The sequence below is a fragment of the Pantoea sp. X-Soil-ISGK-285 genome (genome assembly GCF_059730815.1).
Genome location: NZ_AP035938.1, coordinates 1,997,861 through 2,053,268 on the forward strand (window position 1 = coordinate 1,997,861; position 55,408 = coordinate 2,053,268).

The window sequence follows — 55,408 nt, forward strand, 5'->3', positions numbered from 1 at the left end:
CGGTTATCCACTGGGTGAATACATCCGGGTTAAGAAGCTGAAGAAATCAGCCGACCGCCTGACCAGCACTGATGAACCGATTCTCAATGTGGCGATCTCGTTAGGTTTCGACTCCCAGCAATCCTTTAACCGCAGCTTCAAACGCCAGTATGGCGTCGCGCCGGGTGCATGGCGTCGGCACAGCGGGGATTCGCACGCAGCATAACCTCGCCAGGGCCAGCTTGTCTGGCCCGCGCTTTTCTCTGCGCGCAAAACTGGTATCATCTGCGTCCTGTCGTCACGGATGCCATCATGTCAAAAAAACTCTGGATTGGACTTTTTCTCGTCCTCGCGGCCTGTTTCTACGGCCTTAAACCCTATCTGAATTCCGTTTCAGCCCCTGCCCAGGCGGATATCGCCACCCTGACTGACGCCCATACCGTGGCGCGCTGGGTGCTGCAGCATCAGCAACTGCCGGACTACTACCTCACCAAAAACGACGCGCGCAAGCGTGGCTGGAATCCGGCCAAAGGCAACCTGTGTGACGTGTTGCCAGGCAGAGCCATTGGCGGCGATCGCTTTACGAACCGTGAGAAGCGTCTGCCCGCGCGTGCGGGCCGTCAGTGGTATGAAGCGGATGTGAATTATCGCTGCGGGCATCGCGACGCCGATCGCCTGGTTTACTCCTCTGACGGGCTGGTGTTTCTCTCCACCGATCACTACCGCAGTTTCAGGCAGGTGCCCTGATCATGCTTAATCTGACCTTTGACCTGCGTCAGCTCACCACGCGTGCGGCGTTTTATCAGCAGTTTGCTGAGCAGAGCGGCTGTCCGCAGACCTTCGGACATAATCTGGATGCGTTATGGGACTGGCTGACGGGCGGGATGGCGCTGCCTGCGACAATGTGGTTGCAGCACTATGCCGCGCATCAGGCCGATTTAGCGCCGGTGCTGGCGCTGCTGGAAGAGGCGGCGCAGTCGCTGGAGGGCGAACTGCGCCTGATCATTGATTAAGCGCGTAGCGGCTTGAGCAGCGCAACCAGCGCTTCGCGGGCTGCCAGCGGCAGATCGCCGCCGCCGGTGTAACCATTATTCTCAATGATGACCTGGTTCAGCCCCACCAGCCAGTCGTAGATATAGTAGGCCGTGTGGTTGGCCGGGGCGGCAGAGAGTCTGGTCAGACGCTGGCCGGAACTGAAGCTGACGCTGGGAGCAGGAGGCCGCGAGAAAATCACCTGACCCCGGTTAACGCGGCTGGCAGGGCGTTCATTTTCAGGACGCTGTAAAAAGCCGAGCCAGGCCACAAAATCCCCCAGCACCGTCATCGCCCGCGTCACCTGACGATCCGCGCGTGATTCATGGCTGACGCTCTGCGTATCGGGCTCATGCAGCGCCAGCTGCAGCTTTTGCGCGATATCGGTGCGGAATCCGGCCGTGATCAGCTCCTCAACCAGCCACTCCATCGTTGGCTTATCCACGTTCAGCAACGCCAGCAGGCTGCGGTTTTCCGGCAGCTGACGCAGATGATCCAGCCACAGCAGCAGCACCTGACGCGGATACTGCTGCGCGCTCTGCAGACTCTGACGCGGCTGAACCGGCGCTTCAGCCGGGCTCTCACTGAACAGATCAAATTCAAACCCGATGCCAAACTGATTTTCCGGGGCCTGAATACTGGCCGGTTTGCTGCCTTGCAAGGCCGACTGATTGAGCCACAGCTGACGCAGCGCCTCACGCGGCGGCTGCAGGCGTTCCAGCAGCTCGCCATGCAGGCCGGTCCGATGCTGTAAACACTTCAGTAGCGTATCGGCGATATTCTGTTTGCGTGCCGCCTGTTCCGGGCTGGCACCCGCTTCGGTCCAGGGCAATAAACGCCGCTCCACCACAGTGTGCTGAATCTGCGCCAGCTGAGCCAGCAGCATGTCGCGGCGCGCTTCCGGCTGCATCTCATCCTGCAACCAGCTCGCCATGCGGTCGACGCCCGCGCGATCCAGTGCCAGCATCGATCCCCAGTGCTGACCGGGCTGTCCCATCTGACGCTGCACCGCTTCATCTACATTGACCTGCTGATGGCGGGCATCGAAAGGGGTAATCGCCCAGATCAGACGCGGTTTCTCTGCGGATTCCTGTGCGGGCTGCTGACGCTGCCATTCGCGCAGCGTTTCGCTGGCGAGGTCGGCATCCTGACGCTGGCTGGCTGCGGTACAGACCAGCAGCAGATCAATTGCCTGACGCGCGGCGTAAAAACCGGGCAGCAGGGCACGTTTCTGTTCCAGCAGTTGGGCACGCAGCGGATCCTGCTGCTGCAGGCGCAGACGATCTTCCTGGATTGCCGCGTCACCGGACTGGCCTGGCGCGGGCAGTTCCAGCATATCAGCATCATCATAGAGTGCGGTTCGCGGTGTGGAACTCAGCGGGACCAGCACTTCCAGCGTCAGCAGCGCCAGTAATCCCAGCGGCACGTTCTGCGCCTTACCGATGCGGTTACCATTCAGCGGGCAGACTTCCACCAGCTGCTGTTGATCCTGCTCACTGGCCGGAACAATCAGCTGCTCGGCCGGCAGCAGTGATGTATCGGTCAGCAGGCTCAGCGGGGCGAGCACCCGGCTGCTGTTACGCAGCTGGTGACGCAGATGCAGCAGGGTGCGCAGCATCTCATTCAGTTCAGGCTGACCCGGCCACAGCAGTGAAAAAAGCTGTACCCGGTCGTCAACGCTGAGCCAGGGCGCCAGCTCAACCGCCTGCGGCCAGAAATGACGATCAAGCCGCGCATCGTGGTGCGCACGGCGACGGCACCAGGACCAGAGTGTTACCAGCGCATCGCCTTCCAGACCCGCCAGCGGCGTGGCGAGGCGATGACGCTGCAGGCGCTGCAGTGCGCTGTCGATCTGTGCGGTGTCGGGCGTTGTCGCGCCGGCACAGGCGATCATCAGCCGTACGATCTCCGCTTCACTCAGCAGCGTCAGTTCAACCGGCCACTCGTTTGAGAGCGGCTCGCGCTGATGGCTGAAACGGGTGGCGGTAGCAAAATCGAGGTTGCCGGGATTGATATGCTGAAACCAGTTCAGCAGTTTATCGCCCATGCGGGTCACTAACTGGCCCTGTGCGTCGGCCACCATTTCGTTCAGCAGCCAGGCTTTACCCGCCTGCGACTGGCCAAACAGCGCCAGCGTCACCGGACGCGCCACCTGTTGCGCCAGCGCCTGAGTCTGCACGCGCGCCTGGCGCAGTTGCAGCGTCAGGGTTTCTGCTTCCAGCGCCAGACGCGGCGACTGCTCACGGCTGCTCTCAATCCAGGCCAGACTGTTATTCAGGGCGTCCTGCAACAGGCCAAGACGTTTTGCCAGCGTTTGCGGCTGACGGGGTTTCAGGGCTTTCATCGTTTACACACGCTCCCGCTGTCAATCCAGTATTGCGCATTGGCATTGCCGGTTGCCGACAGGGTATTCAGCTTAAGACTCAACTGCTCCAGCGGCACACGGGTGCCATCATCCAGGCGGGCATCGCTCAGCACCAGACTTTCCGGGCCGGACGCGTCGGGTCCGGCTTTTACCGCCAGCCGGATGCGCAGCACGCTCTCACCGGCCACTTTACGCGCCAGGGTGGCGTCGTTCAGCGTCAGGCTATAGAGCGGCGAGGCGGGCCAGCGATCGTTATCAAGCTGGCGGAAGCCGAGACAGACGTTGCCGCGAATACGGAAACTGCGCTTTTTATCCAGCACATAGCCGGGATCGTCGAGGTCAATTTCGCTGTAGCAGAGGTTCTCGTCCGTCAGCGCCTGGTTTTCGTCGAGCATGCCAAGATAGCGAATCGTCGAGTAGGGTTCAAAATCGCCTGCGCGGAACCAGAAGCTGCTGAGGCGCAGATCCAGCGCCAGCAGGCAGAGCATCGCGCCGACCGCCGCGGTCGATTTCGGGTTGTCGATGCGGCCATGTTTGTTAAACGGATACCAGTCGCTGGTGTGATAGCCTTCCAGCGACAGTATACGGCTGCCCGGCAGCGGTTGCAGATGACGCACCAGCGCCTGAATGCCCGGGAAGCGCGACGGGCGACCGGTCAGCAGCAGCACGTCACACTGATAGAGCGACACCACTTCACACATTGAACGCAGCGCCGGGATAATCGCCATCCGGTGCTGCATAAATTCACCGTGCAGCTGTGACAGGCTCACCACCAGCGGTACCTGCAGCAGGTCAAAGCGGCTGTTACCGCCCAGCTCGCGCTGAATCTCGCCGTTGACGAAGGCCAGTACCGCTTCGCCCGGCGGCTGATCGACCAGCTCGCCAAACAGTGCGTTGATCTCCGCGTGGCTCTCCAGCGGATCCCAGTTTTCGTAGCGTTCCAGTACCGCCTGCGCCAGCGGAATAAACAGTTGTAAGGTGATCTGCTGACGCAGCGTGGCCTGACCGTCCATGCGGCTGTCGTGACCAAACAGCTTGTTCATCAGCGGTTCCGCCAGCGTCAGGCCCGCTTTCTGCAGATGCTGCTGCAGCGCCGGTAAAATCCACAGCTGAATCACATCCAGCAGGATATCGTCGCCCGCGACTTTAAAGCCTTCGCGGAACAGCAGTCGCGGCGTGATTTTGACGTTGTTGCCCTGACCATCATCCAGACGATACTGGGTGATGGCGAGGTCAGTAGTGCCGCCGCCGATATCAATCGAGGCGATGCGCAGGCTCTTGCCTGGCAGTTCGTCAGCATCGCGCGGGCGATCCGGACGGGCCATGCTGCTGAAAAAGTCTTCGGCGCGACCGGCAAAGTTGACCTGGGTTTCATTAAACAGCCAGACCATCTGACCACAGGTCGCTTCATCCCACTCCATCTGCACATCCGGCAGCGGTTTCGGGTTCTGACGTGGCAGTGCTGGTGAAAGGTCATCTTCGTCAGCCAGCCAGCCTTCCGCTTTCCAGACCAGCGCCAGCGCCTCCTGCATCCGGCGGCGGAAAATTTCACGCTCCGGCTTCGGCATCGCTGACGGCAGCGTCAGGATCACATGGCGCAGCTGACGCGGCGCGTGGCTCTGCGGCATCCGCTGACGCTGTGCCGCGCTGTTCATCTGCATCAGCGCCTGAGCCAGCAGCTCACACAGCATAAAGGTCATCAGCGAACTGCGGCTGTAGTGCGGAGAAAAGACCGGCAGACGATCGTCGGGTGCCAGCGTCGAGAGCGGCTGGCCTTCGTCGTTGAGCAGGTTGGTAAAGGGCGCGGCATAGGCCAGCGGTTCAGTCTGTTCGCCGGGCGTGTTAAAACGCCAGCCTGGCTGATAGCGCGCCTCATCCCACAGATAACGACGCGGGCTGGAGAGGCCGGTGCTGCCTTCCAGTCCCACACGCTGCAGGGCCAGGCGGCTCGCTTCACGGCCGACGCGGGTCAGAGAAGGCCACATAAAGGCCTGCTCACGACCGCTCTCCAGCGAGAAGTTCGCTTTGCCAAAACGGGTCTCGGCAAACTCCAGACGGCTATCAAACAGCTCGTTGTAAACCTGATGCGGCTGCGACAGATCGCGCAGCTGCAGCTCATAGGTCTGCTTCAGGCCGTTGCTCTCTTCCGGGTGATCTTCGACCAGAATGCCGCAGGTATGGGAGTTACCGACATCCAGAATGATATCCACATTGACCGCCGGGGTCTGCAGCGTGGCGGCCTGAATATGGATCTCGCTGAGGTCGAGCTGTTCGCCCAGCAGTTCCAGCAGATTGAGGTAGTGCGCCTGATACTCAAACTCGCGCAGCGCCTGATTAATCGCCTGTTCGCGGCGATCGGAGACGCGGTCGGTAAAGGATTCGCGCAGCCAGCCGTCAACCCAGGTCAGGTCAAGAAAATCACCCAGCTCGTAGTTGTGCCAGGCGAGCGCAAAAGTCACACCGTTCTGAGCATCAGCCGGGCTGAGGCCGAGCTGTTCACCGCCATCCTGTTCCGCCACGCAGCGGGTATCAAAGGCCAGGCTGACGCGATGGGTATTGCCCGCTGCATCGGGCGCGGGCAGCGCAACCAGACGCATCCGCGCCCAGTTTTCAGGACCGCCGATAAAACGACGTCCGCTGGCACAGCGCAGCATCGGCAGCGGCAGCCAGCAGGCTGACAGCAGAGAGAGCGAGTCAGCCAGCGCGATATCAGACTCCGGGCGCACCACTTCCGCAGCGCCGCCATCTTCCGGATAGAGCAGGAACTTACCGCTGTTGCCATCGACGTTCAGGCGCAGCAGCGGGCCGTTGGCGGTCTGGCGCACAAACTGGCGGCGCGCCGGGGTATCTGAGAGTTGCAGGCCGAAATCCAGAAACTGCACGCCGCTGTTTTCAATCAGCGAAATTTTTTGTTTGTCATCGATCAGGGGAGCCAGCATCGTTATTTACTCTCACGCTTAATCGTCATCGGGAAGACCCGGTCATCAGCATACTGCGCTTCACACACTGCGGCGCCGATACTCGCATGGCAGACCAGCAGCGGCATACGGTAGCGCGAATTGTTCTGGCACTTCGCCGTGTAGCGGCTCTCAATCACCAGGTTACCGGCGCTGGTCATGGCCGCGCTGACGTCCGCTTTACAGGTAGTATTGCCCTGGGCGATCTGCACGCTGCCTTTGCCATTTTTAAACTGGAAGCGCATTACCGGAGGCTTACCGGTTGGCGTCGGCATCTGGTCGATAGTGACACGCCAGCGGCCATCAATCACCCTTACCTGGCCATCGCGCACCGCATCCGGCGTCACGATCAGGTCATCGGGTTTGGCCGGAACCAGCGCCGTCACCGTTGTGGCAAGGGTAGCAGATGAGGTTGCCGGTGCGGTATCGGTGGTGGTGTTGGCCGGTTTCTGCGGCTGCGATTCGGGGAGTTTTTCCGGTGCTGCCCGCTCTGCAGGTGGTGTGACAGACGGTGTCGCCGCAACCGGTGCCGGAGTCGCAGCCGGGGCCGGAGTGGATACCGTTGCCGGGGCTGACGCTGGCTTAGCAGTGGCAACCGGTGTTTTTACGGGTTCTGAACGATGCAGCAACACGGCCACCGTCACGGCGGCAGCAATCGCCACCGGCGGTAACAGATACCAGACGCGGAAACGGCGGCGAGCCGCTACAGGCGTCGCCGGCTGAGCTTCAACGGGTGCTGCAACCGGCAGCGGTTCAGCCACAGGTTCAGGTTCGGGCTCAGCGATCATCACTGGTTCAGCGATGACCGGCGCGGCAGGCAGCTCAGGCAGCGGTTCAACCAGCGCCACCGGCAGGTTCTCTTCCAGCGTGTCACGCAGGCAGGCCAGCGCGTCATCGCGGCTACGCGCCTGTGCATCGACAAAGCCCCAGAAGGTGATGACCGGTTTGCCATCAACCAGATAGACATACTGCTGGTCGGGGAATTGCAGGGTTTTGCTCAGCAGCGCACCAAACAGCCGCATTGATGGGTTCTCTGCCGCGCGCGCGCGCGTACTGAGATCCTGCATATCCTGCTGACAGGCGGTGAGCTGTTGCAGCGCCGCGCGACGTTCATGATCGCTGGCACCCAGCCAGGATTTGACCCGGCCGCTAAAAGGGGCATACCAGTCGAGGCGATCGCCCCGTTCATTGGCCTGAGGAATGGCCAGGCAATCTGCCAGTGCGCTCTGACGGCGCAGGCGCAGGGTTTCACGAATTTGCAATGCTGAGGCGTAGACCGGCTGGCCATTTTCACCTAACGCCAGAACTGCATCTAAATTACCGCTGCGCAGAAAAGTTTTTGCCACCTGTTGGGCCCTTATCGGTCGTTGTCTGAGGCAGAAAATCGCGTGTTATCGACGATTGGGTTGATTTTACGCGGGGCAATGACAAATCAAACGGCAGAAAAAGGGGGTAAATCCACTGTTTTTTTCACCGGCTGACGGAAAAACCACCGCTATTTCAGAGAGTATGACGCAATCAGCCGGATTTGCGCACCAGCAGCAGGTGGGCGATGACGCCGCCCGCCAGTCCCCAGAAGGCCGGACCAATGCCCAGCAGCGAAACGCCGGATGCGGTGATCAGAAAGGTGATCAGCGCGCTGTCGCGTTCGGCAGGCAGATCCAGTGCGCGTTGGAGGCTGCCACCCAGTGTGGCAAGGAGTGCCAGACCCGCCAGCGCCTCAATCAGCACCGCAGGCAGGGCACTGAACAGCACGGCGATCAGCGCACCGGACGCGCCCGCCAGCAGATAGAAGATCCCCGCCAGCGCCGCCGCGCGCCAGCGTTGCTGAGGATTTGGGTCGACCTCATCGCTCATGCAGATGGCCGCCGTAATCGCCGCCACGCAGACCGAAAAACCCCCTAATGGCGACAGCAGCAGCGCAATTAATCCGGTCCAGCTCATCAGTGAAGAGACGGGCGGACGGTAACCGTGCGCCTGTAGCGTGGCGATGCCGGGGGCGTTCTGAGATGCCATCGTCACCAGGAAATAGGGCACGCCGATCCCCAGTAGCGTGGTGAGCGTAAAGTGCGGCATCACGACTTCCGGCATCGCCAGCCTAACCGGCTGCGGCGGCAAGTGGATGGCGTGCTGTGCCAGCGCGACGGCAACACCCACCAGCAGCGTGACCAGAATTGCATAGCGGGCCAGCCAGCGGCGGGCCAGCAGCCAGGCCAGGCACATGCTGCCGCACAGTACAAAGTTACTTTGCAAATCGGCAAAGGTCTGCAGCCCGAAGCGCAGCAGAATACCTGCCAGCATCGCCGCTGCCAGCGAGGCAGGAATGTAGTTCATCAGCCGGGCAAACAGGCCGGTGACGCCGCACAATACGATCAGCAGGTTGGCGAAAACAAAGACGCCTACCGCCTCATTCAGCGAAATGCCGTGAAAACTGGTCGCCAGCAGCGCAGCGCCGGGCGTTGACCAGGCAGCCAGCACCGGCATGCGGTAGCGCAGTGACAGGCTCAGCGAGGCGATCCCCTGCGCGATGCCCAGAACCGACAGCCAGCCGCCAATCTGCGCGGGCGTGGCGCCCGCCGCCTGAAACATCTGATAGATAATTGCGCCGCTGCTGCTGTATCCCACCAGCACAGCCACGAAGCCGGAGACCAGCATCGGCAGGGTAAAACGGGGAGGTTCCGCTCTCGTCATGGTCAGACTCTTTATGAGGTTGTGCGTTATAGCGCACATGGTCGCATGATGCGCTATAACGCACAAGTGTTACACTATTGCCATAACGTCACTCACCAGGATGACGAGAAAGCAGGAGAAAAAATGGCGGATTTTCAGCAACACCTGAGCAGCGCGCTCAGACAGTTGCGGCAGGCCAATGGCTGGAGCCTGACGCTGACGGCGGAGCGAACCGGCGTCAGTAAAGCGATGCTGGGCCAGATTGAGCGCGGCGAATCGAGTCCCACCGTGGCGACGCTGTGGAAGATTGCCACCGGTTTCAACGTTCCGTTTTCCTTTTTTATCGACGGCAGCGTACTGCCTTCAGGCGCCGCGCCTGGATTCAGTCAGCCCAATGCCGACATGTCGGTACGGTCGCTGCTGCCTTACGATCCGCAACTGCGTTTTGATCTGCTGGCGGTGGAACTGGCAGCGGGCGCGCAGAGTCATTCTTCGCCCCATGAAGCGGGCTGTGTGGAGCAGGTGGTGGTAATCGAGGGCGAACTATTGCTGGGCGTCGGTGACCTCTGGCGACGTCTGCTCGCCGGGGAGGCATTCCAGTTCAGGGCCGACGTGCTGCACAGCTACCGGAACCCGCTCAGCACGCCGCTGCGCTTCCATAGTCTGATCCACTATCTGCAGCGCCCGGACGTTACAAATTGATACCTGAGCAAACTACACAGTTTACCTTCGTATCTTTATACTTTCGCTTATCGATGGAGACGGGTAATGAGCGATCTGACTGAATCCGCTGCAATGCTGCGCATGCTGGTGGGCAAGCTGGGCCGCCGGTTGCGCGAGTCAGCACCGCCTGGTGAATTGACCTGGTCTCAGGTCGCGGTGCTGGGTCATCTGGTTCGCGATGGAGCGATGACGGTGACGCAACTGGCGGCGGCCGAGGGCGTACGCACCCAGTCAATGGGCGCGACCGTCGCCGGGTTACTGGCGGCAGAACTGGTGACGGGCGAGCCGGATCCCCATGATGGCCGTAAAACCCGCTATCTTCCCACGACGTCCAGCCTGGCGGTGATTACGTCGAGTCGCGCGATGCGCGATGACTGGCTGGTCCGGACGCTGGAAGCGCGACTGAGTCCGGCAGAACAGCAGCAACTGACCGACGTTCTCCCTCTGCTGCAACGACTCACTGACTATTAAATCTGAGGATTCAACATGGCTGTAACCACACTTGATGCAAAAACTGCGCTGATTGTTATCGACCTGCAACATGGCATTGTGGCCCTGCCACTGGTTCATGAACCGCAGCCGGTGATCGAACGCTGTGCCGGACTGGCTGAGGCGTTTCGCGCGCACGATCTGCCGGTTGTGCTGGTTAACGTGGCCGGCGGGGCGCCGGGCCGCAATGAGCAGGCACGTCACAGCGGCGAATTGCCCGCCGACTGGGCCACGCTGGTTCCGGCGATGACCCCACAGCAGAATGACCTTACGGTCACCAAGAAAACCTGGGGTGCGTTTCACGCCACGGCGTTGCACGATGAGCTGCAAAAGCGCGGCATTACTCAGGTAGTGATTTGCGGTATCGCGACCAGTATCGGCGTGGAATCCACCGCACGACAGGCGTATGAGCTGGGTTACAACGTCACGCTGGCGACCGATGCGATGACCGATCTCAACCTGGATACGCACAACAATAGCGTGAACCTGATCTTCCCGCGCCTGGGTGAAACCGGCAGCTGTGAGGATATTAAGGCGCAGCTGAATTCGCGCGAATGATTGGCGTGTGACGTTAAGCGTCGGGCCACCGCGACGGTGGCCCGTTGAGGGCAGACATAGCTCTTATCAAAAAACTGCGCCATGTTTCTCCCCAGGGGGCCGGACGAAACTCTTCATCAGCAATCGCTGACATAATGACATTCAAATCGTCATCCTCATTCTGAAGCAGGATGTTTATTTCATTCCGCGCTTCAATAACAGGCATGTCATGATCAATATAGCTCTGGAGCATTTCTTCGAGGGTACTGCCAAAGTCGTCATGGTGGCAGCTTAAAAACACTCTTAACATGCCGGTTAGCGCAGGGTATTGTTTCTCGGGTTTATCACCCCATCCACGGATAAGACGTGAGAACATAATGAGGTTACCCGTTATAATTTATCGGAAGGCGTAACCCAGCGTTAAACCGACGCTGTAATTGCGGCCCGGCGCGGATTCGAAATAGCGACCATTACTCTCATTCACAATCACTGAACCCACATAGTGCCGGTCAAACAGGTTATCGACCCGGCCAAACAGATCCAGCGTCCAGTTCTCAACCAGCCACTTATAGCCACTGTTAACCGCTGCCACGGTGTAGGACGGGGTGTTCACGCTGTTCTGATCTTCAGCGGCGATCTGGCTCAGATAACGTACCTCACTGCCTGCATAAAAGCCCTGTTCCGGCAGATAACCGAGTCCGGCGTAAGCCATGTTACGGGCAATACCAGGAATGCGGTTGCCGTCACAGCTGTCGCTGCCGCAGGCGTTAGTGCGATAGCGCGCATCCAGCAGGGTGTAGGCCATCTTCAGCCGCCAGTCCCAGGCAAACTGCTGATCCAGGCTTAACTCCAGACCGCGACGGCGGGTCTGACCGGCATTTTTATAGGTAGTGCGTCCGCCACTGCTGGCATCCGCCACAATCTCATCCTGGGTATCGGTCTGGAACAGCGCCGCGCTGATCAGGCCATTGCCGATGCGTTTCTTGCTGCCAATCTCCAGCGTATCGCTGGTGGCCGGTTTCAGCCCCAGATTCAGACCGGTCGCGCCGTCTGAACGGTAAGAGAGCTCATTAATGGTCGGGGTTTCAAAGCCGCGACCGGCGGAGATCCACGCGTTCCAGCCTGGGTCAAAGGCATACTTCAGTGCCGCAGCGGGCAGCCATTTGTGATAGCGCGCATCACCGCTGTCGTCGCCGTTACCGGGCTGAATATAGAAGTCATTAGAGTCAAAGTTAACGGTGCTGAACCGCACACCCGCATCCAGCGACAGCTTATCGGTCAGTTGCCAGGCGGTCTGCAGATAGGGATCGAGCGTCCACATCAGGTTGCGCTCGTTGCGGCGCAGATTGCCCTGTTCGCCCAGCTGTGTCACCCCGTTGCTGACCGTGAAGTTTTCATAGCCCTTGCGGCGCTCGGTCATGGTTTCGTAGTCGAGTCCGCCGGTCAGCGCCACCGGAATCGACAGCAGCGTGTCGCGATGGGTCCAGCGGGTATCGACGCCCTGATAGTGGCGGGTCAGGGCGATCACGCCACCGGGATGAGACGGGTTGCGCTGCACGGTTGCGGGGATCGACTGGAACTGGGTAGTTTCGCGCATGCCCGCATAGAGCATCACGCTGAGGTCGTCATTTTCACTCATCTGGCGCTGATAACGCAGGCCGCCCTGAGTCTGATCGACAGTCTTACGGGTGTTATAAAGCGGGACGTTGCTGACCACCTGACGTGGATTCTCACGCCACTGCGCCTCGGTTAAGCCGCCGGGATCCTGCGCGTCAATGTGAACGCTGTTAAACAGCAGCGTCAGGGTGCTGACATCATCAATACGCACGCCCAGTCGGGCGTTGCCAAGGTTCTTCTGCGCAGCGCTGTGATCACGATAGCCGTGAGTGGTGAAGCGTGAGGCGGAGACGGTGTAGTTAACATCCCCGGCATGGCTGCCGTCACCGGTCGCACCGCTGGCTTTCACGCTGTTGCGCCAGCTGCCATAGCTGCCGTACCAGCTGCTGGCTTCAAGCGTGGTCGGCTGCTGACCCTGCTGAGTGGTGACATTGATCACGCCACCCGAAGCGTTGCCATAAAGCGCAGAGAACGGGCCGCGCAGCACCTCAACATGATCAATTGAGCCGATATCGATATTGGAGGTCTGCGCCTGACCATCCGGCATGGTGGCCGGGATGCCGTCCACATAGATGCGCAGCCCGCGTACGCCGTAGGTTGAGCGGGAGCCAAAGCCACGCATCGACAGCTGCAGGTCCTGCGCGTAATTTTGCCTGTTCTGGATCTGCAGACCCGGCACGCTGCTGAGGTTTTCCGACAGGTTAACGCGCGGCGCTGCCTGGCGCATATCGTCACCACTGACCACGCTCAGGGCCGCAGGCGTATCAAGTTCGTTAAGGCCCGTTTCCGGCGGTGCAGCCGTGACGACCAGGGTATTGTCATTATCCGCCGCCAGCAGCGGCAGTGGCAAAATGGCAGGCAACATCAACAGCGTCGCCTGGCGCAGAGAGATTATTTTCATTATATGTGGCCTGAAAAAAAGAGAGGATATGAACCAGGTGGAACAATTTCCGCATATGGTAAGGGTTTGATGCGCAGGGGTACATCGTTTCGGGCTGGATTTTTTCTCTGTTTACCGCCAGGCTGAAATCCATCTTTTGCAGTGATATGGCGTCCGGTTCACCCGGATGCAGACAAAAAAACTCACGGGAGTCAGCATGAAACAACCTGAAGTGGCGGTTCTGGGATTAGGCGCAATGGGGCACGCATTTGCCGCAAACCTGCTGAAAAAAGGCTTTCACGTTCATGGCTGGAACCGCACCCGCGCGCGCGGCGAAGATCTGCTGGATGCGGGTTTGCAGCTGGCTGACTCGCCAGCTGAGGCGGTGCATAAAGCAGATGTCGTGATCGCCATGCTGTCTGATGGCGACACCACTGAGCAGGTGCTGCATCAGGTCCAGGAGGCGTTTAAGCAGGGCGCGACGCTCTGCCAGATGGGCACCATCGGCGTAGAAAAAACCGACGCGCTGATCGCCTTTTTCGCAGAAAAACGCCCCGATTTGTTACTGATCGATGCGCCAGTCTCCGGCACCAAAGCGCCAGCAGAGAATGCGCAGATTCTGGTGCTGGCCAGCGGCGATCAGAGCCGGGCGCAGGCGGCAGAAGCGGTGTTTGCTGCCATCAGTAAAGGCACCCAGTGGCTGGGCGAGGCGGGAAAAAGCACCCGGATGAAGCTGGTCATCAACAGCTGGCTGATTGGCATGATGCAAAGCCTGGCGGAGAGTACCCGGCTGGCAGAGCAGTTCGGCTTTTCCACCGACGATCTCTGGCAGGTGCTGGAGGGCGGTCCGCTGGCCGCACCGTATGCGAAAATGAAGCTCGGGATGATCGCCAGCGACGACTTCACGCCGCAGATGCATCTGGTCTGGGCGCTGAAAGATGCCCGCCTGGCGCTGGATGCCGCAGAGACGCCGCTGCCGGCGCTGGAGAATATCGCCCAGCTCTGGCAGCAGGCGGTGGAGGCCGGACACGGTGAAGAGGATCTGGCGGTGATCTACCGCTATCTGAAAGCGCAATGAGTCAGCAGCATTTTGACTTCAGCACGCGTCCGCTGGTGCCGCTGGCGCACGATTACCTGCACGGTGCCAGCGAACCCTGGCACCAGCACGCCTGTGCCCAGCTGATCCACACCCTGAGCGGCGTGGTACGGGTAGAGACGGAGTATGGCAGCTGGATTGTGCCGCCGAGTCGTGGCGTCTGGCTGCCCGCATTTACCCGTCATGCGTTGCAGATTACCGGCAGTGTGGCGGCGCGCACGCTGTTTATCGATCCGCTGGCGCGCGCCGATCTGCCCGCCAGTTGTCAGGTGGTGCAAATCTCACCGCTGCTGCGCGAGCTGATTGTCACGGCGCTGAGCCTGCCAGAGCGTTACGCCGCAGGCAGTCGGGCCGAGCGGGTGATGGAGTTGATTCTGGATGAAATCCGCGGCATGGACGTGCTGCCCTTTGCGCTGCCGACGCCCGACAGCCCCCGTTTACAGGCGCTGTGCGAGCTTATTCAGCAGACGCCCGGTGAGAGCTGGACGCTGCTGCGCGCCAGCGCCCACCTGAATGTCTCGGGCCGCACTCTGGCCCGCCATTTTATGCGCGAAACCGGCCTGCAGTTCAGCGACTGGGTGCGGCGTGCCCGACTGGCTATCGCCCTGACGCGACTGGCTCAGGGCGACTCCGTGCTGCGTGTGGCGCTGGAACTGGGCTATGAAAGCCCCAGCGCGTTTAGTGCGATGTTTCGTCGTCTGCTGGGCGTCTCTCCGACTGACTATTTTCCGCCTGCAGAAACTGGCCTGCCGCGCTGAGCAGCGCCTGCAGGGCGGCGCGGGCGGTGTCATTGTCGATACTCACTCCCCAGGCTCGCGCGCCACGGGCATCCACGCAGCTGATATAGGCCACCGAGCGGCTGTCACTGCGTCGTCCCAGCGTATGCTCGTGATAGTCCTCAATGGTCAGATGCAGATCAAACGCGCTGCGCAGGGCATTGACCGCCGCCGACAGCCAGCCGTTGCCGCTGCCGGTCAGCATCAGCGATTGCGTCTGATACACCACGCTGGCGCTAATCTGCGTCTGCCCGCCGCTGTCACTCTGGCTGTCAGCCCGCTGTAATGCCACCGCGGGCTGCGTGACGCCATACTGGCGGCAGAAGAGCTGCCACAGCGCGTAGTGCGTCATCTCTCCGCCGTGCCGGTCAGTCTCCTGCTGAACACAGCGGCTGAAATCCTGCTGCAGCGCTCGCGGCATTTGTAACCCGTGATTCTGCTCCAGCAGCCAGGCGGCCCCGCTTTTTCCCGACTGGCTGTTAACGCGGATCACCGCCTCATAGCTGCAGCCAATGTCGGCCGGGTCCAATGGCAGGTAGGGCATCTGCCACTCTGTTTCCTGCTGTTCGGCGCGGATGGCGAACCCTTTTTTAATCGCATCCTGATGAGAACCAGAGAAGGCGGTGAAGACCAGCTCGCCCGCATAGGGATGGCGCGGATGAACCGGCAGCTGGTTGCAGCGGGTTACCACTTCAATCACCTCATGCATCTGGCTGAAATCGAGCTGGGGCGAAACGCCCTGGGTATAGAGATTCAGCGCCAGCGTCACCAGATCCACATTGCCGGTGCGTTCACCGTTACCAAACAGACAGCCCTCGACCCGGTCAGCGCCCGCCAGCAGCGCCAGTTCTGCGCAGGCAACGCCGGTGCCGCGATCGTTGTGCGGATGCACGCTGATGCAGACGGCATCACGGCGGCTGAAGTGACGGCAGAAATACTCAATCTGATCGGCATAAACGTTGGGGGTATTCACCTCTACCGTGGCAGGAAGGTTAATGATCATCGGGCGCTGGGCGTCCGGTTGCCAGACATCGGCTACCGCCTCGCAGATCTCCAGCACAAACTCCGGCTCGGTAAAGCAGAAGGTCTCTGGTGAATATTCAAAGGTCCAGTAGGTTTCCGGCTGCGCCTCGCATTCGGCGCGGATCTGCCGTGCACCAGCTGTGGCCAGCGCCACGATTTCCGCTTTGCTCTGTTTAAATACCCGCTCGCGAAACAGCGGCGCGGTGGCGTTATAGAGATGTACGATGGCGCGCGGCACACCCTGCAGCGCCACAAACGTGCGGGCAATCAGGTCCTCACGCGCCTGAGTCAGCACCTGTAACGTCACATCCTCCGGGATACGCTGCTGCTCAATCAGGTCGCGGACGAAATCGAAATCCGTCTGCGACGCAGAGGGAAAGGCGACCTCGATCTCCCGAAACCCGCAGCGCAGCAGCAGATCCCAGAAGGCCATTTTGCGTTCCCGATCCATCGGTTCTGCCAGCGCCTGATTGCCGTCACGCAAATCGGTGGAGAGCCAGCGCGGCGCCTGGGTCAGCTGGCGTGAGGGCCACTGGCGATCGGGCAGGGTGATCAGCGGGGAGGGACGATATTTATCAGCGGGTCGGGTCAGCATAGGAGTCTCCTGTGGTTTTTTTACCAGTCTGCCGACACGCCTCCGGGTCCGCGCGCGCAGGGCTGACAACCTGACGCGCAAAAGTGACAATACCCTGCATGACCTGCATGACCTGCATGACCTGCATGACCTGCATGACCTGCATGACCTGCATGACCTGCATGACCTGCATGACCTGCATGACCTGCATGACCTGCGTGGCCCTGCGTGCGCTCTGGTTTGGTGAATCCGCCGGGCAGGGTTAGCATGGTCGCCTGTTTATTTGGGTGGACTCATATGCTGATTTTTGACGGTCACAACGATCTGTTGCTTAACCTCTGGCTGCATCATCGTGATGCGCCTGCGCAGGCGTTTTATCAGGGGATTGAACGGGGCCACCTCGATTTTCCGCGCATTCAGCAGGGCGGGCTCGGCGGCGGGCTGTTTGCAATCTTTGTGCCTCCGCAGGAGTACATTGCCCGCACCGTTCCGGCACGTGCCGACGAGCCGTTTCAACCGCTTCAGATCATGTGGCAACAGGTTGAGATCCTGCAGCAGCTGACTGATGCGTCAGGCGGGCGGGCGCGACTCTGCCGCAGCCATGACGAGATCGTCGCCTGCCGCGCCGCAGGCGTACTGGCGATGGTGGCACACATCGAAGGTGCTGATGCGCTGGATGAGGAGGGCGAGCAGCTGCACGCCTTCTGGCAGGCGGGAGTGCGCAGCATCGGGCCATTCTGGAATCTGGCCAGCCGCTTTGGTGAAGGCGTCAGCGGCACCTTTCCTGGCTCGCCCGACACCGGGCCAGGCCTGACCCGCGCCGGAGAGAGGCTGATTCAGCAGGCGAGTGACCTGAAGATGATGATTGACGTGTCGCATATGAATGCAAAAGCCTTTTGGGACACCGCCCGGCTCTCCAGCGCGCCGCTGGTCGCCAGCCACTCCAACGCGCATGCTCTTTGCCCGCAGCCGCGTAATCTGACGGATGACCAGCTGGTGGCAATCCGCGACAGCGGCGGTCTGGTCGGCATTAATTTCGGCAATGCTTTTCTGCGCGCCGACGGTAAACGCGATGCTGACACGCCATTAACAGAAATTGTTAAGCATTGTGATCACTTGTTGAAGATAATGGGCAGCGACCATGTAGCCTTTGGCTCTGATTTCGACGGAATTACCCCACCGGCTGCGCTGGGCGATGTCAGCGGATTGCCGCGATTGCTCGCCGCTTTTCAGGAAGCGGGCTATGATCAGACACTGACAGAGAAACTGGCATGGGGAAACTGGCAGCGCGTTTTGCATCTGACCGGGCTGTGATAACAATTTCCTGATGTTCCGGGCTTGATCCCGACGCGCCATTGGCGCAACATCTGCCTGGAAATTGTGACGGCGGTCTCATTCAATGCCGGTCACACTGATTTCAGGCAGCTCATTTACTGTTAACCAAGAGGAAGTAACTCATGTGGAAAAAACCAACTTTCGTTGATATGCGTCTCGGTCTGGAAGTGACTCTCTACATCTCCAACCGTTAATCGTTCTGCCCGCCCTCTGAGCGGGCATTTTTTTTCAACTTCTGGTTTTCCTCTATGTTTATCAAAATCCTCGGTTCAGCCGCGGGCGGCGGGTTTCCGCAGTGGAACTGTAACTGCGCCAACTGCCACGGCGTGCGTAACGGCACGATCCAGGCCCAGGCACGCACGCAATCGTCGATTATCCTCAGCGATAACGGCGAAGATTGGGTGTTATGCAACGCTTCACCCGACATCAGCCAGCAGATCCTGCATACGCCAGAACTGACCCGCAAAGGGGTGTTACGCGGCACGGCGATCGGCGCAATTATCCTTACCGACAGCCAGATCGATCACACCACCGGGCTGCTGAGCCTGCGTGAGGGCTGTCCGCATCAGGTGTGGTGCACGCCGGAAGTGCATGGTGACCTCAGCACCGGCTTCCCGATCTTTCCTATGCTCACCCACTGGAATGGAGGCTTACAGCACCGTCCCATTGCGCCACTGACGCCGTTCAGCGTCGATGTCTGTGGTGATCTTCAGTTCACCGCAATTCCGATTATCAGTAATGCACCGCCTTACTCGCCGTATCGCGACCGGCCGCTGCCGGGCCATAACGTGGCGCTGTTTATTGAAAACCGTGCGAATGGCCAGACGCTGCTCTACGCGCCAGGCCTGGGCGAGCCGGATGCGGTGATCCTGCCGTGGCTGCAAAAAGCGGATTGCCTGCTGATTGATGGTACCGTCTGGCAGGATGATGAGCTGCTGACTACTGGCGTGGGTCATAACACCGGCAAGGCGATGGGCCATCTGGCGCTGGCGGAAGAGCAGGGGCTGATGGCACTGCTGGCGTCGCTGCCGGCAAAACGCAAAATTCTGATCCACATTAACAACACCAATCCGATCCTTAACGAGCAGTCACCGCAGCGTCAGTTTCTGACGGAGCAGGGAATAGAGGTGAGCTGGGACGGAATGGCGATCCACCTTCAGGGCTAAAACATGCAGATCACTGACACGCTGTCGCCGCAGGCTTTTGAACAGGCCCTGCGCGACAAAGGCGCTTATTACCATATCCATCACCCGTATCACATCGCGATGCATAACGGTCAGGCCACGCGCGAGCAGATTCAGGGCTGGGTGGCGAATCGCTTCTATTACCAGACCACCATTCCGCTGAAAGATGCGGCGATCATGGCCAACTGCCCCGATCCGGCTACCCGCCGTAAATGGGTGCAGCGCATCCTCGACCACGACGGCAGCAACGGCGAAGAGGGCGGCATTGAGGCCTGGCTGCGGCTGGGCGAGGCGGTCGGGCTGACGCGCGAAGAACTACTTTCAGAGCAGCATGTGCTACCAGGCGTGCGGTTTGCGGTGGATGCGTATATTAACTTTGCCCGCCGCGCCAACTGGCAGGAGGCAGCCTGCAGCTCACTCACCGAGCTGTTCGCCCCGCAGATCCACCAGTCACGGCTCGACAGCTGGCCGCAGCACTATCCGTGGATCAAAGAAGAGGGCTATTTCTACTTCCGCAGTCGTCTGGGTCAGGCGAACCGCGATGTGGAACATGGCCTGGCGCTGGCGCTGGAATATTTCACCACCGCTGAGACGCAAAACCGCATGCTGGAAATTTTGCAGTTTAAGCTCGATATTTTATGGAGCATGCTGGACGCCATGACCATGGCATACGAGCTGAAACGTCCGCCTTATCACACCGTAACTGATAAAGCGGCGTGGCACACCACCCGACTGGTATAACAGATGAATGAAAACTCGATTGCCGCGTTTCGTCGCGGCTACCGCATGCAGTGGGAAGCCGCTCAGGATACCCATGTGGTGCTCTATCCCGAAGGCATGGCGAAGCTGAACGAAACCGCCGCCGCCATCCTTGAGCTGGTGGATGGCAAGCAGGATATCGCCGCGATTATCGCAACGCTGGATAGCCGTTTTCCGGAGGCGGGCGGCGTGGGTGCAGATGTTTTAGAGTTCCTGCAATCAGCCTATGAACAGAAGTGGATACAGTTCCGTGACCCCGCATAAACCTGACGTGAATCCGCCGCTCTGGCTGCTGGCCGAGCTGACCTATCGCTGTCCGCTGCAGTGTCCCTACTGCTCCAACCCGCTGGATTTCGCCCAGCAGGAGAAGGAGCTGACCACCGAACAGTGGATTGAGGTGTTTCGTCAGGCGCGGGCGATGGGCAGCGTGCAGCTCGGATTCTCGGGCGGCGAGCCGCTGGTTCGTAAAGATCTGCCGGAGCTGATCAAAGCGGCGCGCGATCTCGGCTTCTACACCAACCTGATCACCTCTGGCATCGGCCTGACGGAGAAGAAGCTGGATGCGTTCAGCGAGGCGGGGCTGGATCATATCCAGATCAGCTTCCAGGCGAGTGACGAAACCCTGAATGCGGCGCTGGCCGGTTCGAAAAAAGCGTTTCAGCAGAAGCTGGAGATGGCGAAAGCGGTGAAAGCCCACGGCTATCCGATGGTGCTGAACTTTGTTCTGCATCGTCATAACATCGACCAGATCGACAGGATTATCGACCTCTGCATTGAGCTGGACGCGGATGACGTAGAACTGGCGACCTGTCAGTTCTACGGCTGGGCGCAGCTTAACCGTGAAGGCCTGCTGCCCACCCGCGAGCAGATCGCCCGCGCAGAGGCGGTGGTGAAAACCTACCGCGAGCGGATGAGCACCACCGGCAATCTGACCAACCTGCTGTTTGTGACGCCAGACTACTACGAAGAGCGCCCTAAGCCCTGCATGGGTGGCTGGGGCGCCATCTTCCTCAGCGTTACGCCAGAGGGCACCGCGCTGCCGTGCCACAGTGCGCGTCAGCTCCCGATAGAATTTCCCTCAGTGCTGACGCAAAGTCTGGACGATATCTGGTATAACTCATTCGGCTTCAACCGTTATCGCGGTTTTGACTGGATGCCAGAGCCATGCCGCTCCTGTGATGAGAAAGAGAAAGATTTTGGCGGCTGTCGCTGTCAGGCTTACATGCTGACCGGCAATGCCGACAACACCGATCCGGTCTGCAGTAAATCACCGCATCACGGCAAAATCCTTGACGCCCGGCGTGAGGCGGATTGCAGCGACATTAAAATTGGTCAGCTGCAGTTCCGTAACCGCAGCAACTCACAACTGATCTATAAAACACGGAACCTCTGATGAAAACGCGTTGCCTGGAGATAAACGGTCTGACGGTTGAACTGGTGCATCAGCCCGATGCCAGCCAGGCCGCCGCCCTGATTCAGGTGGGCGCGGGGAGTCACGACGAACCCGATCGCTGGCCCGGACTTGCGCATCTGCTGGAACATCTGCTGTTCACCGGCAGCACCGGCTGGCCTGATGAGGGCCGGTTGATGAGCTGGATTCAGACGCAGGGTGGCAGGGTTAACGCCACCACGCTGGCCCGGCGCAGCGCGTTCTTTTTTGAGGTTACGCCGTCGCTGCTGGCTGACGGGCTGGCGCGGCTGCAGGATATGGTCTGCCATCCGCTGCTTGATAATCAGGCAATCGGTCAGGAAGTGGCGGTGATTGATGCGGAATATCAGCTATTGCAGCGTCATCAGCCGTCACGCATTGAAGCGGCACTGCTGCACGCCGCCGCGTCACCTGCGGAATTCCACCGGTTCCATATTGGCAGCCGGGCGAGTTTTGGCGATGAGCTCTCTGCACTACAGCGGGCCCTGCGCCAGTTCCACCAGCGCTACTACTTCGCCAGCAATATGCGGCTCTGGCTGCAGGGGCCGCACTCACTGGATGAGCTGGAACAGCTGGCGCGTAACGTTGCTGCCGCGCTGCCCTCCGGTCAGTGGCGACAGGATCTGCCACCGCCGCAGCTGACCAGCGATACCTTCTGGCAGCTGGCAGAGACCGCACCTGGGGCGCTATGGCGCAGCTGGATACTGGATAACAGTGACGGTGTCACGTTATGGCGTGAATTTCTGCTGGATGAAGCACCCGGATCGCTGCTGGCTACCCTTCGTGAGCAGGGGCTGGCGGAGTCGCTGGAGCTGAAGTGGATCTATCAGGCGGGAGGCGCGCTCTGGCTGGCGCTGGGCGTTGAAACGCATCAACCCGAAACCGTTAATGTCTTGATCGACCGTTATCTGGATGCACTGCGCCAGACGAATGCGCCACAACATCAACACTATCACCAGCTGGCGCAGCAGCGATTTGTGACACTGTCACCGATGGAGCAGTTACGCCAGCGCGCAATCGGCTTTGCGCCAGATGAAGCCGTGCCTGCGTTACAGCCGCTGCTGGCGCGTCTCACCGACGCGCCGGGCACGTTGCTGTTCTGCACGTCGCACCCGGCTGAGGAAACCCTTCAGACGCAGGGATTCAGCCTTGCGCTGACCGCCTGGCAACCAGCCCCGTCTGAGGCGCTACCTCCGGCGAATTTCACATTCTATCCGTTCGAGACCGCCTTGACGTCTGAGCCGCTGCCCGCACAGGCGGTGGCATTGCCGCATCATCAGCCTGACGACCTGCAGGCGACGCTGATCCTGCGACCAGAGTTCTGGTCAACGTTCACCGAAGCGACAGGCGAAGCGCTGGGGCGGCGGTTACGTCCGCTGTTTGCCGCGTTGCGTCATCAGGGCGGCAACGGCAGCTTGCAGGAAGTGGAGGGCGTGTGGCAACTGACGCTACAACTGACGCCGGATGAGGCAGTGGCTGACCGGGCGCTGAGCCAGATCGTCGCCGCACTGACGCTGCCGGTTGAGGCGGCGCAGCCTTCTTCGGGAGAAAGCATCGCGATTCGTGCACTGCTGCGGCAGTTGCCCTGGCAGCTGGCCGCCACCATTACGCCACATTGCTGGCGGGCGGCGCTGAAAGGCGGCAACGCGGCACTGCATTCACTGATTGCCCGGCGGCTGAGCGCACTGTCGCTGCCGGTTAACCCTGACACGCCGCCAAAGCGCATGACGACGCAAACCGGTATGACGCGCCTGCCACACGGCAGCGCGGACAATGCTCTGCTGCTGTTTATCCCGCTGCATCGTCCTGAACAGCTGGCGGCGCTTCGCGCGCTGGCGCTGATCTACGAGCCGCGCTTTTTCCAGCGCTATCGCGTTGAGCAGCCTATCGGTTATGTGGTCAGCAGCCGCTATATGCGCTGTGCCGATGAAGATGGGGTACTGTTTGCGCTGCAATCGCCCGATTACAGCGCGCTGTCACTGCTGCGCTACTGCCGCAACTTCCTGCGGTCACTGAACGAGACGCTGGCGGGTTACGATCTGGCGGCACTGAAAGCGCGTCTTCTGAGCCGGGAAGTGGATCAGCCACTGGCGTGCTTACGCGCAGACAATGGCCTGGCAGAACCGGATGCGGCGCAGATTGAGGCGCTGACACTTGCGGATCTGCAACAGCTTCACCGCACGCTGATTCAGGATCGCCGCCGCTGGCGGGTGCTGTTTACCGGCGGCGAGAATGTGTAGCGCCCGGTATAAAGTTGCTGAATTTATTTGAAAATTACCGACAAATCTCTTCACTGTCTATTCCGGGCGAACTGGACCACACTCAATTCACTTTGTCCGCATAAGGAATTGACCGTGAAAAACTTCAAACGTATTGCACTGCCCCTGTTAGCCGCTGCCACCCTCTACGCCCCGTTGTCTCAGGCTGAGGCGATGCACTACCAGCTGAATCCTGAGCATACGTCGGTGATTGTTGCCTGGAACCACTTCGGCTTCTCAAACCCTACCGCTGATATCCCTGATGCAACCGGTAACCTGGTGTTTGATAAAGATCATCCAGAGGCATCACGTGTTGACGTGACCCTGCCAGTCAGCAAAATCGACAGCCACGTGGCTGCGCTGACCAAAGAATTCAAAGGCGCTGAGTACTTCGACACCGCTAAATATCCGACTGCGACCTTCCACAGCACCAAAGTGGTGGCGAAGGGCGACAACAAATTTGATGTTGAAGGCAACCTGACCCTGAAAGGCATCACCAAGCCAGTAACGCTGCACGCGACGCTGAATAAGCAGGGCGAGCATCCGATGGTGAAAAAGCAGGCGATTGGTTTTGATGCCACCGGCACCATCAAGCGTTCTGACTTCAAGCTGGACAAATATGTCCCAGCGGTAAGCGACGAGGTCACTCTGACTCTGTCTACTGAAGCCTACGCGAAGTAAGTTTTTTGGGGCGTAGCGGCTTGCAGCTACGTCCCTTATTCGTTTTTTCTGCGCCTTCTTCCCCTCTGAAATCTATTCTGCCCGCCTGTTTATCTGTCATAAAATAATCCGGATATCTCCTCATCAACTATTTTCTGAACGCTTTATCTGGCCCGGAACCGGGAAAAATGAGGCGAAAGTCACAAATTTGCAACAGCACGGAATAAGCCACTCTGTGCCGCTGTGTGGCGAAATAAAATTCAGATGTCTTCTGAAATAACTCATTGATTTATATCGTTTCACTCTAATCGGCCTTCCCGCGAATAGTGTGATTTTGATCTCAAAAACCGCCGTTCAGACACCCCTGTCAATAACTCCGCCCAAAAAATACCGCTCGTAACTGTGATCTCCTCTGCAAATAGCAACCCCACGAACCGGAAGAATGGCCCTCAGCAGATTAAGACAGCGAGGTGAGGGAAATGCGAATTGGAATGGTGATCAGTGGCGGTGATGTAACCGGCATTAATAATTTTGTCTTCCAGTTAGGGCGTCTGACGCAGGCGGAGATCGTGATATTTGATGGTGGCATTCCCGGCCTGCTGGCAAATAACCATCGTGATATCAGCCAGCGTGATCTGCTCGACTTTTCCATCGCCTCAATTCCGGTTATGCAATCGGGACGCACGCAAAAGAAACTGGTGCGCAGCGAATATGAATGTATTGCCCGCCAGCTGAAAAGCGCCCGTATTGAAGTGTTAATTATGGCGGGCGGAGACGGGTCGCTGCAATTTCTCCATACCCTGTCGGAGTCTGGCGTTAATTGTTTCGGCGTCGGCATGACCATCGATAATGATGTCTTCGGCAGTGATTACACCCTGGGTTTTTCCACCGCCTGCGAGCAGGTATTAAAAGAGGTCGCGAAACTGCGGAATACCGGGCGCGCCTTACCTGGCCGGGTATTTATGCTGGAGTTACTCGGCGGCTACTGCGGCGAATTAACCCTGCAGTCGGCGATTAAATCCAATGCGGACATTGCGCTGATCCCGGAGTGCCAGATTCCTTTGCCACAGCTGGCGCAGCGCATCACCCGGCGGCTGGCAGAGCAGAACAGCGTGATCATTCTCTGTTCAGAAGGCTACACCCGCGAATATTCGCCGGGTTTTCAGGGGGCTATCGACACCTTAATCAAACAGCTTGAGCCGCTTATTGGCGTACGCGTCCGTAAAACTATCCTCGGTTACGGGCTGCGGAATGGTGATCCCACCTGCGAAGAGATTTATCAGGGCACCATTATGGCCAGTGAAGTGGTGCGTTGTATTCAGTCAGGAATGCGGAATAAAGCGGTCATTATTAACGGCAGCAATAAACCGATTCCGATTGATTTAATAAGCATGCAAAAACGCCTGGTCGATATTGACGGGCACCATTACAAACTCGCTAAACAACTCAATATATTGTGAGGAGAAAACCATGCTGAAAATATTATGTGTCTGTGGTTGTGGCTTAGGATCCAGTTTTGCGATTGAGATGAGCGCAAAAGCGGTTTTAAAAAAACTGGAGATTGAGGCCGATATCGATCACACCACCATTTCAGAAGCGAATGCCTTTAAGTCGGACATGATTCTGACGCAAAAAGCCTTTGCCGATGTGTTAAATGCCGACGCCAGTCCGGAACAGATTAAGCGGGTCATTATTCTTAACCGGCTCACCGATAAAGCGGAAATAGAGCAGAAGATCCTGGCCTTTTTAAAAGAACGCAACGTAAAGGTCGCCGCCCATGAATAGTGTGATCGACTTCCTGGTAAAAGATCTGCTGGGGCAGGCGTCTATTCTGATCGCCTTTATTGCCCTGATTGGTCTGCTGCTGCAAAAGAAATCCGCAGGCAAGGTGGTGGAAGGCACCTTTAAAACCCTGCTCGGCTTTTTAATTATGATGGCGGGTATCAATATTATTGTGGGAACCCTGACGTTCCTCAATACCATTTTTACCCACGGCTTTGGCATGCGCGGCTATATCACCGATGTTGCCGCCATTGCCGGGCTGGCTAACCGTGAGCTGGGGTCTGAAGTGGCACTGACGCTGCTGGTGATCTTTATCGTCAATATCATCATCGCGCGACTGACGCCCTTTAAGTACATCTTCCTCACCGGCCAGGCCCTGCTGTGGATGGCGACGATTGGCGCGGTGATTGGCTATAAAGCGGGGCTGACCGGTCTGCCGCTGATCCTGACCGGCGGTATCTTTGGCGGGATCATGGCCGTGGTGATGCCTGCGCTGGCGCAGCCGGTGGTACGGCGTATTACCGATTCGGACGACGTTGCCCTGGGTCACTTCTGCACCATTGGTTATCTGGTCACTGCGGCGGTCGCCAAAGTGGTCGGCAAAGGATCGCGATCCACTGAAGATCTTAAGCTGCCCGATAACTTCAAGTTTCTGCAGGATACCTATCTGTCGATGGCGCTGGTGATGGTGCCGATGTACCTGATCCCCGCCGTGGCGGCCGGTCCGGCGTTTATCGCCCAGTACAGCAACGGCATGAACTACCTGATGTACGCCTTTATGCAGTCGATTCAGTTCGTGGCCGGAGTCTTTGTGCTCTACAGCGGCGTCCGCCTGCTGCTTAACGAGCTGGTGCCTGCCTTCCGTGGTATCGCCATGCGTGTCGTGCCGGATGCCAAACCGGCGCTGGACTGCCCGGTGATGTTTCCCTATGCCCCGAACGCGGTGATTGTTGGCTTTCTCGCCACCACGCTCGGCTCAATTGTCGGCATGCTCGTCTTCCCGATGTTTGGTCTGGCGATGATCCTGCCTGGCCTGCTGACCAACTTCTTTGCCGGTGGCACCGCCGGGGTATTTGGTAATGCCATGGGCGGACGGCGCGGCGCGATGATCGGCGGCTTCGTCCACGGCCTCTTTATCACCATTCTGCCCGCCATCCTGGTGCCGATGCTGGAGAGCTATGGCTTCACCGGTGTGACCTTCAGTGACTCAGATGTCATCAGTACCGGCCTGGTGCTGGGCCACGCCTTCCAGAATAACTGGCTGTTCGTTGCTCTGTTTATTGCCTTTGTTACCGCGCTTGCCTGGTTTGTTAATGGCAAATCCACAAAACCTCAAGAGGAAAAAATCCATGAAACTTTATAACTTCGCCGATCTGTTACAGCTGGCTAAACAGCGCGACTTTAAAGCGGTGGGTTCTTTTAATCTTCACTGCCTGGAGATGCTGCCCGCCTATTTTAAAGCGGCAGAGAAAACCAATAGTCCGTTAATGATTCAGATCTCCACCGGTACGGCGAAATATCTCGGCCATAAATTACTGGTCGATGCCATTAAATCGCTGTCAGAGAGCAAAAATGTCCCGACCTGTCTGCATCTCGATCACTGTTCCGATTTAGCGGCGATTCAGACCGCGATTGATGCCGGATTCAGTTCCGTGATGTATGACGGGTCCCATCTGTCAATTGAGGAAAATATTGCCAACACCCGCCGGGTGATCGATATGGCGCGTCCGCACAATGTTTCGGTAGAAGCGGAGCTGGGCGCGATTGGCGGCTCGGAAGATGGTAAATGCGTGGAAATGGAGGCGATTGCGTTTACGCCGGTGGAAGATGCGCGCCGCTTTGTCGAAGAGACCGGCGTCGATATGCTGGCGATCTCCATCGGCACCGTGCATGGACTTTACACCGGCAAAGCGCATATTCAGCATCAGCGGCTGGCAGATATCACGGCGGCAACCCACACGCCACTGGTGCTGCACGGCGGCACCGGCGTCAGCGATGAAGATATGCGGCTGGCGGTCAGCAGCGGTATTGAGAAGGTCAATGTCGGCACCGAAATGAATGTTCAGTGGGTGGCGCAGTGCAAATCGACCTTTGAAAAAGGCAAGGTCAATGACAGCGTGCGTAATTTCCTGGTGCCGGCCAATGATGCGGTAACCAGTGTGCTGGTAGAGAAGATGCAGTTATTCCGGTAATCGCCCGTTTCGCTATCACCGGCTTATTGCGTCAAACCTTTTATAATTACCTATTAATCTGAGCCACCCCGACATGCTACGGGGCAGGAGAGCCTATGTTTGGATTCTTAAAAAAGTCTCCGGCTGTGGAACAACCCAGCGAGCAGCAGCAGGATCATCTGGCGGAATTAAGTCGCGAGAAAATAACGCAACTGGAGCAGCAGCTGGCTATTAATCCGCGTGATGGCGAAACGCAAAAACAATTAATGCTGGAATATAACCGGGCATTAAGCTTATTTGCGAAAAGCCGTCGCTATCGCAATGAAATTGATGCGCTGTTTGTCAAAATCGATGAATTACGCAATGTGGTTCGCCAGTCGATTTAAGGAGAGCTGATGACGATTAAGCAGTTATTGCAAGAGGCAAACGCTATTCAGATTGGTATCGACGCCACGGACTGGCGTCAGGTTATCGCGCTGGCTGCCGAACCCCTGGTCAGTGGCGGCTATCTCGATGCTTCTTATCCTGATGCGGTCATTGCCAATACGCTGGCCCATGGCGCTTACTACGTGTTTGAAGAGGGGATCGCCATTCCCCATGCGCGACCGGACGCAGGGGTGATCCGCGACTGTTTCAGTATGATTCTGTTGAATGAGCCGATCTCGTTTGAGGGCAGTGATAAAGCGGACATTGTGATTATGTTTGGCGCGCGTGACAGCAATGCCCATATAGAAGAGGGGATCCGCGCGATTGTGTCGCTGCTGGAAGATGAGGAAACGCTGGTCCGGTTACGTCAGGCCAGCAGTGTCGCGGAGGTCATCGATATCTTATGACGCAAAACATCCCCCCCAAACGCGTGGTGCTGGTTAACGGTATTCCGGCATCGGGTAAAAGCACCCTGACGCGCGTGCTGTCACAACACTTTAGCTGGCCGGTGCTGACGCTCGACAGCCTGAAAGAGCCGTTTATGCACGCTTTTGCGCCGGTCGATCGCCAGCGTAACCGGCAACTGGGCTGCGCGGCCTATCAGGCGATCTGGAACATCGTCGCGCAGGCTCCCGCCAGTCAGATCTGGCTGATCGACGCCTGGTTTGGGTTCCAGCCCCGTACGCTGCTGGAGCAGGGACTGAAACAGGCGGGCGTGGAAGAGGCGCTGGAGCTATGGCTCAAGATTGAACCGGAAGCGGCGGTGGCGCGCTATCAGGCGCGGCTGTCACAGCGGCTGCCGGGCCATCCGGGTGCGGAGTATTTGCCGGAGCTGCGCCAGCTGGCACAACAGGCCACTCCGATGGCGCTGGGCCAGGTGTATGAGGTTGATGCCTGCGCCCAGGATCACGCTGCCGTCATTCACTGGCTGCAGCAGCAACTGACCAGAACCCGCTACACTTCAGTTCATCATCAGAGGAGTGAGGTGTTGCAGGATGTCGTCGCCCCCGTATCTGCAAACCGGTGAGAGCGCCGTGCTCTATGACGGCGTCTGTAAGCTGTGCAACGGCTGGGTTCAGTTCCTGCTGCGTCACCATCTGGCGCGGCAGGTCCGTTTTGCCTCGGTGCAGAGCGAGCAGGGCAAAGCGCTGCTGCGCTGGGCCGGACTGCCGGAAGAGAACATCAGCACCATTGTCTACATTGCCGATAACCAGCACTGGCTGCGGGCGCAGGCGGTGTTCCGCGTGATGCAGCACCTGCCGGCACCCTGGCGCGGGCTGGCGGTGCTGCGCCACTTTCCCGACGCGATCAGTAACTTTGCTTATGACCGCATCGCGTTAAACCGCTATAAGCTGTTTGGGCGTTACAGCGCCCAGCACGCTATCCAACCCGATTATCCTGGTCGATTTCTGCATGAGGTTGATACAGCTCACTAATCTTTAACAGCCAGTCGCAGGTGGCAATGAGATCAATGAGAACAATGATGTTATTGTTATGTCCACCGAATGTTAGATAAATGTGATGCTTTCAGGAAGCGGTAAGAGGGATTTATGCCGGTTAATTTCGATCTAAACGATCTCTACGCGTTTCGCGCGCTGGTGGAGTTTGGCAATTTTCGCCTGGCGGCAGAATCGATCTGCCTCTCACAGTCGGCGCTGAGCCGCAGGATAGATAAGCTGGAAACCTCGCTGGGGATCAAACTGTTTGAGCGTACCACGCGCCGCGTCACGCTGACCCTGAAGGGGCATGCGTTTGCTCAGCGCTCGGATAAGTTGCTGGCTGATTTTGAAGAGGTCATGGCCGATCTCAGTGAGGTGAGCTTAGCACGCACCGGCCTGATCACCGTGGCCTGCGTGCCGTCAGCCGCCTACTACTTTATGCCCAACATCATCCGGCTATTTCAGGCGCGCTATCCCCGCGTACGAGTCAAACTGATCGACAGCAGTGCGGCTAACGTTTATGACGCGGTGATTGGCGGTCAGGCCGACTTTGGCATCAGTTTTTCCAGCCGCTCGCAGCCGGATGTGCATTTCCAGCCGCTGATGGATGATCCCTATGTGGCGGCCTGTCGGCGTGACCATCCGATAGCCAGCAAAAAGAGTCTGAGCTGGCAGGCGTTTTATCAGTATGAGTGGGTCGGGCTGGATAAAACCTCCGGCAATCGCAACCTGCTGGATCAGGCGCTGCAGGCGATCATGCCGGAGAAACCCTGTATCTGTGAAACCCGGCACGTCACCACCATGCTGGGGATGGTTGAGGCGGGGCTGGGCATTGCTGCCGTCCCCGCCATGTCGATGCCTGGCTACGATCACGCCCTGCTGATGGCGGTTCCATTGACCGATCCGCAGGTGAAACGCACCGTGGGTCTGCTACGTAAAAATGGCCGGACGCTGTCGCACATTGCGGGCGAACTGGAGAACCTGATTATTGAACAGTATCAGCGTCTCTGACCGGTTTTGACGCTTTCACGGTGTGCAGTCCGCTGGCGTGCACCGCCTGTTGTGCTTCAGAAGAGGCGAGCCAGCGCAGCAGCTTAGCCGCCTCATCCGGCTGCGCTGACTTGCGCACCACGGCACCGGCGAAGCGGGTGGTGTATTGCAGCTTGTCCGGCAGTTCGCCAATAAAAGTAACGCCCGGCACCGGCAGCAGCTCACTGACCTGCTGAAAGCCGATAGCGTATTTACCGGCCGCGACCTCTGAGGCCACCGGGATGCGCTCAACCTTCACCGCTTTCCCCTTAACCTGATCTTCAATGCCCAGGCGGCTGAACAGCTGGCTGCTGACATACTTACCGCTGGCGCTGTCAGAGTAGGCGATGGAGCTGGCGTTCAGCAGAGCAGTACGCAGCGCGCTTTCGCTGCCGATCTTAACCGGCGTGGCACCCTGTTTGATCACCGCGCCGATGCGGGAGTCTGCCAGCTCAACCCGTGTACCCGGCAGCGTCTCGCCCTGCTTTTGCAGATCGCTTAGCGCATCGCCGACCATAATCACCACATCGGCCGGTTCACCACGCGCCAGTCGGGCCGGAATCGCCTGCGGGGTTTTGCCCATAGACGGACCGGCGACGGTGTTGATAGTGATCCCTTCACGCTGGGCGAAGCGGGGCGAGAGCGTATCCCACGCTGCTTTAAACCCGCCGGAGATCATCACCGTCAGCTCTTTTGCCTGCGCCGTGGCGCTGCCCGCCACGCTGAACAGCAGAGCAGCGTAAAGCGACATCGTTTTCAGTTTCATTTTACGTTCCTCAGCTAACGGTTTCATGGGCAGGCGATACGGCACTGCGTGTACGACGATAGAGATAAAGTGTTGCCCCCAGGGCGCAGACTGCTGCAAAACTCATCCAGTAGCCTGGCGAGGCTTTATCGCCGGTCATCTCAATCAGGCCGGTTGACATCACCGGCGTAAATCCGCCAAACAGCGCAGTTGCCAGGCTATAGGCCAGCGAGAAGCCCGCCACGCGCACTTCCGCTGGCATGATTTCGGTCAGCGCCGGGATCATCGCGCCGTTGTAGAGACCATAGATCATTGAAAGCCACAGCAGCACGCCCAGCATCATCGAGAAGCCCGGTGCGGCGGCCAGCATGCTCAGAGCCGGATAGGTGGTGACTATTGCCAGCAGGGTCATGGCGACCAGCACAGGCTTACGGCCAAAGCGGTCGGAGATCGCGCCGCCAATCGGCAGCCAGATAAAGTTCGACACCGCCACCAGCAACGTCACCAGCAGGCTGTCAGAGGCGCTGAGCAATAGCACTTTCTTGCCAAAGGTCGGCGCGTAAACCGTAATCAGGTAAAACGCAGTCGTGGTCATTGCTACCATCAGCATCCCGGCAATCACCACCTGCCAGTTGGCGAGCAGGATGCGGAACACCTGCTTCACATCGGGATGGCTGCGACGGTTGTTGAACTCCTGGGTCTCTTCCAGCTTGCGACGCAGCACGAAAATAAACGGCACAATCAGGCAGCCAAACAGGAACGGAATGCGCCAGCCCCATTCACGAATGGCGCTCTCTTCCAGCACCGCGTTGAGGATAAAGCCCATCGCCGCCGCCACCATAATCGCGACCTGCTGACTGCCTGACTGCCAGCTGGTGTAGAAGCCCTTGCGGCCAGGTGTGGCAATCTCTGCGAGATAGACCGACACGCCGCCCAGCTCTGCACCGGCGGAGAAGCCCTGCAGCAGCCGACCGATCAGCACCAGCAGCGGCGCCCACAGGCCAATACTCTGGTAAGAGGGGATCAGCACGATCATAAAGGTGCCTGCTGCCATGATGGAGAGCGTGACGATCAGCCCTTTACGACGGCCAACCTTATCGATGTACGCCCCCAGCACTACCGCGCCAATCGGGCGCATCAGGAACCCTGCGCCAAACACGGCAAAGGTCATCATCAGTGAGGCGAACTCACTGCTGGCCGGGAAAAAGGTATGGGCGATATAGGTGGCATAGAAACCGAACAGGAAGAAGTCGAACTGTTCGAGAAAGTTGCCTGAGGTAACACGGAATATTGCGCCAATCCTGGCGCGGTGAGTCATGGGTGAGGTTGTCTGCATCAGTAGCTCCAGTAAGGTATGACGCTTTTTGCCGCGCCTGTCACTGAAGAGTGGATCAGCGCCCGGCGCTAAATAAGTGCAAAAAGGGCATCGATTAATGTGCCAGCCGCATGATTGCCAGGCGTTATCACTTAAAGTGTTTCGCATTCAACAGGTTAAATGGCGGGATGGTTTTTTTGTGCCTGTTAGTGAGCCTGAGAGGAGTTTGCGGAAATGTGACAGATTTCATAAGCGTGTTGCAGGCGAATAGGGGGAATCTGGCTTGTCTGAGGCCATCAGCGCAGAGTCTGGCGGCAACAAAAAGGTTCAGAACGCAGGCAGCAAGGCGTCAGGGAAAGGTTATGCCAAAAATCTGATGTAAATGTCGGACGCCCGCTACGGTAAAAACCACTTCACGGTAGCCAGGCTGCCGGGTTAGCCAGCCTTGCGTTTCAAAGGCACTCAGCAGCGCTGCACCCGCGTAGCCGCCGAGATGGAACCGGCGCTCACTCCAGTCGAGACAGCCACAGCAGGCTCTGCGGCGTCCGGGCTGCGACAGATCAACCTGCAAAGCCGCAAACTGCTGCAGACCCAACAGGGTGACAGCGCTGCCTTCCGGCGTGATCCAGCCCTGTTGCGCCATTACGGCATAAATCTGCACCGCAATATCACCGGCCAGATGGTCGTAACAGGTGCGGGCGGTGCGAAGCGATGTTGGGGTGGTGCTCGCCGGCGCGGCAATCCGTCGCCAGGACACGCCCATCATGTTCTCAATCAGCGTAGCGATGTCACTGCCGGTCAGTCGGTAATAACGGTGACGCCCCTGCGCCACGCAGACGATCAAGCCGCTGGTGATCAACCGGTTCAGATGGGCGCTGGCGGTTGAGGGCGCCACGTCGGTGACGGCACTGAGTTCGGTGGCGGTCCAGGCGCGTCCATCCATCAGCGCGGACAGCATCTTCACCCGTGACGGATCGGCCATTGCGGCGGCGACGCCCACAATCGCATTCTCAAGTGCTTCGCTATCGTCAGGTGCGTTATGCGGTTGTGGAGTTGCCATCAGATTACAGTGCCCATTCTGTGGTCAGCCCGGCGGCTGATCGATTGTTATCAGTAATCAGGATCAGCTGGTTAGCGTGATCGCTGTATTGCACCAGGATGTTGATTCCGGCATCGGCAAGGCGTGCAGTGATCGCCCCCAGCTCGCCGGGACGCTGTTGCGGTAACCTGCGAATAAGCGGAACGTTAACTGCCTCGACGGCGATACCTTCTGCTTCCAGCACGGTCCGCGCCCGTTCGCCTTCCTCGACCAGAAAATGAGCGTGGCTCTGCTCACCAAAGGAGAACAGGCCGCCGCCTTCCAGGCCAATCCCATGACGGCCCAGCAGCGTGGTGAGCCGGGAAAGTGTGCCTGGACTATTTTGCAGGATGACATGAATATCGAACATGTTAATTTACTCCCTGTTGTGAGGCATATTCTCTGATCAGCGTGACGATGCGAAGACGGTAACCGGCAAAAAGGGTCTCGCGGCCTTCACGCTGTGCGGCCTGGTGACAGAGGTTGCGCTTCCAGGCCAGCACCGATTCTTCATCGCGCCACCAGGAGAGCGAGAGAATTTTTTTCTCATCGGTCAGGCTTTGAAAGCGCTCAAGAGAGATAAACCCGCTGTTTTGCATCAGCAGCGGTTTAAGGTCGGCAGCCAGTTGCAGGTAACGCATCTGGTGTTCGGGTCGGGCTTCGGCTTCAAATAGTACGGCAATCATCGCTATCCTCCTTTGGGTGATAGCGCAAAAATAGCGGGCGGGGCGGGTTGATGCTTCGGCCGGTAACGAAATATGGCTGCAGGGGCGACCTCCAGCCGGTGCAATCTTGTAATGGAGCAGATGATATGTTCAGCGGACTCAGTGCGTTCCCCCTTACTCCCTTTGCGGCAGGCAAGCCCGATGAAGCGGCTTTTTTGCGGCTGCTGCGCAGGCTGACTGATGCAAAAGTCGATTCCCTTGGCGTGCTGGGGTCCACCGGCAGCTACGCCTATCTCACCCGCGCGCAGCGCAGGCGTATCGCAGAACTGGCGGTGGAACATGCAGAGTCGATTCCGGTGATGATCTGCATTGGTGCGGTGGGCACTGACGAGGTGCTGGCGCTGGCGGAGGACGCGCAACAGGCGGGCGCGGCCGCGTTATTGCTGCCGCCGCTGGGTTATCAGACGTTGAATGAAGATGAGGTGTTCACGCTTTTCGAGACCGTGACGCGACACGCCTCGGTGCCAGTCTGTATCTATGACAACCCCGGCACCACCCATTTTACGTTTTCCGATGCGCTGCTGAGCCGGATCGCCACACTTTCCGGTGTCGGGTCAGTGAAAATTCCTGGGGTACCGGCAGATCAATCGGCGGCTAACGATCGCCTCGCTCAGCTGCGCGGCACGCTGCCAGATTCCGTATCGATTGGCGTCAGTGGCGATGCTTCTGCCGCCAACGGGCTGATTGCGGGCTGTGATGGCTGGTATTCGGTGTGCGGCGGGCTGTTTCCGCGCGTTGCAAAAGCGATGACCGAAGCGGCGGCCGCAGGCGACCATCAGAGCGTCAGGGCGCAGTCCGATCGCCTGCAGCCGTTATGGGCGCTGTTCCGCCAGCATGGCGGCAGTTTCCGGGTGATCAGCGCCGCGGCGGGGCTGCTGGGATTGACCGAACGCGACTGCCTGCCGCGCCCGCTGCAGCCGCTCTCCGATGCGCACTGCCAGCAGATTGCTGACGTGCTCGCGGCACTCGACCTCTCTTAAGATCCCGCGCCAGAAGGCATTAACCGTGGCGCACCAGGTTAAAGCCTTCTTCCTCCTGCGGCGCTTCGAAATAGCGGGTAATCAGCGCGAACTGCTCGTCCGTTGCGGCAAAGGCGTGTTCGCCGTCCTGATTTCGGGCGTGCAGGCGCGATTTACACAGCGCATCCGGTACGTCCAGATAATGCAGGCGATGGTCGGCAGAGGATGCCTGAATCACCGACATCATCCAGTCGCGATTCGCCCGGGTGTTGGCAGGAAAATCGAGCACCACCGACACGCCTGCGTTAAGCAGCGCGACCAGATGAGGCGTCATCGCCTTTCTGAGTTTTGCTGCATGGCGCACGTAATCGGCCACCGACTGCATCTCGTCCTGATAAAGCGCGGCGAGCCACTGATCCTCGCTGATCACCACGCAACCGGGGGCGGCGCTCAGCTCAGCCGCCAGCGTTGATTTCCCGGAGGCAATTTTTCCACACAGCAGATGCAGCGTGGCGGGGGCAAAAGTCATGGTCATATCACTCCTGTGTCAGCCTGATAGTGAACCGCGCGCATTACGCGAAGGGAAAGTAAAGCAGGTCTCGCCGAAGCGGGATTCAGGCTAACAAAACAGGGGAGAGATAAGCAATGAGAAGCAGGAAGTTGCTGGTGAGTAAAACCCGGATTTACCGCGCGTAACAGCCTTCGCTGCTGCGGGTGTTACTGCATTCAGAAAAAACCGCGGCTTTCGCTGGGCACGTTGACACGCCTGAACGGGGAAGTGCGCTCAGGCGTAGCGTGGGATATCAGATACGCTTTCAGAAAGGGGGGAATCTGCGCTGAACAGCTGGCAACTGACTTCATTTTTGTGCCATCAGCAACGTCAGCAGTTCGCGGCAGCATGCCTCTTCTTCTGCACTGTCTGCGGATGCCAGATGGCGCAGCAGTTCCATACAGCTTTTTTCCTTGCCCGCTTCCAGTAACTCTTCGATCAGAAAGTTGAGTTTGTCCTGTTCAGACACGGCAAAGGATGAACTAAACTCATTTTTGACCGGGCCACTGTGATTCACCGGCAACGTGAGGGTGTTTTGCATTGGCATAGTATTGTCCTGTTTCGGGTTAAAAAATGTTCGGCGGTTGCTATTAAACTTATACAACGATTCGTAATTTGTACAGAAATCTGCCCGATTGATTTTCAGGACGAAGCTAAGCGCAGCGCGGTTGCGGCGTAAATGTCAGCTAATCATTAAGTTAGCGGGAGAAGGAATTTCAGAAAAATTCTGCGGGCCTGAAGCCGGATGCGGAGGCGGGAAAAACCAGGTCAGTCCTGCGTCAGGTCAACAGGCGGCCCACCGGGCCGCATGCACTATTTAGCGGTCAGGAAATCTTCGCGCTGCGGTGTAAACGTATCCAGTAACGTGCCCGCCTCAAGACAGACACAGCCATGAACCACATTGGGCGCTTTGTAGAGCGTATCTCCTGCGCCCACCTCACGCGTTTCACCATTGATGGTGAAGGCAAAACGTCCGCTCAGCACGTAGGTCAGCTGCTCGTGGGGATGGTGATGCAGCGGGCCGACAGCCTCTTTCTCGAAAATCACTTCTACCGCCATCATGGTGCCGCCGTACGCCAGCACGCGGCGGGTCACGCCGTTGCCCAGATCTTCCAGTGGTCGCTCTTTATGGTAGATAAACATCGCAATCCTCCTGCGGTTGCCCCTGCTGCGGTGACCGTTTTGTGATGGATCTCACAGCGCTCGGGTGAATTAGTTTATGCACTTTAGTGGTTTTTCACTAAAATGAAACGGTGTTTCAATTAATTTATAAGGGTAGATCATGAAAATCGCGTTAATGATGGAAAACAGCCAGGCCGCTAAAAACGTTACCGTGCTGAAAGAACTGGAAGGCGTCGCACAGCCACTGGGCCATCAGGTCTTCAACGTCGGTATGAGCGATGAGCAGGATCACCACCTGACCTATATTCACCTCGGCATTCAGGCCAGCGTGTTGCTCAACAGCCAGGCCGTGGATTTCGTGGTCGCGGGCTGCGGCACCGGGCAGGGCGCGCTGATGTCGCTTAACATTCACCCGGGCGTCGTCTGCGGCTACTGTATCGATCCGGCGGATGCCTACCTGTTTGCCCAGATCAACAACGGTAATGCCTTATCTCTGCCGTTCGCCAAAGGCTTTGGCTGGGGCGCTGAACTTAACCTGCGCTTTATCTTTGAAAAAGCCTTCACCGGCGAGAAGGGCAATGGCTATCCGCCAGAGCGTAAAGAGCCGCAGGTGCGTAATGCCGGTCTGCTGAATCAGGTCAAAGCTGCCGTGATCAAAGAGAACTACCTCGACACGCTGCGCGCCATCGACCCTGAACTGGTGCGTACTGCCGTTAGTGGCCCACGCTTCCAGCAGTGTCTGTTTGAGCATGGCAAAAATCAGGAAATCGTCGCTTTTGTGCGTCAGCTGACCCACTAACGCATCCGGGGTCATAAGGCCGGTCTGACCGGCCTTTTTTTATTCTCTCTTTCCCGACATCAGCTGAACGTCAGCTCTGCTGCGCCAGCGCCGGATTGTAATGGCGACTCGCCTCCACCAGCATCCGGGTGTAGGGCATCGCGGCGCGGTCGGCCACCAGCGTCGGCACATCCAGCGTCTCCAGCACCTTGCCCTGTTGCATAACCGCCACGCGATGGCAGAGGTGCGCCACCACGCCGAGATCGTGTGTCACCATCAGATAGGTCAGGTTCTCCTGCTGCTGCAGATCGCTGAGCAGATTGAGGATCTCCGCCTGCACCGAAACATCCAGCGCGGAGGTCGGCTCATCCAGCAGCAGCACGCGCGGCTCTAAAATCAGCGCACGGGCAATCGCCACGCGCTGACGCTGACCACCGGAAAGCTGGTGCGGATAACGCGTCTGCCAGGCGCGATTCAGCCCGACCTTATCCAGCATCGCCACGACGCGCTGCTGGCGCTGCCCGATACCCTGAATCTGTAATGGCTCTTCAAGGATATCGCCCAGCGTATGACGCGGATGCAGGGAACCATAAGGGTCCTGAAACACCATCTGCACCTGACGGCAGCGCGCCCGATCGATGCGGTGCGCCAGCGGCTGGCCATCAATGGTCAGCTCTCCCTGCCAGTGATTAAACAGGCCCGCCAGACACTTCAGCACCGTGGTTTTACCCGAGCCTGACTCACCGACCAGCCCGAAGATTTCACCCTGTTTAACCTGCAGGCTGACGTCGAACAGCACCTGATTACGGCGACCCTCTTCACCAAAACTCAGGTTGAGATTTTTCACCTCAATCATCGTAACTCCTTAGTCAGTTAGCCAGCTGGCGTGACGTTGTAACACCGGCAGACGCGTGCGCCGCCGATCAAGGTCGGGCAGTGCTGCCAGCAGTCCCTGGGTGTAGGGATGCTGCGCGCGGTCAAGTTCGCTGGCGGCCAGCGACTCCACCACGCGCCCGGCATACATCACCAGCACCCGATCGCAGAAGCTGCGCACCAGATTGATATCGTGACTGATAAAAATCAGTCCCAGACCGCGCGCTTTCACCAGATCATCCAGTAGCGCCAGCACCTGCAGGCGAACCGAGACATCCAGCGCAGAGGTGGGCTCATCGGCAATCACCAGTTCCGGCTCGGTGATCAGCATCATGGCGATCATCACGCGCTGCCCCTGACCGCCGGAAATCTCATGGGGATAGAGCTGATATACCCGTTCAGGATCGCGGATCTGCACCTCCTCCAGCATCGCCAGCGCCCGCTGACGTGCCGCCGATTTCTGGCCGCGATGGTGACTGCGCCAGGCTTCGGCAATCTGCTCGCCAACCCGGATCACTGGATTCAGCGAATATTTCGGGTCCTGCATAATCATCGAGATACGTTTGCCACGAATGGCGCGCATCTCTGCCGGGCTGGCGTGCAGCAGGTCGATATCGCCAAACTGCATCCGGCTCGCCTCAATGCGCGCCTTAGCTGGATGCAGCTGCAGCAGGGCGCGACCCACGGTCGATTTACCGGAGCCGGACTCACCGACAATCGCCAGCTTCTCCTGACCGAGCTGAAAGGAGACGCCACGCACCGCCGGCGTAATCTGGCGTCCGTTAACAAAGTTCACGTGCAAATCGCGCACGTCGAGCAACGGCGAGGCGTTACTCACTGCGGGGATCGAGCAGGTCACGTAGGCCATCTCCTAAGAAGTTAAATGCCAGGCTATTAATCAGGATCGCCAGACCGGGAACGGTCACCACCCACCAGCACTCCAGCATGTAGGTGCGGCCACTGGCGATCATCGCGCCCCATTCCGGATCCGGCGGCTGCGCGCCCAGCCCAAGAAACCCCAGCCCGGCGGCGGTGAGGATAATGCCCGCCATGTTCATGGTGATGCGGATAATCACCGACGGCAGGCAGAGCGGAATAATGTGCTTCCAGAGCACCCGCAACGGCGACGCGCCCTGTAAGCGCACCGCCGAGATAAAGTCCGCCTGACGCAGCGACAGCGTTTCAGCGCGGGCCAGACGGGCAATGGGTGGCCAGGCGGTGAGCGTAATCGCAATCACCACATGCTCCAGACCTGGCCCCAGCGCTGCAACAAAGGCCAGCGCCAGTACCAGGCTCGGGAAGGAGATAAAGATATCGGTGACGCGCATCAGCACGCCGTCGACTTTGCCGCCAAAATAACCGGCGGTGACGCCCAGCAGCAGGCCCAGCGGCCCGACGGTGACCGATACCAGCAGCACGATGTAGAGCGTGATGCGTGCGCCCCACACCAGACGACTGAAGATATCCCGGCCAAACTCGTCGGTGCCGAACCAGTGGGCCGCGCCGGGAGGCGTCAGCGCATTGTTCAGATCCTGAACCAGCGGGTGATACGGCGCGATCCAGGGCGCAAACAGCGCCACGATGCAGAGTACCAGCACAATGCCGCCACCGATCGCGGTCAGGGGATTACAGGCCATGCGCCAGAGGAAATAGCCGCAGCGGGCAGCAAAACGCTGACAGCGCACCAGCCGCTCACGGGAATGACTCACAGACGCAGCGTCAAAAGAGATCGTCATACTTTGGTCCTCGGATCGAACACCTGATAGAGCAGGTCGGAGATCAGGTTAAGCAGCACAAAAATCAGGCCCACCACAAGCACACAGCCCATCACCGCATTCATATCGCCCAGCATCAGGCTGCCGGTGAGGTAGGAGCCAAAGCCGGGCCAGGAGAAGACGGTTTCAATCAGCACCGCGCCCTCCAGCAGCGAGCCATAGGCCAGCGCCACCACGGTCAGCAGCTGCACCAGGATATTGCGGAAGGCGTGCTGCCAGATCACCTGCCATTCAGTCAGGCCTTTGACCCGCGCGGTCAGAATGAACTCCTGCGACAGCTGCGCGAGCATAAAGCTGCGCGTCATGCGGCTGATATAGGCCATGGAGTGAAAGCCGAGCAGCGAGGCGGGCAGCACCAGATGATTCAGCGCATTCCAGAACACCTGGCTGTTGCCCGCCAGCAGGGCGTCAATCAGCATAAAGCCGGTGCGACGTGGCACGATGCCATCCAGGCTGAAGTCCACCCGACCTGCGCCGCCGACCCAGCCGAGATGGGCATAGAACAGCAGCAGGCCAATCATGCCGACCCAGAAAATTGGGGTGGAGTAACCGGCCAGGCTGAGCATCCGCACCACATAGTCGATGACGCTGTTGCGACGCGCCGCCGCCAGCACACCCAGCGGCACGCCCAGTCCTGCGCCAATCACAATCGCCAGCGTGGCCAGCTCTACGGTTGCCGGAAAGACGCGCACAATGTCATGCACCACCGGCTGACCGGTGAGCAGCGCATGGCCGAGATCGCCATGCAGCAGCGCGTTAAGGTAGATGCCAAACTGCACCCACAGCGGTTTATCAAAGCCGAGCTGGTGATAAACCTGCTGATAGGTGGCCTGATCGGCGTCGGGGCCGACAATCGCCAGCACCGGATCCAGCGGCATTACCCGGCCAATAAAAAAGGTCAGCAGCAGCAGGCCGAACAGGGTAATCACTACCTGCACCGCGCGATGGCTGATGCGGCGGCACTGAGTTCGGGTCAGGGTCAGGATCATAGGGTGCCTCCCGCTTTGGCTTCAGGGGTTTTCCAGACATCGCGGAGGAAGGTGGTCGCTGAGGGATGCGGCTGATAAGCCTGCACCCGGTTGCTGACCACCACGGAGTCGAGCATTTGTGAAATCGGCATCAGTGCAGGCACCAGCTGGTCATAGCGCTGCTGGATGGCATAATAGGCCTGCTGCTGGCGGGTTTTGTCGCGCTCTACCAGCGCCTGATCGATCATGCTGTTGAGCTGCGCGTCGTAGAAACCGGTGCGCCAGCCCTGGAAGTTGGTCAGCCGGGCGCTGTCAGCATTATTCGGGTTATAGACCAGCGCGCGCAGGCTGGAGTGGGGATGCGGCTCTACGCCGCTGCCGCCGCGCCCGACCAGCAGACTGAACTGGCGATCGCGCATCGCGCCATAAATCTGGTTACCGGTGCCGGTGATGATTTTTGCGCGGATCCCGCCCTGGAGCAGCGTCGACTGCACGGCGATGGCGATGTTCAGAAATGGCTGATCGGCCAGCACCCGCAGCGTGGTGTCGAAGCCGTCCGGATAACCCGCTTCAGCCAGCAGTGCGCGGGCGCGCGGCACATCGAGCCGGTAACCGGGATCGGGCAGCGTGGCGGGCATGCCAGCCTGAATCGGGCGCTGATGCAGCTCGCCATAGCCGGTCATCAGGCTTTTATTGATGCCCTGATAATCGACCAGGTAGCGTACCGCCTCCCGCACTTTGATATTGTCGAAGTGCGGATCTTTCATGCTCATCGCCAGGTAGTAGATCGTTCCTTTTCTTACCGCATCAATGGTGAGGTCGGGGTCGTGCCGCAGGGCGCGCACGTCGGGGATCGCCATGTTGCTGGCGATATCCAGATCGCCTTTCTCCATCATCAGCCGCAGGGTCTGCGACTCCTGCAGATGGCGGAACACCACCCGTGACATCTTCGCCTCGCCGCGCCAGTAATCAGCCGCACGACTCATGCGCAGCACATCTTTTGCCTGCCATACATCCAGCCGGAACGGGCCGGAGCCCGCTTCATGGGTGGTGAGCCAGCGGTTGCCCCAGTCGCCATCCACCTCATGCTGCTGCACAGTTTTGCTGTCCAGCACCACCATGCTGCCCAGCGCCGCCAGCGAGTAGATCACCAGTTGCGGATCGTTAGGCTTCGGCAGGTTGATCACCAGCGTGCGGTCGTCGGGTGCGGTAATCATCTGGTCAACGTTGTCACGGCTGAAACCGTACGATTTCCACACCGACGCCTGCGCCAGGTTCAGATGCAGCACCCGCCGCATCGACCAGACTGCATCGGCGCTGGTCAGCGGATTGCCGGAGTGAAACCTGACGTTGTCGCGCAGGTGAAAAGTCAGGGTGCGGTTATCCGGACTGACTGACCAGCGTTCCGCCAGCGCCGGGCGCACCTCGGTGAGTTGCTGCGGGTTCAGCTCGACCAGTCCGTCATAGAGATTTACGACAATGCCGACCACTTCGTTGCCGGTCATAGCGGCCGGATCCAGGGTGAGCAGGTTATTCATATTCATGCCGACGATCAGCTGGTCATCCGGGGTCTTTGCCTGGATTGACGCGCTGCCCGTCAGCACCAGCAGCGTGATCAGCCACGCGCCACATCGTTGTGTCAGGGTCATAGGTAAAGTCCAGCAGGTCAGAGGTTTTCCCGTTTACGACTCTGCCTGCTGCTGGCCACCGGGATGGCAGGCAGCAGGCGGGCGACGGGGTTATTATTGTTTGCCGTACTTCGGTAGTGCGATTTACCAGCGGTTCAGCGTGTGCGTCTCAATCCAGCTGAAGTTAATATCCTCACCCAGCCCGCTGCGGGTCGGCAGAGTGACAAATCCCTGATCGTCCATCGGGTCGATCAGGCTGTTGAGGTAGGCGGGCGGTGTTTCATAATCCAGGAAGGGATGCAGCAGGCCGCGCTCATACCAGCGACAGTTACGGATCGCCCCGACCACCGCCAGGCTGGCCGCACCGTTGCCGTGCACTTCGCAATCCATGCCAAAGGCTTCAGCCAGATTCGCCACTTTCAGGGTGGGCGAGATGCCGCCTACGCCGTTGGCACCGGCTCGCAGAATGTCGCAGGCTCCGGCACGCACCCAGTCGGCGCGGCTGTGATGTTTACCGCCCAGGCTCTCCGGACCATGCACGTCGATAGAGAGGTTTTCGGCCAGCCAGGCGTAAGAGGCCATGCTCTCTTCCTCCATCGGCTCCTCGAACCAGGCGAAATTAAGCTTTTCCAACGCCTTGCCGATGGTCAGCGCGTCACTGCGGCTGTACCAGTGGTAGCCATCCAGCATCAGCGCGATATCGGGGCCCACCGCTTCACGCACCGCCGCGCAGGCTTTGATATCCATCGCCGGGCTGGGGGCGAAGGAGACCGGCGGCATCCAGGTGTGCAGCTTGATCGCCTGATACCCACGCGCCACCAGTTTTTCCGCGAACTGCGCATACTCATCCGGTGTTGATAATCCACCGCTCAGCTCGTCACCACACATGGTGCTGCCGTAAGCCGGGATCTTCTCGCGATAGCCGCCCAGCAGTTTGTGGACAGGCTGTTTCAGCTTCCGTCCAATCAGATCCCACAATGCCTGCTCCACAGCGGAAAGCGCCCGCTCGGTGAGCTGATGGGCGCTGCCGCGCTGCCAGTGCACCAGATCCTGCCAAAGACGCTCCCGGTCAAAGGCGTTCTGACCGATCAGCACTTTGCGGAAAAAGGCATTAACCACATGGGATCGCACCACTTCCGGCGGCGCAAAGGCGTAACCACAGTCGCCTTCCTCGCTGGTCAGGGTCAGTAGCGCCATCTGCGCATCATTTTCCGGGCCAGGGTGGGAGTGCCCGGCGCTGTCGGCGCAACGCTGGGTGGGATAGGTAAAAAGGGTGACATCAATGGCGCTGATCTTCACGGTTAAGCTCCTGTGGCAGTCTGTCCTGATGAATTATTAAAACGCTGTTTCATTTTCAATCTAGCCTTCACAATTCATTAACGCATTAGCCAAAACGATACGATTAATGGCTAATATGTGTGCAACTGCCCAGGGTGTTGTGAACATATTCACGAAAGCTGACCGTTTTGTGAGCAGCGACACGCTGCGCTTTTTCCTCTTAAGGGATCTCTTTGAGCGAAACTCCGCCAGTTAACCCCGCCGCAAAAAACATTTAACCGGATGACTTCCCCTGACCCCTGTTTTAGGTGATAGTAACGCCGCTTTACATTAATAATTCTCATTATCATTTGTGCGGGTTTTTACAATGAAAAAATGGTTTTTAGCGCTGGGGCTGCTCACGCTGGCAGGGACGGCTTCGGCCAAATTGATTACCGATGTCGCAGGCCGTCAGGTCGAGGTGCCGCAGGAGGCAAAACGCATCATTCTGGGTGAGGGCCGTCAGATGTATCTGCTGGCGGCATTTGATACTGATGCCCCATTTAAACGGGTGATTGGCTGGCGTGACGACTTCCCGAAAGCGGACTGGGACGGTTATCAGGCTTACGAAAAACGCTATCCGGAAATTAAAAAATTACCGACCTTTGGCGGGGCGAAAGATGGCACTTTCAACGTCGAGCAGGCGTTAACCCTGAAGCCCGATCTGGTGCTGATGAATCTGGAATCCAAAGCCGCCACCGATGAAGGCAAGCTGATTGAAAAACTGCAGGCAGTAGGCGTGCCGGTGGTGTTTATCGATTTCCGCGAAGCGCCGATGGTGAATGCGGAGAAAAGTATCCGCATCATGGGCGAACTGGTGAACAAACCGGCGCGTGCCCAGGAAATTATCACCTTCCGCCAGCAGCAGATTGACCTTGTCACCTCGCGTCTGAAGAACTTTACCGGCTACCGCCCGAAAGTGATGATTGACCGTGCAGGCGGCTACAGCGACGAGTGCTGCATGTCGTTTGGCAATGAAAACTTTGGTCAGATGGTTGAGATTGCGGGCGGTCGTAACATCGCTAAAGATCTGATCCCTGGCACCTTCGGCACCGTTAACCCGGAACAGATTATCGCCAGCCAGCCGGATGTGGTGGTAGTGACCGGCGCTAACTGGAAGAATTACAATACCGTGGGAAAATGGGTCGGCGTCGGTCCGGGTGCCAATGTCACCGAGGCTACCGCGCGTCTTAAGGGGCTGATGATGCGCGATGCTTTTAAAACCCTGCCGGTGGCGCACAACGGCAATGTCCACGCCATCTGGCATCAGTTCTACGACAGCCCTTACCAGTTTGTGGCTATCCAGGCGCTGGCGAAATGGCTGCATCCCGATCTGTTTGCCGATCTGGATCCGGACGCCACCTTCCGCACGTTCCACGAGAAGTTCCTGCCGCTGCCTTATCAGCCAGGATACTGGGTTACTTTACCCGCTGATAAACCCTGACTGACCGGCGATGACAGGGACGTCATCCGCCTGATTTGCAATTCCTCCCGAATAAACCCTCTGTTTCTCTTCAGATTTACTAATCTTTTACAGGCGCGGAGTCAGTTGCTCTGAGCAGCGCGACGTCTGACGCGGTCCGCATTCACGTTAAAAATGGAGAGAAACATGCGCAATACCCTGGGAAGATCGGCCTTTGCCGTGACGCTGTACGCTCTGCTGGAGCCGGTGCCGCTGGGCTTTTTTGTCGCGGCCTGGCTGTTCGATATTCTCTATAGCCAGACCTTTGTGTTGTTCTGGACGGATGCCGCAGGCTGGCTGATTGCGCTGGGACTGATACTGGCGATTGTGCCGCGACTCATCGCGCTGGTTTATCTGTTCCGCGGCAGTGACAGTGCGGAAAAGAGTCATTTCTGGCTCTGGCTGGTGGCGATTGTGATCGCTATCGTCAATGCGTTTATTCACAGCCGTGATGCCGCCGCTGTCATCCCGCTGGGCGTGACGCTTTCGACGCTGGTGGTAGCGCTGCTGCTGCTGGCGAATGTGCAACTTGCGTTACGTCAGCGTAGCGCTTAAGGAGGAGCCACCATGAAGATACCGCATAAAACGTTGCTCGCGCTTACCCTGACAGCACTACTGGCAGGCTGTGATGATGGTGCGCTGGTCGATCCGCAGAAGCAGATCGGACCGAATCCCGAACTGCCGCAGGCACAGAACTTCTTTATGCCGCCGATGCAGGTGCCGGAAGGCACGCCGTGGAAAGCGGGCGAAATGCCAAAAGTGGCTGACGGGCTGAAAATCGAAAAGATCGCTGACAATCTGCAGCATCCGCGTCAGGTTTATGTGCTGCCGAATAACGATGTGCTGGTGGCGGAATCCAACGGCCCGGCCAAACCCACCACCCGGCCTAAACAGCTGATTATGGGCATTGTGCAGAAAGCGTCAGGTAAGGGCGGCGCTGGCGGCAACCGGATTACGCTGCTGCGCAACGTCAATGGCAAATGGGAGCAGCACCGCTTTATTGAGAATCTGCACTCGCCGTTTGGTATGCAGCTGATTGGCAATACCCTTTACGTCGCGAATGCTGACAGCCTGGTGAAGTTCCCCTATCGCGAAGGGGAGACGGAGATCCGCACCGCGCCTGAAGAGGTGACGGAACTGCCGGGCGGGCCGATTAACCACCACTGGACCAAAGCGCTGTTGGCCAGCCCCGATGGCAGCAAGCTCTATGTGGGTGTCGGCTCCAACAGTAACGTCACCGAGAACGGCATTGGCGCAGAGTATCGCCGCGCCGCGGTGCTGGAAGTGGACGCGGCCAGCGGTGCCAGCCGGATCTACGCCAGCGGATTGCGCAATCCGACCGGCTTACAGTGGGAACCGCAGAGCGGAAAACTGTGGGCCATCGTCAATGAACGTGATGAAATCGGCTCCGATCTGGTGCCAGACTACATGACCTCAGTGCAGGACAAAGGCTTCTATGGCTGGCCCTACAGCTACTTTGGTCAGCATGTGGATACCCGTGCCGAACCGCAGCGTCCCGATCTGGTTGAGAAAGCGATTAAGCCTGATTATGCCATGAGTTCGCATGTCGCTCCGCTGGGGCTGCTGTTCTACGGCGCAGATAACATGCCGCAATACCAGGGCGGTGCGTTTATCAGTGAACATGGCAGCTGGAACCGTACGCCGCTGAATGGCTACAAAGTGGTGTGGGTGAAATTTGAAAACGGCAAGCCGGTGGGTCAGCCGCAGACGGTGGTCTCGGGCTTCCTGACGGACGACGAAAAGCAGGTGCGTGGATTACCGGTCGGTCTGGCCAGCGACAAACAGGGCGGTGTCCTGATTGCTGACGATGCGGGTAATACCGTCTGGCGAATCAGCGCCGCGAAGTAAGCATTGCGCTGCTTTTTTAAGCAGAAAGCAGGCATAAATAAAGGATTTGGCATTTCGCCAAATCCTTTATTTTTTGTTCGCTACCCGGCTGGTAACCGCGCTGCGAACGAGGTGCTCAGCACTCTCCACAAACAAGATTGTAAAATGTGCGGCTAAGGATTTCAAGTTTCGCCAAAATGCTGTATGTTTATACAGGTGTTGAGTGTTGAGCATCGCCTCATTGTCGACTGGCCGCTCCCAGGGGCACGGTTTTAAAATCCCGGCAGGCATCAGGTGGTGCTGGCCTGTGGCTTTAACCATGAGTGCCGCTCAGCTCTCTCCACAAAGATGTGCTTAGGCGCCCGGCGGGTAGAGTCAAAGCCCTGGTTGCCGAACAGCGCGCTCCTGTAAAAGGAGAAGGAAAGTGATGGAACTGACTAAGCTGATTCTGGATCTTATCCGGGTCATCTTGCAGATCATCGTTGCCCTTATGCAACTGACCGGTCACGCAGGTTAACCGGAACTTGAAACAAGGCGGAGCTAACCACTCCGCCTTTTTTCTTTGTCAATTCTCTGTCATCGGAGGCGGGTAAGGTGGTGCGGCAAAGCACGCCGCCGGGGCGCTGCTTATCCAGACCGGGAGTTTTATGTCCATTGCCGCCGTTATGCCCGCCCGATTAGCGCACACCTGGATTGATGAGAGTGTGAAGATGCGCGAAACCACTGTGGGTCAGCAGTGTGAGATCCTGGCGCACAGCACGCTGGAATATAGCGAGCTGGGTGACTTCTCCTATGTCGGTGAACACTGCTGCCTGGCCGATACCCAGGTGGGGCGCTTCTGCGCCATTGCTAATCAGGTGCGCATTGGCGCGCCGAATCATCCTATGGACCGCGCTTCCCAGCATCGCTTTACCTACTGCCCGGAGTATTACCACCCCGACGCCCGACGCGATCAGGGCTTCTTTTCCGCCCGTCGCGCCGATCGGGTGATAATCGGTCACGATGTGTGGATAGGTCACGGCGTAATTGTGCTGCCTGGCGTCACCATTGGTGATGGTGCGGTGCTGGCTGCGGGTGCAGTCGTGACGAAAAACGTCGCGCCCTACAGCGTAGTGGGTGGTGTTCCGGCCAGGCCACTGCGGGTGCGCTTTACACCGGCTATCGCCGCACGTCTCCAGCGCATTGCCTGGTGGAACTGGCCGCTGGAGAAACTGCTGGCGAATCTGCCCGATTTTCAGCACGGTGACATCGAAGCGTTCTGCCAGCGGCACGGTGCATAGCCACCCCACGGCGCCGTCAGCCGGTTTGTACGCCGAAATATCGCACAACCCGCTGGCCATAGAGCCCGACGGCCAGTCCGGCGATGATCAGCAGCAGCGCGGCGATTTTCTGAGGTGAAACCGTTTCGCCAAATATCGCCACTGAACCCAGGATGCCGAACACCGGTACCAGCAGCGACAGTGGCGCGACCGTTGAAACCGGATAGTGTTTCAGCAGCCAGTTCCACACCCAGTAGCCCAGCAGGGTATTGGGATAGACCTGAAACAGTATCGACAACACCGCCTTCACATCCAGCTGGGTGAAGAGTGCGTGATAGCCCGCGCTGCCATTGACCAGCCCGTCCAGCAGGAAGAGCGGAATGGGTGCAAAGGCGCTCGACCAGACCAGAAAAGCAAAAACCTGCCGGGTGCCCGCTTTTTTATTGATGATATTCGCAATACTCCATGCGACCGCGCCTGCCAGCACCAGCAGCATGCCGGAAAACGTCACCGAGCCATCGGTAATGAAAAAAATGCTCAGCAGACCGGCGCAGGCCAGCGCACAACCGGCGATCTGATAGCGGCTGAGACGCTCTTTAAATACCCAGCCACCGAGCAGCAGCGTGAAGAAGGCGCTGAACTGCAGCAGCAGCGAGGCGATGCCCGCCGACAGTCCGGTTTTAATTCCCAGATTCACCAGACCCCACAGGCCAATCCCGAAGACCAGGCCATAGCTGATCAGGTAGCGCCACGGCACGTTCGGTTTCTTAATAAAGAACAGCGCTGGCAGGGCGCAGAGTGTAAAGCGGATACCTGCCAGGATAAACGGGTCGACCGCCTGCAGGCCGAGTTTGATAACGGAAAAGTTAACCCCCCAGATGGCGGTGATCATGACGGCGAGCAGCAGATGCGTTAATTTCATGAGTGACGTACTCCGGACCAGCAGAGAAAGGCAGAGGCACTGACCGCTGCACCGGCATAGCAGACAGCCTGCCATCCCCAGTGCGTATAAAGCTGAGTGGCGGCGATGGCCCCCAGCGCACTGCCCAGCGAGTAAAAGCACATATAGGCACCCACCAGACGACTTGCCGCCTCGGGTCGGGCGGCCACGATCAGGCTCTGATTAATCACATGTACCGTCTGGACGGCGAAATCGAGCAGGATCACCCCGAAAATCAGCAACAGTAACGAGGTGTGAAGCGCGGCTATCGGCAGCCAGGAAAAGGTCAGCAACGCCAGGGCTAAGCCAGTGGCACGCTGCCCCAGGCCCAGGTCAGCCCATGCGCCTGCTCTGGAGGCCGCCAGCGCACCGGCAATTCCGGCCAGGCCGAACATCCCGGTCTGGGTGTGTGACAGTGACAGGGCGGTAAGTGGCAGTACCATCGAAGACCAGAGCATACTGAAGGCTGCAAAAATCAGCAGCGCCAGGATCCCTCGTCTGCGCAGCTGCGGTTCCGTGAGGAAGAGACGGAAAACGGACAGTAAGAGGTGAGGATAAGATGTGCGCCGCGTCTGACCTGCTGTGGCGGGCAGCACTTTCGCCAGGATGAGCGAGATCAGGAGTAACAGGCAGGCAGCCGTCAGATAGACCGCCCGCCAGCCCGCCAGGTCAGCAATCATCCCGGAAACAAACCGCGCCAGCAGGATGCCGATCACGATGCCGCTGGTCACGCTGCCCACCACCTGTCCGCGCTGTTCTGGCGATGCCAGCATGGCGGCCCACGCCACCATCAGCTGCGTGACCACCGCCATTAATCCCACCAGCAGCATTGCACAGAGCAGCGTCATCAGGTCTGGTGCAACCGCAGCAGTGATTAACGCCACTACGGAAAGCAGCAACTGGGTAATCACCAGTTTTTTGCGGTTCACGCAGTCGCCCAGCGGCACCAGAAAGATCAGCCCGAGGGCGTAGCCGCTCTGCGTGGCCGTTACCACTGTGCCAATGGTGCCGGTGGAAACCTGCAGGCTGGCGGCGATCGACTCCAGCAGAGGCTGTGCCGAGTAAACATTGGCGACCGCCAGCGCAGAGGTGAGTGAAAACAAAAAGATCATCCGGGACGAGAGCACCGGGATCGCGGATGGGGGCGAATCGGCTTCAGGATCACGCATCTTGCCAATCGTACAGGTCATGTTGCTTTCCTTTCTGGTTTTTATTTGAAACTGGATTGGCGATATCTTTAACCGGGCTGGTTTTTTTTTGCAACTTCTTTTCGGAGTGGCTAAACTGGCATCATGAGACAGGCAGCGTGAGAGAAGAGCATGGCTAAGCAGGAATCCCTGAGAACCAGTGAGTGTCCGGTCGCCAGAACCCTGGAGTCGATAGGTGAGCGCTGGTGCATGATGATCGTGCGTGAAGCCTTTGATGACGTCCGCAGATTCAGTGACTTCCAGCGGAATTTAGGGCTGGCGAAAAATATCCTGGCGTCACGCCTGAAGCAGCTGGTGGAGATAGGGGTGTTTGAGATTGCGCCGGCCTCCGACGGCAGCGCCTACAGCGAATATGTCCTGACCGAAAGAGGCCGTTCGCTGTTTCCGGTTGTGGTCGCGATGCGCCAGTGGGGCGAGCGTTACCTGTTTGAGAAGGGCGAAACCCACTCCGTGCTGCTGGATAATGCGGAAGGAAAGCCGCTGCCGCGCCTGGAGGTTATCTCTTCACAGGGGCAAAAACTGGAACCGGCCGACTGTCATCGTCAGCGTGTGGTTGCTGAAGGGTAACCGTCAGGGTTTTTCCTCTTCCACACACTCTGAACCTGGCAGGCCTGACATCGCACGCGTTACCCGATCATCGCTATTGTCTGTGGCGGTGATCGAACAAAATACCTCACTCCCGTTTTACGCCCCGCCATAAGGGCGTTATCCCCGGAAACAGGTCCCCGCGCTTCCTCATCCTTTCCTGCCCGGCATCATGACAGGCCTGTCGATATCATCACATTTTCCAATGACCGGTTGCCTTGTAACTTCCCGATGCGCATGACAATATCCCTGCTTGTATAGACATGTACTCTCAACCCTGGATTGGGCAAATCACGCTTTCAGTCAACACGTCTCTCACTGTTCCAGCGAGGAATCTATGTCGGTCAAATCATCTGTATCAGATTATTCAGGCTCAGAGAAACAGGGCCTGTCAGAAACCCGCTCCATTGATTACATCCCGTTGGGTGAACGTCATGGTCATCCCTTTAACCAGTTCACGCTCTGGTTTGGTGGCAATCTGCAAATCACGGCTATTGTCACGGGTGCGCTGGCCGTGGTGCTGGGTGGAGACGTCGTGTGGTCTCTTATCGGCTTACTGGTGGGGCAGATTCTGGGTGCAGCGATCATGTCTTTGCATGCGATCCAGGGTCCGCGCCTGGGTTTACCGCAGATGATCACCAGCCGTATGCAGTTTGGCGTGTTTGGTGCTGTTATTCCTCTGGTGCTGGTGTGCATTATGTATGTGGGATTTTCAGCCAGCGGGACAGTATTAGCCGGGCAGGCGCTGGCTAAACTTACCCATGTCAGTCATTCAACCGGGATGATCCTGTTCAGCATCCTCATCGTGATCATTGCGGTGCTGGGCTATCGCGTGATTCATCAACTGGGCAAGCTGGCGAGCGTCATTGGCGTTTTAGCCTTTGCTTATCTGTTTATCACGCTGTTCTCTGCGCATGACTTATCAGCCGTGTGGCAGAATCAGCACTTTACCCCGGCAAATTTCCTGCTGGCGGTCTCCCTGTCTTCATCCTGGCAAATTGCCTTCTGTCCTTATGTCTCGGACTATTCACGCTATCTGCCAGCTGATGTCTCCGCGAAGAAACTCTTCAGCTCAGTCTTTTTTGGCACCGTACTTGGCACGCAGGCTTCAATGACGCTGGGGGTGATTGTCGCTGCCATTGCCGGAAGTGCGTTTGCAGGCAATGAGGTCGGTTACATCGTGAGCATGGGTAGCACGGCGACCATGGCCATGGTGATTTATTTCGCCATTTGCTTTGGAAAAATCACGTTTACCACGCTGAACGCCTACGGCAGTTTTATGTCACTGACCACCATTGTCTCTGGTTTCCGTCAGCAAACCACGCTGAGTCGGGGCGGGCGCATTCTGTTTGTGGTGCTTATGGTTACGCTGGCCTGCGTCATTGCTCTGCTCAGTGAACCGGCCTTTCTGAAATCCTTCACCCACTTCCTGCTGTTTCTGCTGGCTTTCTTTGTGCCGTGGAGCGCGATCAGCCTGACCGATTTCTATCTGATCACCAGGGGCAGGGTTGATGTCCCGGCACTGTCGCAGCCGGACGGACGCTATGGACGCTGTAACCTGGCCGGTATTACCGTCTATTTTCTGGGCGTGCTGGTGCAACTGCCGTTTATCGATAATCCGCTGCACCATGGATCGCTAACCTGGATTTTTGCCGGTAATGATGTCTCGTGGATCATCGGCTGGTTTGCGACGGCACTGTTATGGCTGATCGCCAGCCGCTGGGATCGTCGGGGCATCCCCGAACAGTCAATCTATACCGCCCAATAACAAGGTCAGGCCGCCTGAGCGGCTGCCTTTCAGGGAGTGTCACTCTTCGCGGGTGTGTGATCACCCGCGTGTCAGGAAATCCTCTTTTAAGATCAGGCGGCAGAAACGTCCGCTGCGCCGGTCTGCGCCTCGGCCACCAGCGGCTTCTCCGGTTGCAGCAGTGTCATTGCCAGCATACTGCCAAAGGCGATCAGCGCGGTGACGGTAAACATCGCGTTGTAGCCGTAATATTCCGCCAGCCAGCCGCAGAGCATCGGAGAGATAATCGCTGCCAGATTGGCTATCGCCAGCGTCATGCCGCTGTAGGTACCCACCGACGCTTTAGGGGTGACATCAATCACCACCGACCAGTAGACATTGTTTACCAGTGCATTCAGCGCATTACCCAGGGTCATCAGTGCAATAATCCCGGCAGCCGACTGCACATAGGGGATCGCCATAAAGCAGCAGGCGGTGCCGCACAGCGTGACGGCGGCAAACAAGTTGCGCGCCAGACGCAGATTACGGAAGCGAGCCAGCAGGGCATCGGCAATGCGACCGCCCAGCAGCACCGTAATACAGGCGCCGCTCCACGGGATCATCGCGACGTACCACAGTGAGTGCAGGTCGTAATGGAAATTATCCTGCAGATATTTCGGCATCCAGGTCACCAGGGTAAAGGTGATGTAGAGGAATGAGAAGTAGCCCAGCGCGTTGCAAACCAGGGTGCGGCTGATAAAGAAGCGCCACCAGGGCAGTGGTATGCTGTCGCCCGCGCTGCGGCGCTGACCGGTCTGGATAAGCTGACGTTCTGCGGTATTGGTATGTGGACTTTTCTCCGGGCTGTCGCTGAAGGTGCGGGCAAACAGCGCCATCGCCAGCAGGGAGAAAACACCGAGCAGGATAAACATCATGCGCCAGTCATGGGTCAGCAGCAGCAGGCCCACCGCAATCGGGGCGGTCAGCAGCGCGCCAACCTGGGTCGAGAGCAGGCCGATGCCCAGTGCAAAGCCGCGCTCATTATCGGGTGCCCAGTGAGCAATCGCCTTGTTCATCAGCGCATAGGCCGGGCCTTCGGAAAAACCAAACATGATGCGAAGGGCAGCAAAGCCCATAATGGCGGATTCGCCAAACAGCGCCATGCCCAGTTCCCCCGCCCAGGCGGTGGCGATCTCCAGCAGCGACCAGAGTACGCCTGCCAGCAGCCAGACTTTTTTCGTGCCGATACGGTCGGCAAGAAAGCCGCCACACAGCGAACCAAACAGATAGCCAAAGCCAAAGTAGCCCAGCACGGCTCCGAGCTGGACTTTGCTGAAGTGATACTCCGCCGCAATGG

The 55,408-nt window shown here is 58.5% G+C and carries 58 protein-coding genes (2 of these 58 cut by a window edge); 33 read left to right on the plus strand and 25 right to left on the minus strand.

The window, feature by feature from the left end; genetic code table 11:
* The 3 genes from AC6I8B_RS09560 to AC6I8B_RS09570 form a co-directional block, all read left to right on the plus strand.
* Positions 1-205: the 3' portion of a helix-turn-helix domain-containing protein gene (locus AC6I8B_RS09560; RefSeq protein ID WP_009090299.1), read on the plus strand. 137 nt of this gene lie to the left of the window's left edge; the window shows 205 of its 342 coding nt (coding positions 138-342); its start codon lies off the left edge, out of view; it ends in the stop codon at positions 203-205.
* An 86-nt stretch (positions 206-291) separates the two neighbouring features.
* The gene (locus AC6I8B_RS09565; RefSeq protein WP_010670098.1) at positions 292-726 is read left to right on the plus strand and encodes a ribonuclease domain-containing protein; all 435 of its coding nucleotides are present in this window, start codon (positions 292-294) and stop codon (positions 724-726) included.
* Positions 727-728: 2 nt separating this feature from the next.
* On the plus strand, positions 729-992 hold the full coding sequence (locus tag AC6I8B_RS09570) for a barstar family protein (protein WP_010670099.1): 264 nt from the start codon (positions 729-731) through the stop codon (positions 990-992).
* Here AC6I8B_RS09570 and AC6I8B_RS09575 read toward each other — a convergent pair.
* From AC6I8B_RS09575 to AC6I8B_RS09590, 4 genes are all read right to left on the minus strand, one after another.
* Complete coding sequence (locus tag AC6I8B_RS09575; protein ID WP_157352069.1) at positions 989-3,355, minus strand: virulence factor SrfC family protein; 2,367 nt, start codon at positions 3,353-3,355, stop codon at positions 989-991. The two genes, AC6I8B_RS09570 and AC6I8B_RS09575, sit on opposite strands and share 4 nt — an antisense overlap.
* Positions 3,352-6,315, minus strand: coding sequence for a virulence factor SrfB (locus AC6I8B_RS09580; RefSeq protein WP_157352073.1), 2,964 nt, complete (start codon positions 6,313-6,315; stop codon positions 3,352-3,354). Before AC6I8B_RS09580 ends, AC6I8B_RS09575 begins: the two co-directional genes overlap by 4 nt.
* A 2-nt stretch (positions 6,316-6,317) precedes the next feature.
* Positions 6,318-7,679, minus strand: a complete 1,362-nt coding sequence (locus tag AC6I8B_RS09585) for an SrfA family protein (protein ID WP_332837836.1) — start codon at positions 7,677-7,679, stop codon at positions 6,318-6,320.
* A 172-nt stretch (positions 7,680-7,851) separates the two neighbouring features.
* Entirely contained in the window at positions 7,852-9,024 is a 1,173-nt protein-coding gene (locus AC6I8B_RS09590) for a benzoate/H(+) symporter BenE family transporter (RefSeq protein ID WP_232526426.1), read from the minus strand.
* A 123-nt stretch (positions 9,025-9,147) separates the two neighbouring features.
* Here AC6I8B_RS09590 and AC6I8B_RS09595 point away from each other — a divergent pair, with 123 nt between their 5' ends.
* The 3 genes from AC6I8B_RS09595 to AC6I8B_RS09605 all read left to right on the plus strand — a co-directional run bounded on the left by AC6I8B_RS09595 (position 9,148) and on the right by AC6I8B_RS09605 (position 10,773).
* On the plus strand, positions 9,148-9,705 hold the full coding sequence (locus AC6I8B_RS09595; protein ID WP_060680161.1) for a helix-turn-helix domain-containing protein: 558 nt from the start codon (positions 9,148-9,150) through the stop codon (positions 9,703-9,705).
* Positions 9,706-9,771: 66 nt separating this feature from the next.
* Positions 9,772-10,197: a MarR family winged helix-turn-helix transcriptional regulator gene (locus AC6I8B_RS09600; protein WP_010245273.1), complete on the plus strand. Its 426-nt coding sequence runs from the start codon at positions 9,772-9,774 to the stop codon at positions 10,195-10,197.
* A gap of 15 nt (positions 10,198-10,212) precedes the next feature.
* On the plus strand, positions 10,213-10,773 hold the full coding sequence (locus AC6I8B_RS09605; RefSeq protein WP_033787919.1) for an isochorismatase family protein: 561 nt from the start codon (positions 10,213-10,215) through the stop codon (positions 10,771-10,773).
* Positions 10,774-10,786: 13 nt separating this feature from the next.
* On the opposite strand, the gene AC6I8B_RS09610 is transcribed toward AC6I8B_RS09605, so the two are convergent.
* Both AC6I8B_RS09610 and pqqU read right to left on the minus strand, forming a co-directional pair.
* The gene (locus AC6I8B_RS09610) at positions 10,787-11,128 is read right to left on the minus strand and encodes a contact-dependent growth inhibition system immunity protein (protein ID WP_033779224.1); all 342 of its coding nucleotides are present in this window, start codon (positions 11,126-11,128) and stop codon (positions 10,787-10,789) included.
* A 21-nt stretch (positions 11,129-11,149) separates the two neighbouring features.
* Positions 11,150-13,270, minus strand: coding sequence for a TonB-dependent receptor PqqU (pqqU, locus tag AC6I8B_RS09615; protein WP_198346846.1), 2,121 nt, complete (start codon positions 13,268-13,270; stop codon positions 11,150-11,152).
* Between the two features lie 166 nt (positions 13,271-13,436).
* Here pqqU and AC6I8B_RS09620 point away from each other — a divergent pair, with 166 nt between their 5' ends.
* On the plus strand, positions 13,437-14,327 hold the full coding sequence (locus AC6I8B_RS09620) for an NAD(P)-dependent oxidoreductase (RefSeq protein ID WP_497817728.1): 891 nt from the start codon (positions 13,437-13,439) through the stop codon (positions 14,325-14,327).
* Complete coding sequence (locus AC6I8B_RS09625; RefSeq protein WP_010245094.1) at positions 14,324-15,103, plus strand: AraC family transcriptional regulator; 780 nt, start codon at positions 14,324-14,326, stop codon at positions 15,101-15,103. Before AC6I8B_RS09620 ends, AC6I8B_RS09625 begins: the two co-directional genes overlap by 4 nt.
* Here the strand turns inward: AC6I8B_RS09625 and leuA are convergent.
* Positions 15,024-16,739: a 2-isopropylmalate synthase gene (leuA, locus tag AC6I8B_RS09630; protein WP_157352082.1), complete on the minus strand. Its 1,716-nt coding sequence runs from the start codon at positions 16,737-16,739 to the stop codon at positions 15,024-15,026. The genes AC6I8B_RS09625 and leuA overlap by 80 nt on opposite strands.
* Entirely contained in the window at positions 16,720-16,929 is a 210-nt protein-coding gene (locus tag AC6I8B_RS09635; protein WP_033779220.1) for a hypothetical protein, read from the minus strand. The genes leuA and AC6I8B_RS09635 overlap by 20 nt, the downstream gene beginning before the upstream one ends.
* A gap of 86 nt (positions 16,930-17,015) precedes the next feature.
* Here AC6I8B_RS09635 and AC6I8B_RS09640 point away from each other — a divergent pair, with 86 nt between their 5' ends.
* The 17 genes from AC6I8B_RS09640 (at position 17,016) to psrA (ending at position 31,172) form a co-directional block, all read left to right on the plus strand.
* Positions 17,016-18,032: a dipeptidase gene (locus AC6I8B_RS09640; protein ID WP_157352086.1), complete on the plus strand. Its 1,017-nt coding sequence runs from the start codon at positions 17,016-17,018 to the stop codon at positions 18,030-18,032.
* Positions 18,033-18,175: 143 nt separating this feature from the next.
* Complete coding sequence (gene pqqA, locus AC6I8B_RS09645; protein WP_010245082.1) at positions 18,176-18,247, plus strand: pyrroloquinoline quinone precursor peptide PqqA; 72 nt, start codon at positions 18,176-18,178, stop codon at positions 18,245-18,247.
* A gap of 54 nt (positions 18,248-18,301) precedes the next feature.
* The gene (pqqB, locus tag AC6I8B_RS09650) at positions 18,302-19,219 is read left to right on the plus strand and encodes a pyrroloquinoline quinone biosynthesis protein PqqB (RefSeq protein WP_010245077.1); all 918 of its coding nucleotides are present in this window, start codon (positions 18,302-18,304) and stop codon (positions 19,217-19,219) included.
* A gap of 3 nt (positions 19,220-19,222) precedes the next feature.
* Entirely contained in the window at positions 19,223-19,978 is a 756-nt protein-coding gene (gene pqqC / locus AC6I8B_RS09655) for a pyrroloquinoline-quinone synthase PqqC (RefSeq protein WP_010245074.1), read from the plus strand.
* A 3-nt stretch (positions 19,979-19,981) separates the two neighbouring features.
* Positions 19,982-20,260 (plus strand): pyrroloquinoline quinone biosynthesis peptide chaperone PqqD, encoded by a 279-nt coding sequence (gene pqqD, locus AC6I8B_RS09660; protein ID WP_010245072.1) that lies wholly within the window; start codon positions 19,982-19,984, stop codon positions 20,258-20,260.
* On the plus strand, positions 20,223-21,389 hold the full coding sequence (pqqE, locus tag AC6I8B_RS09665) for a pyrroloquinoline quinone biosynthesis protein PqqE (protein ID WP_161950090.1): 1,167 nt from the start codon (positions 20,223-20,225) through the stop codon (positions 21,387-21,389). Before pqqD ends, pqqE begins: the two co-directional genes overlap by 38 nt.
* Positions 21,389-23,665: a pyrroloquinoline quinone biosynthesis protein PqqF gene (pqqF, locus tag AC6I8B_RS09670; RefSeq protein ID WP_497817729.1), complete on the plus strand. Its 2,277-nt coding sequence runs from the start codon at positions 21,389-21,391 to the stop codon at positions 23,663-23,665. Before pqqE ends, pqqF begins: the two co-directional genes overlap by 1 nt.
* Before the next feature lie 114 nt (positions 23,666-23,779).
* The gene (locus AC6I8B_RS09675; protein ID WP_010245067.1) at positions 23,780-24,364 is read left to right on the plus strand and encodes a YceI family protein; all 585 of its coding nucleotides are present in this window, start codon (positions 23,780-23,782) and stop codon (positions 24,362-24,364) included.
* 458 nt (positions 24,365-24,822) lie between these two features.
* On the plus strand, positions 24,823-25,803 hold the full coding sequence (locus tag AC6I8B_RS09680) for a 6-phosphofructokinase (RefSeq protein ID WP_010670113.1): 981 nt from the start codon (positions 24,823-24,825) through the stop codon (positions 25,801-25,803).
* Between the two features lie 10 nt (positions 25,804-25,813).
* Entirely contained in the window at positions 25,814-26,128 is a 315-nt protein-coding gene (locus tag AC6I8B_RS09685) for a PTS sugar transporter subunit IIB (RefSeq protein ID WP_010245062.1), read from the plus strand.
* Positions 26,121-27,488, plus strand: coding sequence for a PTS sugar transporter subunit IIC (locus tag AC6I8B_RS09690; RefSeq protein ID WP_008925155.1), 1,368 nt, complete (start codon positions 26,121-26,123; stop codon positions 27,486-27,488). The genes AC6I8B_RS09685 and AC6I8B_RS09690 overlap by 8 nt, the downstream gene beginning before the upstream one ends.
* The gene (locus tag AC6I8B_RS09695) at positions 27,475-28,317 is read left to right on the plus strand and encodes a class II fructose-bisphosphate aldolase (RefSeq protein WP_010245055.1); all 843 of its coding nucleotides are present in this window, start codon (positions 27,475-27,477) and stop codon (positions 28,315-28,317) included. The genes AC6I8B_RS09690 and AC6I8B_RS09695 overlap by 14 nt, the downstream gene beginning before the upstream one ends.
* Positions 28,318-28,412: 95 nt before the next feature.
* The gene (locus AC6I8B_RS09700; RefSeq protein WP_010245053.1) at positions 28,413-28,682 is read left to right on the plus strand and encodes a hypothetical protein; all 270 of its coding nucleotides are present in this window, start codon (positions 28,413-28,415) and stop codon (positions 28,680-28,682) included.
* A gap of 9 nt (positions 28,683-28,691) precedes the next feature.
* Entirely contained in the window at positions 28,692-29,129 is a 438-nt protein-coding gene (locus tag AC6I8B_RS09705) for a PTS sugar transporter subunit IIA (protein WP_010245049.1), read from the plus strand.
* Positions 29,126-29,749 (plus strand): P-loop nucleotide/nucleoside kinase family protein, encoded by a 624-nt coding sequence (locus AC6I8B_RS09710; RefSeq protein WP_122458514.1) that lies wholly within the window; start codon positions 29,126-29,128, stop codon positions 29,747-29,749. The genes AC6I8B_RS09705 and AC6I8B_RS09710 overlap by 4 nt, the downstream gene beginning before the upstream one ends.
* Positions 29,718-30,158 carry a thiol-disulfide oxidoreductase DCC family protein gene (locus tag AC6I8B_RS09715; protein WP_157352096.1) on the plus strand — a complete coding sequence of 147 codons (441 nt, stop codon included), beginning with the start codon at positions 29,718-29,720 and terminating at the stop codon, positions 30,156-30,158. The genes AC6I8B_RS09710 and AC6I8B_RS09715 overlap by 32 nt, the downstream gene beginning before the upstream one ends.
* Before the next feature lie 114 nt (positions 30,159-30,272).
* A complete protein-coding gene (psrA, locus tag AC6I8B_RS09720) occupies positions 30,273-31,172 on the plus strand; it encodes an L-proline-binding transcription factor PsrA (RefSeq protein WP_022625678.1) in 900 nt (299 codons plus the stop codon).
* On the opposite strand, the gene AC6I8B_RS09725 is transcribed toward psrA, so the two are convergent.
* From AC6I8B_RS09725 to AC6I8B_RS09745, 5 genes are all read right to left on the minus strand, one after another.
* Positions 31,147-31,956 carry a molybdate ABC transporter substrate-binding protein gene (locus tag AC6I8B_RS09725; RefSeq protein ID WP_033757594.1) on the minus strand — a complete coding sequence of 270 codons (810 nt, stop codon included), beginning with the start codon at positions 31,954-31,956 and terminating at the stop codon, positions 31,147-31,149. The two genes, psrA and AC6I8B_RS09725, sit on opposite strands and share 26 nt — an antisense overlap.
* 10 nt (positions 31,957-31,966) lie before the next feature.
* A complete protein-coding gene (locus tag AC6I8B_RS09730) occupies positions 31,967-33,274 on the minus strand; it encodes an MFS transporter (RefSeq protein ID WP_088234226.1) in 1,308 nt (435 codons plus the stop codon).
* Between the two features lie 325 nt (positions 33,275-33,599).
* A complete protein-coding gene (locus AC6I8B_RS09735) occupies positions 33,600-34,310 on the minus strand; it encodes an ArsR/SmtB family transcription factor (protein ID WP_157352101.1) in 711 nt (236 codons plus the stop codon).
* Between the two features lie 4 nt (positions 34,311-34,314).
* Complete coding sequence (locus AC6I8B_RS09740; RefSeq protein ID WP_157352104.1) at positions 34,315-34,698, minus strand: amino acid-binding protein; 384 nt, start codon at positions 34,696-34,698, stop codon at positions 34,315-34,317.
* Between the two features lies 1 nt (position 34,699).
* Positions 34,700-35,014 (minus strand): antibiotic biosynthesis monooxygenase family protein, encoded by a 315-nt coding sequence (locus AC6I8B_RS09745; RefSeq protein WP_010245030.1) that lies wholly within the window; start codon positions 35,012-35,014, stop codon positions 34,700-34,702.
* Positions 35,015-35,139: 125 nt separating this feature from the next.
* Here AC6I8B_RS09745 and AC6I8B_RS09750 point away from each other — a divergent pair, with 125 nt between their 5' ends.
* The gene (locus AC6I8B_RS09750) at positions 35,140-36,033 is read left to right on the plus strand and encodes a dihydrodipicolinate synthase family protein (protein ID WP_157352107.1); all 894 of its coding nucleotides are present in this window, start codon (positions 35,140-35,142) and stop codon (positions 36,031-36,033) included.
* Between the two features lie 19 nt (positions 36,034-36,052).
* Here AC6I8B_RS09750 and AC6I8B_RS09755 read toward each other — a convergent pair whose 3' ends face one another.
* The 3 genes from AC6I8B_RS09755 to AC6I8B_RS09765 form a co-directional block, all read right to left on the minus strand.
* On the minus strand, positions 36,053-36,547 hold the full coding sequence (locus AC6I8B_RS09755) for a P-loop nucleotide/nucleoside kinase family protein (RefSeq protein WP_031592351.1): 495 nt from the start codon (positions 36,545-36,547) through the stop codon (positions 36,053-36,055).
* A gap of 322 nt (positions 36,548-36,869) precedes the next feature.
* Positions 36,870-37,109, minus strand: a complete 240-nt coding sequence (locus tag AC6I8B_RS09760; RefSeq protein WP_010245020.1) for a hypothetical protein — start codon at positions 37,107-37,109, stop codon at positions 36,870-36,872.
* Positions 37,110-37,375: 266 nt separating this feature from the next.
* Positions 37,376-37,705, minus strand: a complete 330-nt coding sequence (locus AC6I8B_RS09765) for a cupin domain-containing protein (RefSeq protein ID WP_010245017.1) — start codon at positions 37,703-37,705, stop codon at positions 37,376-37,378.
* Between the two features lie 139 nt (positions 37,706-37,844).
* Here AC6I8B_RS09765 and AC6I8B_RS09770 point away from each other — a divergent pair, with 139 nt between their 5' ends.
* Positions 37,845-38,483, plus strand: a complete 639-nt coding sequence (locus tag AC6I8B_RS09770; protein WP_003853539.1) for an RpiB/LacA/LacB family sugar-phosphate isomerase — start codon at positions 37,845-37,847, stop codon at positions 38,481-38,483.
* Positions 38,484-38,553: 70 nt separating this feature from the next.
* Here the strand turns inward: AC6I8B_RS09770 and AC6I8B_RS09775 are convergent, their stop codons facing one another.
* The 6 genes from AC6I8B_RS09775 to AC6I8B_RS09800 all read right to left on the minus strand — a co-directional run bounded on the left by AC6I8B_RS09775 (position 38,554) and on the right by AC6I8B_RS09800 (position 45,005).
* Positions 38,554-39,318 (minus strand): ABC transporter ATP-binding protein, encoded by a 765-nt coding sequence (locus tag AC6I8B_RS09775; protein WP_010245009.1) that lies wholly within the window; start codon positions 39,316-39,318, stop codon positions 38,554-38,556.
* 9 nt (positions 39,319-39,327) lie between these two features.
* A complete protein-coding gene (locus AC6I8B_RS09780; protein WP_010245006.1) occupies positions 39,328-40,194 on the minus strand; it encodes an ABC transporter ATP-binding protein in 867 nt (288 codons plus the stop codon).
* Positions 40,166-41,071 carry an ABC transporter permease gene (locus tag AC6I8B_RS09785; protein ID WP_010670128.1) on the minus strand — a complete coding sequence of 302 codons (906 nt, stop codon included), beginning with the start codon at positions 41,069-41,071 and terminating at the stop codon, positions 40,166-40,168. Before AC6I8B_RS09785 ends, AC6I8B_RS09780 begins: the two co-directional genes overlap by 29 nt.
* Complete coding sequence (locus tag AC6I8B_RS09790; protein WP_010245000.1) at positions 41,068-42,099, minus strand: ABC transporter permease; 1,032 nt, start codon at positions 42,097-42,099, stop codon at positions 41,068-41,070. The genes AC6I8B_RS09785 and AC6I8B_RS09790 overlap by 4 nt, the downstream gene beginning before the upstream one ends.
* Positions 42,096-43,727, minus strand: a complete 1,632-nt coding sequence (locus tag AC6I8B_RS09795; protein WP_307593360.1) for an ABC transporter substrate-binding protein — start codon at positions 43,725-43,727, stop codon at positions 42,096-42,098. The genes AC6I8B_RS09790 and AC6I8B_RS09795 overlap by 4 nt, the downstream gene beginning before the upstream one ends.
* 123 nt (positions 43,728-43,850) lie before the next feature.
* Positions 43,851-45,005, minus strand: a complete 1,155-nt coding sequence (locus AC6I8B_RS09800) for a mandelate racemase family protein (RefSeq protein ID WP_497817424.1) — start codon at positions 45,003-45,005, stop codon at positions 43,851-43,853.
* A gap of 346 nt (positions 45,006-45,351) precedes the next feature.
* Between AC6I8B_RS09800 and AC6I8B_RS09805 the strand changes: the two genes are divergently transcribed.
* From AC6I8B_RS09805 to AC6I8B_RS09820, 4 genes are all read left to right on the plus strand, one after another.
* The gene (locus AC6I8B_RS09805) at positions 45,352-46,467 is read left to right on the plus strand and encodes an ABC transporter substrate-binding protein (RefSeq protein ID WP_010670131.1); all 1,116 of its coding nucleotides are present in this window, start codon (positions 45,352-45,354) and stop codon (positions 46,465-46,467) included.
* 165 nt (positions 46,468-46,632) lie between these two features.
* Entirely contained in the window at positions 46,633-47,040 is a 408-nt protein-coding gene (locus tag AC6I8B_RS09810; RefSeq protein ID WP_010244987.1) for a DUF2231 domain-containing protein, read from the plus strand.
* 12 nt (positions 47,041-47,052) lie between these two features.
* On the plus strand, positions 47,053-48,354 hold the full coding sequence (locus AC6I8B_RS09815) for a PQQ-dependent sugar dehydrogenase (protein WP_157352124.1): 1,302 nt from the start codon (positions 47,053-47,055) through the stop codon (positions 48,352-48,354).
* Positions 48,355-48,980: 626 nt separating this feature from the next.
* Positions 48,981-49,613 (plus strand): DapH/DapD/GlmU-related protein, encoded by a 633-nt coding sequence (locus AC6I8B_RS09820; RefSeq protein ID WP_010244979.1) that lies wholly within the window; start codon positions 48,981-48,983, stop codon positions 49,611-49,613.
* 16 nt (positions 49,614-49,629) lie between these two features.
* On the opposite strand, the gene AC6I8B_RS09825 is transcribed toward AC6I8B_RS09820, so the two are convergent.
* Entirely contained in the window at positions 49,630-50,514 is an 885-nt protein-coding gene (locus AC6I8B_RS09825; RefSeq protein ID WP_157352128.1) for an EamA family transporter, read from the minus strand.
* Complete coding sequence (locus tag AC6I8B_RS09830; protein WP_157352131.1) at positions 50,511-51,722, minus strand: MFS transporter; 1,212 nt, start codon at positions 51,720-51,722, stop codon at positions 50,511-50,513. Before AC6I8B_RS09830 ends, AC6I8B_RS09825 begins: the two co-directional genes overlap by 4 nt.
* Before the next feature lie 129 nt (positions 51,723-51,851).
* On the opposite strand from AC6I8B_RS09830, the gene AC6I8B_RS09835 reads away from it, so the two are divergent.
* Both AC6I8B_RS09835 and AC6I8B_RS09840 read left to right on the plus strand, forming a co-directional pair.
* Entirely contained in the window at positions 51,852-52,307 is a 456-nt protein-coding gene (locus tag AC6I8B_RS09835) for a winged helix-turn-helix transcriptional regulator (RefSeq protein ID WP_033767222.1), read from the plus strand.
* 355 nt (positions 52,308-52,662) lie between these two features.
* The gene (locus AC6I8B_RS09840; protein WP_497817425.1) at positions 52,663-54,093 is read left to right on the plus strand and encodes a purine-cytosine permease family protein; all 1,431 of its coding nucleotides are present in this window, start codon (positions 52,663-52,665) and stop codon (positions 54,091-54,093) included.
* 92 nt (positions 54,094-54,185) lie between these two features.
* Here the strand turns inward: AC6I8B_RS09840 and AC6I8B_RS09845 are convergent, their stop codons facing one another.
* On the minus strand, positions 54,186-55,408 hold the 3' portion of the coding sequence (locus AC6I8B_RS09845) for an MFS transporter (protein WP_157352138.1). 100 nt of this gene lie beyond the right edge of the window; only the last 1,223 of its 1,323 coding nucleotides appear in the window; its start codon lies beyond the right edge, outside the window; it ends in the stop codon at positions 54,186-54,188.

Excerpts from the sequence above, each read along its gene's own strand:
- AC6I8B_RS09565 (WP_010670098.1), top strand. The coding sequence starts at position 292 with ATGTCAAAAAAACTCTGGATTGGACTTTTTCTCGTCCTCGCGGCCTGT.
- AC6I8B_RS09570 (WP_010670099.1), top strand. The coding sequence starts at position 729 with ATGCTTAATCTGACCTTTGACCTGCGTCAGCTCACCACGCGTGCGGCG.
- AC6I8B_RS09575 (WP_157352069.1), bottom strand. The coding sequence starts at position 3,355 with ATGAAAGCCCTGAAACCCCGTCAGCCGCAAACGCTGGCAAAACGTCTT.
- AC6I8B_RS09580 (WP_157352073.1), bottom strand. The coding sequence starts at position 6,315 with ATGCTGGCTCCCCTGATCGATGACAAACAAAAAATTTCGCTGATTGAA.
- AC6I8B_RS09590 (WP_232526426.1), bottom strand. The coding sequence starts at position 9,024 with ATGACGAGAGCGGAACCTCCCCGTTTTACCCTGCCGATGCTGGTCTCC.
- AC6I8B_RS09595 (WP_060680161.1), top strand. The coding sequence starts at position 9,148 with ATGGCGGATTTTCAGCAACACCTGAGCAGCGCGCTCAGACAGTTGCGG.
- AC6I8B_RS09600 (WP_010245273.1), top strand. The coding sequence starts at position 9,772 with ATGAGCGATCTGACTGAATCCGCTGCAATGCTGCGCATGCTGGTGGGC.
- AC6I8B_RS09605 (WP_033787919.1), top strand. The coding sequence starts at position 10,213 with ATGGCTGTAACCACACTTGATGCAAAAACTGCGCTGATTGTTATCGAC.
- AC6I8B_RS09610 (WP_033779224.1), bottom strand. The coding sequence starts at position 11,128 with ATGTTCTCACGTCTTATCCGTGGATGGGGTGATAAACCCGAGAAACAA.
- pqqU (WP_198346846.1), bottom strand. The coding sequence starts at position 13,270 with ATGAAAATAATCTCTCTGCGCCAGGCGACGCTGTTGATGTTGCCTGCC.
- AC6I8B_RS09620 (WP_497817728.1), top strand. The coding sequence starts at position 13,437 with ATGCAGACAAAAAAACTCACGGGAGTCAGCATGAAACAACCTGAAGTG.
- AC6I8B_RS09625 (WP_010245094.1), top strand. The coding sequence starts at position 14,324 with ATGAGTCAGCAGCATTTTGACTTCAGCACGCGTCCGCTGGTGCCGCTG.
- leuA (WP_157352082.1), bottom strand. The coding sequence starts at position 16,739 with ATGCTGACCCGACCCGCTGATAAATATCGTCCCTCCCCGCTGATCACC.
- AC6I8B_RS09635 (WP_033779220.1), bottom strand. The coding sequence starts at position 16,929 with ATGCAGGTCATGCAGGTCATGCAGGTCATGCAGGTCATGCAGGTCATG.
- AC6I8B_RS09640 (WP_157352086.1), top strand. The coding sequence starts at position 17,016 with ATGCTGATTTTTGACGGTCACAACGATCTGTTGCTTAACCTCTGGCTG.
- pqqB (WP_010245077.1), top strand. The coding sequence starts at position 18,302 with ATGTTTATCAAAATCCTCGGTTCAGCCGCGGGCGGCGGGTTTCCGCAG.
- pqqC (WP_010245074.1), top strand. The coding sequence starts at position 19,223 with ATGCAGATCACTGACACGCTGTCGCCGCAGGCTTTTGAACAGGCCCTG.
- pqqD (WP_010245072.1), top strand. The coding sequence starts at position 19,982 with ATGAATGAAAACTCGATTGCCGCGTTTCGTCGCGGCTACCGCATGCAG.
- pqqE (WP_161950090.1), top strand. The coding sequence starts at position 20,223 with ATGAACAGAAGTGGATACAGTTCCGTGACCCCGCATAAACCTGACGTG.
- pqqF (WP_497817729.1), top strand. The coding sequence starts at position 21,389 with ATGAAAACGCGTTGCCTGGAGATAAACGGTCTGACGGTTGAACTGGTG.
- AC6I8B_RS09680 (WP_010670113.1), top strand. The coding sequence starts at position 24,823 with ATGCGAATTGGAATGGTGATCAGTGGCGGTGATGTAACCGGCATTAAT.
- AC6I8B_RS09685 (WP_010245062.1), top strand. The coding sequence starts at position 25,814 with ATGCTGAAAATATTATGTGTCTGTGGTTGTGGCTTAGGATCCAGTTTT.
- AC6I8B_RS09690 (WP_008925155.1), top strand. The coding sequence starts at position 26,121 with ATGAATAGTGTGATCGACTTCCTGGTAAAAGATCTGCTGGGGCAGGCG.
- AC6I8B_RS09695 (WP_010245055.1), top strand. The coding sequence starts at position 27,475 with ATGAAACTTTATAACTTCGCCGATCTGTTACAGCTGGCTAAACAGCGC.
- AC6I8B_RS09700 (WP_010245053.1), top strand. The coding sequence starts at position 28,413 with ATGTTTGGATTCTTAAAAAAGTCTCCGGCTGTGGAACAACCCAGCGAG.
- AC6I8B_RS09705 (WP_010245049.1), top strand. The coding sequence starts at position 28,692 with ATGACGATTAAGCAGTTATTGCAAGAGGCAAACGCTATTCAGATTGGT.
- AC6I8B_RS09710 (WP_122458514.1), top strand. The coding sequence starts at position 29,126 with ATGACGCAAAACATCCCCCCCAAACGCGTGGTGCTGGTTAACGGTATT.
- AC6I8B_RS09715 (WP_157352096.1), top strand. The coding sequence starts at position 29,718 with ATGTCGTCGCCCCCGTATCTGCAAACCGGTGAGAGCGCCGTGCTCTAT.
- psrA (WP_022625678.1), top strand. The coding sequence starts at position 30,273 with ATGCCGGTTAATTTCGATCTAAACGATCTCTACGCGTTTCGCGCGCTG.
- AC6I8B_RS09725 (WP_033757594.1), bottom strand. The coding sequence starts at position 31,956 with ATGAAACTGAAAACGATGTCGCTTTACGCTGCTCTGCTGTTCAGCGTG.
- AC6I8B_RS09735 (WP_157352101.1), bottom strand. The coding sequence starts at position 34,310 with ATGGCAACTCCACAACCGCATAACGCACCTGACGATAGCGAAGCACTT.
- AC6I8B_RS09740 (WP_157352104.1), bottom strand. The coding sequence starts at position 34,698 with ATGTTCGATATTCATGTCATCCTGCAAAATAGTCCAGGCACACTTTCC.
- AC6I8B_RS09745 (WP_010245030.1), bottom strand. The coding sequence starts at position 35,014 with ATGATTGCCGTACTATTTGAAGCCGAAGCCCGACCCGAACACCAGATG.
- AC6I8B_RS09750 (WP_157352107.1), top strand. The coding sequence starts at position 35,140 with ATGTTCAGCGGACTCAGTGCGTTCCCCCTTACTCCCTTTGCGGCAGGC.
- AC6I8B_RS09755 (WP_031592351.1), bottom strand. The coding sequence starts at position 36,547 with ATGACCATGACTTTTGCCCCCGCCACGCTGCATCTGCTGTGTGGAAAA.
- AC6I8B_RS09760 (WP_010245020.1), bottom strand. The coding sequence starts at position 37,109 with ATGCCAATGCAAAACACCCTCACGTTGCCGGTGAATCACAGTGGCCCG.
- AC6I8B_RS09765 (WP_010245017.1), bottom strand. The coding sequence starts at position 37,705 with ATGTTTATCTACCATAAAGAGCGACCACTGGAAGATCTGGGCAACGGC.
- AC6I8B_RS09770 (WP_003853539.1), top strand. The coding sequence starts at position 37,845 with ATGAAAATCGCGTTAATGATGGAAAACAGCCAGGCCGCTAAAAACGTT.
- AC6I8B_RS09775 (WP_010245009.1), bottom strand. The coding sequence starts at position 39,318 with ATGATTGAGGTGAAAAATCTCAACCTGAGTTTTGGTGAAGAGGGTCGC.
- AC6I8B_RS09785 (WP_010670128.1), bottom strand. The coding sequence starts at position 41,071 with ATGACGATCTCTTTTGACGCTGCGTCTGTGAGTCATTCCCGTGAGCGG.
- AC6I8B_RS09790 (WP_010245000.1), bottom strand. The coding sequence starts at position 42,099 with ATGATCCTGACCCTGACCCGAACTCAGTGCCGCCGCATCAGCCATCGC.
- AC6I8B_RS09795 (WP_307593360.1), bottom strand. The coding sequence starts at position 43,727 with ATGACCCTGACACAACGATGTGGCGCGTGGCTGATCACGCTGCTGGTG.
- AC6I8B_RS09805 (WP_010670131.1), top strand. The coding sequence starts at position 45,352 with ATGAAAAAATGGTTTTTAGCGCTGGGGCTGCTCACGCTGGCAGGGACG.
- AC6I8B_RS09810 (WP_010244987.1), top strand. The coding sequence starts at position 46,633 with ATGCGCAATACCCTGGGAAGATCGGCCTTTGCCGTGACGCTGTACGCT.
- AC6I8B_RS09815 (WP_157352124.1), top strand. The coding sequence starts at position 47,053 with ATGAAGATACCGCATAAAACGTTGCTCGCGCTTACCCTGACAGCACTA.
- AC6I8B_RS09820 (WP_010244979.1), top strand. The coding sequence starts at position 48,981 with ATGTCCATTGCCGCCGTTATGCCCGCCCGATTAGCGCACACCTGGATT.
- AC6I8B_RS09825 (WP_157352128.1), bottom strand. The coding sequence starts at position 50,514 with ATGAAATTAACGCATCTGCTGCTCGCCGTCATGATCACCGCCATCTGG.
- AC6I8B_RS09830 (WP_157352131.1), bottom strand. The coding sequence starts at position 51,722 with ATGACCTGTACGATTGGCAAGATGCGTGATCCTGAAGCCGATTCGCCC.
- AC6I8B_RS09835 (WP_033767222.1), top strand. The coding sequence starts at position 51,852 with ATGGCTAAGCAGGAATCCCTGAGAACCAGTGAGTGTCCGGTCGCCAGA.
- AC6I8B_RS09840 (WP_497817425.1), top strand. The coding sequence starts at position 52,663 with ATGTCGGTCAAATCATCTGTATCAGATTATTCAGGCTCAGAGAAACAG.